This is a genomic window from Anaerovibrio lipolyticus LB2005, assembly GCF_000621545.1.
Taxonomy (GTDB): Bacteria; Bacillota; Negativicutes; order Selenomonadales; family Selenomonadaceae; genus Anaerovibrio; species Anaerovibrio lipolyticus_A.
On the sequence record NZ_JHYA01000003.1, the window covers coordinates 230687 to 279806 of the forward strand.

Annotated in this window: 47 protein-coding genes (1 of these 47 only partly in view); 35 read left to right on the plus strand and 12 right to left on the minus strand. The window is 44.2% G+C overall.

The window, feature by feature from the left end; all coding sequences use genetic code 11:
* A protein-coding gene (locus T355_RS14660) for a PAS domain-containing hybrid sensor histidine kinase/response regulator (RefSeq protein ID WP_051555369.1) crosses the window boundary here: on the plus strand, positions 1–557 show its final stretch. 1888 nt of this gene lie to the left of the window's left edge; the window shows 557 of its 2445 coding nt (coding positions 1889–2445); its start codon lies beyond the left edge, outside the window; it ends in the stop codon at positions 555–557.
* Between the two features lie 68 nt (positions 558–625).
* Here T355_RS14660 and T355_RS0104155 read toward each other — a convergent pair whose 3' ends face one another.
* Both T355_RS0104155 and T355_RS0104160 read right to left on the minus strand, forming a co-directional pair.
* Complete coding sequence (locus T355_RS0104155) at positions 626–1177, minus strand: hypothetical protein (RefSeq protein ID WP_027396645.1); 552 nt, start codon at positions 1175–1177, stop codon at positions 626–628.
* 452 nt (positions 1178–1629) lie between these two features.
* Entirely contained in the window at positions 1630–2970 is a 1341-nt protein-coding gene (locus tag T355_RS0104160) for a diguanylate cyclase domain-containing protein (protein ID WP_027396646.1), read from the minus strand.
* A gap of 188 nt (positions 2971–3158) precedes the next feature.
* Between T355_RS0104160 and T355_RS0104165 the strand changes: the two genes are divergently transcribed.
* The 9 genes from T355_RS0104165 to T355_RS0104205 all read left to right on the plus strand — a co-directional run bounded on the left by T355_RS0104165 (position 3159) and on the right by T355_RS0104205 (position 11311).
* Entirely contained in the window at positions 3159–4589 is a 1431-nt protein-coding gene (locus T355_RS0104165; RefSeq protein WP_027396647.1) for a tetratricopeptide repeat protein, read from the plus strand.
* A 107-nt stretch (positions 4590–4696) separates the two neighbouring features.
* Entirely contained in the window at positions 4697–4954 is a 258-nt protein-coding gene (locus T355_RS0104170) for a hypothetical protein (protein ID WP_027396648.1), read from the plus strand.
* A gap of 5 nt (positions 4955–4959) precedes the next feature.
* Complete coding sequence (locus T355_RS0104175) at positions 4960–5154, plus strand: YjfB family protein (protein WP_027396649.1); 195 nt, start codon at positions 4960–4962, stop codon at positions 5152–5154.
* A 209-nt stretch (positions 5155–5363) separates the two neighbouring features.
* Entirely contained in the window at positions 5364–5879 is a 516-nt protein-coding gene (locus T355_RS0104180; protein WP_027396650.1) for an ECF transporter S component, read from the plus strand.
* A gap of 46 nt (positions 5880–5925) precedes the next feature.
* Positions 5926–7950: a TonB-dependent receptor gene (locus tag T355_RS0104185; protein WP_027396651.1), complete on the plus strand. Its 2025-nt coding sequence runs from the start codon at positions 5926–5928 to the stop codon at positions 7948–7950.
* Between the two features lie 37 nt (positions 7951–7987).
* Positions 7988–8905 (plus strand): YitT family protein, encoded by a 918-nt coding sequence (locus tag T355_RS0104190; RefSeq protein ID WP_231482973.1) that lies wholly within the window; start codon positions 7988–7990, stop codon positions 8903–8905.
* Between the two features lie 92 nt (positions 8906–8997).
* A complete protein-coding gene (locus T355_RS0104195; RefSeq protein WP_027396653.1) occupies positions 8998–9408 on the plus strand; it encodes an amino acid-binding protein in 411 nt (136 codons plus the stop codon).
* 93 nt (positions 9409–9501) lie between these two features.
* Positions 9502–10290 carry a ZIP family metal transporter gene (locus T355_RS0104200; RefSeq protein WP_027396654.1) on the plus strand — a complete coding sequence of 263 codons (789 nt, stop codon included), beginning with the start codon at positions 9502–9504 and terminating at the stop codon, positions 10288–10290.
* Positions 10291–10492: 202 nt separating this feature from the next.
* Positions 10493–11311 (plus strand): Rpn family recombination-promoting nuclease/putative transposase, encoded by an 819-nt coding sequence (locus T355_RS0104205; protein WP_037329788.1) that lies wholly within the window; start codon positions 10493–10495, stop codon positions 11309–11311.
* Positions 11312–11624: 313 nt separating this feature from the next.
* On the opposite strand, the gene T355_RS0104210 is transcribed toward T355_RS0104205, so the two are convergent.
* From T355_RS0104210 to T355_RS0104225, 4 genes are all read right to left on the minus strand, one after another.
* Positions 11625–12185, minus strand: a complete 561-nt coding sequence (locus T355_RS0104210; RefSeq protein ID WP_027396656.1) for a tRNA (mnm(5)s(2)U34)-methyltransferase — start codon at positions 12183–12185, stop codon at positions 11625–11627.
* A 41-nt stretch (positions 12186–12226) separates the two neighbouring features.
* The gene (locus tag T355_RS0104215; RefSeq protein WP_027396657.1) at positions 12227–13261 is read right to left on the minus strand and encodes a 3-deoxy-7-phosphoheptulonate synthase; all 1035 of its coding nucleotides are present in this window, start codon (positions 13259–13261) and stop codon (positions 12227–12229) included.
* A gap of 153 nt (positions 13262–13414) precedes the next feature.
* On the minus strand, positions 13415–13846 hold the full coding sequence (locus T355_RS0104220) for a flavodoxin (protein ID WP_027396658.1): 432 nt from the start codon (positions 13844–13846) through the stop codon (positions 13415–13417).
* A 60-nt stretch (positions 13847–13906) separates the two neighbouring features.
* Complete coding sequence (locus tag T355_RS0104225) at positions 13907–14497, minus strand: DUF3793 family protein (RefSeq protein WP_027396659.1); 591 nt, start codon at positions 14495–14497, stop codon at positions 13907–13909.
* A 249-nt stretch (positions 14498–14746) separates the two neighbouring features.
* Between T355_RS0104225 and T355_RS0104230 the strand changes: the two genes are divergently transcribed.
* The 9 genes from T355_RS0104230 to T355_RS0104270 all read left to right on the plus strand — a co-directional run bounded on the left by T355_RS0104230 (position 14747) and on the right by T355_RS0104270 (position 24982).
* On the plus strand, positions 14747–17554 hold the full coding sequence (locus T355_RS0104230) for an ATP-binding protein (RefSeq protein WP_027396660.1): 2808 nt from the start codon (positions 14747–14749) through the stop codon (positions 17552–17554).
* A gap of 79 nt (positions 17555–17633) precedes the next feature.
* Positions 17634–18449 (plus strand): dioxygenase, encoded by an 816-nt coding sequence (locus T355_RS0104235; protein WP_027396661.1) that lies wholly within the window; start codon positions 17634–17636, stop codon positions 18447–18449.
* A 54-nt stretch (positions 18450–18503) separates the two neighbouring features.
* A complete protein-coding gene (locus T355_RS0104240; protein WP_027396662.1) occupies positions 18504–19508 on the plus strand; it encodes a hypothetical protein in 1005 nt (334 codons plus the stop codon).
* A 415-nt stretch (positions 19509–19923) separates the two neighbouring features.
* Positions 19924–21042 (plus strand): cyclic nucleotide-binding domain-containing protein, encoded by a 1119-nt coding sequence (locus tag T355_RS0104245; RefSeq protein WP_027396663.1) that lies wholly within the window; start codon positions 19924–19926, stop codon positions 21040–21042.
* 82 nt (positions 21043–21124) lie between these two features.
* The gene (locus tag T355_RS0104250; RefSeq protein WP_027396664.1) at positions 21125–22018 is read left to right on the plus strand and encodes a YitT family protein; all 894 of its coding nucleotides are present in this window, start codon (positions 21125–21127) and stop codon (positions 22016–22018) included.
* Positions 22019–22155: 137 nt separating this feature from the next.
* The gene (locus T355_RS0104255; RefSeq protein ID WP_027396665.1) at positions 22156–22437 is read left to right on the plus strand and encodes an ArsR/SmtB family transcription factor; all 282 of its coding nucleotides are present in this window, start codon (positions 22156–22158) and stop codon (positions 22435–22437) included.
* A 68-nt stretch (positions 22438–22505) separates the two neighbouring features.
* Positions 22506–24173, plus strand: a complete 1668-nt coding sequence (locus T355_RS13535; protein ID WP_037329789.1) for an FAD-dependent oxidoreductase — start codon at positions 22506–22508, stop codon at positions 24171–24173.
* A gap of 21 nt (positions 24174–24194) precedes the next feature.
* The gene (locus tag T355_RS0104265) at positions 24195–24398 is read left to right on the plus strand and encodes a 4Fe-4S binding protein (RefSeq protein ID WP_027396666.1); all 204 of its coding nucleotides are present in this window, start codon (positions 24195–24197) and stop codon (positions 24396–24398) included.
* Positions 24395–24982 carry a hypothetical protein gene (locus T355_RS0104270; protein ID WP_027396667.1) on the plus strand — a complete coding sequence of 196 codons (588 nt, stop codon included), beginning with the start codon at positions 24395–24397 and terminating at the stop codon, positions 24980–24982. Before T355_RS0104265 ends, T355_RS0104270 begins: the two co-directional genes overlap by 4 nt.
* 122 nt (positions 24983–25104) lie before the next feature.
* Here T355_RS0104270 and T355_RS0104275 read toward each other — a convergent pair whose 3' ends face one another.
* Entirely contained in the window at positions 25105–25842 is a 738-nt protein-coding gene (locus tag T355_RS0104275; RefSeq protein ID WP_027396668.1) for a PrsW family glutamic-type intramembrane protease, read from the minus strand.
* A 188-nt stretch (positions 25843–26030) separates the two neighbouring features.
* Between T355_RS0104275 and T355_RS13540 the strand changes: the two genes are divergently transcribed.
* The 8 genes from T355_RS13540 to T355_RS0104315 all read left to right on the plus strand — a co-directional run bounded on the left by T355_RS13540 (position 26031) and on the right by T355_RS0104315 (position 31624).
* Positions 26031–26558 (plus strand): hypothetical protein, encoded by a 528-nt coding sequence (locus T355_RS13540; protein WP_037329843.1) that lies wholly within the window; start codon positions 26031–26033, stop codon positions 26556–26558.
* A gap of 48 nt (positions 26559–26606) precedes the next feature.
* Positions 26607–27818: a MalY/PatB family protein gene (locus T355_RS0104285; RefSeq protein WP_027396669.1), complete on the plus strand. Its 1212-nt coding sequence runs from the start codon at positions 26607–26609 to the stop codon at positions 27816–27818.
* A gap of 222 nt (positions 27819–28040) precedes the next feature.
* On the plus strand, positions 28041–28472 hold the full coding sequence (locus T355_RS13545) for a KilA-N domain-containing protein (protein ID WP_081777612.1): 432 nt from the start codon (positions 28041–28043) through the stop codon (positions 28470–28472).
* Between the two features lie 549 nt (positions 28473–29021).
* Positions 29022–29351, plus strand: a complete 330-nt coding sequence (locus T355_RS0104295; protein WP_027396670.1) for a hypothetical protein — start codon at positions 29022–29024, stop codon at positions 29349–29351.
* A 63-nt stretch (positions 29352–29414) separates the two neighbouring features.
* The gene (locus T355_RS0104300; protein WP_027396671.1) at positions 29415–29780 is read left to right on the plus strand and encodes an ACT domain-containing protein; all 366 of its coding nucleotides are present in this window, start codon (positions 29415–29417) and stop codon (positions 29778–29780) included.
* A gap of 35 nt (positions 29781–29815) precedes the next feature.
* Complete coding sequence (locus T355_RS0104305; RefSeq protein WP_027396672.1) at positions 29816–30343, plus strand: GNAT family N-acetyltransferase; 528 nt, start codon at positions 29816–29818, stop codon at positions 30341–30343.
* A 122-nt stretch (positions 30344–30465) separates the two neighbouring features.
* Complete coding sequence (locus tag T355_RS0104310) at positions 30466–30981, plus strand: nitroreductase family protein (protein WP_027396673.1); 516 nt, start codon at positions 30466–30468, stop codon at positions 30979–30981.
* 70 nt (positions 30982–31051) lie between these two features.
* Positions 31052–31624, plus strand: coding sequence for a cob(I)yrinic acid a,c-diamide adenosyltransferase (locus T355_RS0104315; RefSeq protein WP_027396674.1), 573 nt, complete (start codon positions 31052–31054; stop codon positions 31622–31624).
* Positions 31625–31672: 48 nt separating this feature from the next.
* Here T355_RS0104315 and cydC read toward each other — a convergent pair whose 3' ends face one another.
* The 5 genes from cydC to T355_RS0104340 all read right to left on the minus strand — a co-directional run bounded on the left by cydC (position 31673) and on the right by T355_RS0104340 (position 38456).
* On the minus strand, positions 31673–33337 hold the full coding sequence (cydC, locus tag T355_RS0104320; protein WP_037329791.1) for a thiol reductant ABC exporter subunit CydC: 1665 nt from the start codon (positions 33335–33337) through the stop codon (positions 31673–31675).
* A complete protein-coding gene (locus T355_RS0104325) occupies positions 33330–34922 on the minus strand; it encodes an ATP-binding cassette domain-containing protein (protein ID WP_037329792.1) in 1593 nt (530 codons plus the stop codon). Before T355_RS0104325 ends, cydC begins: the two co-directional genes overlap by 8 nt.
* Positions 34912–35922 carry a cytochrome d ubiquinol oxidase subunit II gene (cydB, locus tag T355_RS0104330; protein ID WP_027396677.1) on the minus strand — a complete coding sequence of 337 codons (1011 nt, stop codon included), beginning with the start codon at positions 35920–35922 and terminating at the stop codon, positions 34912–34914. The genes T355_RS0104325 and cydB overlap by 11 nt, the downstream gene beginning before the upstream one ends.
* On the minus strand, positions 35922–37304 hold the full coding sequence (locus T355_RS0104335; protein WP_027396678.1) for a cytochrome ubiquinol oxidase subunit I: 1383 nt from the start codon (positions 37302–37304) through the stop codon (positions 35922–35924). The genes cydB and T355_RS0104335 overlap by 1 nt, the downstream gene beginning before the upstream one ends.
* Positions 37305–37475: 171 nt before the next feature.
* Positions 37476–38456 (minus strand): diaminopimelate dehydrogenase, encoded by a 981-nt coding sequence (locus T355_RS0104340; protein ID WP_027396679.1) that lies wholly within the window; start codon positions 38454–38456, stop codon positions 37476–37478.
* Positions 38457–38637: 181 nt separating this feature from the next.
* Here T355_RS0104340 and T355_RS14665 point away from each other — a divergent pair, with 181 nt between their 5' ends.
* The 8 genes from T355_RS14665 to T355_RS0104380 all read left to right on the plus strand — a co-directional run bounded on the left by T355_RS14665 (position 38638) and on the right by T355_RS0104380 (position 48692).
* Positions 38638–41232: an EAL domain-containing protein gene (locus T355_RS14665; RefSeq protein WP_027396680.1), complete on the plus strand. Its 2595-nt coding sequence runs from the start codon at positions 38638–38640 to the stop codon at positions 41230–41232.
* Positions 41233–41319: 87 nt separating this feature from the next.
* Complete coding sequence (locus tag T355_RS0104350) at positions 41320–41511, plus strand: helix-turn-helix transcriptional regulator (protein ID WP_027396681.1); 192 nt, start codon at positions 41320–41322, stop codon at positions 41509–41511.
* A 76-nt stretch (positions 41512–41587) separates the two neighbouring features.
* Positions 41588–42571 carry a DNA-directed RNA polymerase subunit alpha gene (locus T355_RS0104355; protein ID WP_027396682.1) on the plus strand — a complete coding sequence of 328 codons (984 nt, stop codon included), beginning with the start codon at positions 41588–41590 and terminating at the stop codon, positions 42569–42571.
* Between the two features lie 145 nt (positions 42572–42716).
* Positions 42717–43649 (plus strand): exonuclease domain-containing protein, encoded by a 933-nt coding sequence (locus tag T355_RS0104360; RefSeq protein ID WP_027396683.1) that lies wholly within the window; start codon positions 42717–42719, stop codon positions 43647–43649.
* Between the two features lie 66 nt (positions 43650–43715).
* Complete coding sequence (locus T355_RS0104365; RefSeq protein ID WP_027396684.1) at positions 43716–44807, plus strand: hypothetical protein; 1092 nt, start codon at positions 43716–43718, stop codon at positions 44805–44807.
* A 185-nt stretch (positions 44808–44992) separates the two neighbouring features.
* Positions 44993–46825: an indolepyruvate ferredoxin oxidoreductase subunit alpha gene (iorA, locus tag T355_RS0104370; protein ID WP_027396685.1), complete on the plus strand. Its 1833-nt coding sequence runs from the start codon at positions 44993–44995 to the stop codon at positions 46823–46825.
* Entirely contained in the window at positions 46818–47402 is a 585-nt protein-coding gene (locus T355_RS0104375) for an indolepyruvate oxidoreductase subunit beta (protein ID WP_037329793.1), read from the plus strand. Before iorA ends, T355_RS0104375 begins: the two co-directional genes overlap by 8 nt.
* Positions 47403–47456: 54 nt before the next feature.
* Complete coding sequence (locus T355_RS0104380) at positions 47457–48692, plus strand: phenylacetate--CoA ligase family protein (protein ID WP_027396687.1); 1236 nt, start codon at positions 47457–47459, stop codon at positions 48690–48692.
* The last annotated feature ends 428 nt before the right edge of the window (positions 48693–49120 follow it).

Below are 49120 nucleotides of genomic sequence, written 5' to 3' on the forward strand. Positions count from 1 at the left end.
GCTTAGGAATGTCCATTGTAAAGCGGCTGACGGATTTTTTAGGTGGCAAAATTGAGGTAAAGAGCAAAAAGGGTGAGGGTACAACCTTTATTGTAGATATGCCACACCGCTTGGGGCAAAAGCCCGATGAAGGATATTCAGTGAGTGAGCATATGGAGGTTGACCCTGGTGTATTTGTGGGGAAACGGGTTTTGCTGGCTGAGGATAATGAGATTAATGCCGAAATTGCCCTGGAGATTTTGTCTTTGGCTGGTATGACGGTGGAACATGCCAAGGATGGTCAGGAATGCGTGGCCATGCTGGAAAATACAGATGGAAACTATTATGATTTGATCCTTATGGATGTGCAAATGCCAAGAATGAACGGCTATGAGGCCACTCGGGCTATACGTGGGTTAGCGGATGAAAAAAAGGCGCATATTCCGATTGTAGCCATGACCGCCAACGCCTTTGAAGAGGACAGAAAGGAAGCCTTTAAGGCGGGGATGGATGGCCACTTATCGAAGCCAATCGATATAAGGGAATTAATGCGGGGTATGGCTAAGGTGTTCAGATAGCACAGTAAAAAAGCAGTGATATTAAAGGCTGATGTAGCCCGTCATATCACTGCTTTTATTTTTTGACATTATTTCGTGGTCTTATTGGCGCCGGCCAATGGTTTGGCCAATTCAGGGTGCTCACAATAGAACTGCACAGTGGTCCAGTAGTTTTCATAGGCCTGGCTGTAGCTAGTTTCACCGATTTCAACCCAGCCCTGACGGTCTCCTGGCTGAACATTTGCCATCGTAAGAGGATCTGGATAAATCACCTGCGGAGTCTTGGCAGCCTTCTCCAGCTTTTTCTTTTCAGCCTTTGCCATTGCCTCTGCCACAGTATCATCTACGTCCTCAACTACAGGAGGAAGCACAGTCCAGATGGATACGGTTACGGTATCATCCAACTCAGGGGTAAAACGGAAACGGGCATTTTCAAAGGATTTGTTCTTTATGGCAATTTTTATCCACGCATAATAGGAACCTCCGGCCTTGCGGACGGTTTCAGTCTCAAGGTAGTGCATGGTATTGTCGTCACCGTACACCAGCACCTCATGGGCCTGTGTATTATTTGGAGCCAAAGCCTGGCTGCCGCAAAAGAGGGCCAGGGCGGCCACAGCAATAGCAAAAAAACGCTTAAACATAATATAATTCTCCCTTCAAGTTCACTATATAACATTATACTATCAAGTTTGGATTTTGCAAAATTAAAAGGCCACCTTTTCAGATGGCCACTACACACACAACATCGGCTTCAATCAACTACTTACTACATCTCTCTTAGTATAGAAAAGAGGTACCTGACGTCGTCGGACATCCCAATCGGGAGTGAAGCATTGATTAATATTCGGGTACTAACGCTACCACACAATCCACTGTCACTAACATCTACTACCAGACAAATCTACTACCAGATAACTAAGTGAGATTAATGAATATCGGCGCATCAACGTCAGCTGGGAAACCGTTTCTAATATGTCAAAGCGCTGACGGTGCAAACATCAAGTACCTCTCTATTTGTGTATATTATATTACGGATGGAAAAACTTTGCAACAATATTTTGAATTGTCTGACAATAATTTTGGGCTATGTAATTTATTCCATTTCAGCATGATAGGCTTCCTTCATGTTATACATACGCTGGTCGGCAATTTCCCTCAGCTGCTGTGGATCTGTTCCGTCATCAGGGTAGAAGGCATAGCCTATACTGATGCTGACCATCATATTATTGGACCCGCTGACAATGGAGCGATTAAAGGCCTTGGTCATTTTAGCTGTTATGGTTTCATAGGCGCTCTTTTTTATGTCCTGATTTACCAGAATGGCAAATTCATCGCCGCCTAAGCGGTAAACATTGAATTCGCAGGCACCCTTCATCCTTAAGGCCACTTCCTTCAGCACATCATCCCCGGCTCTATGGCCATAGGTGTCATTAATGTGCTTGAACTTGTTTACATCAATATAGAAAATACCGTGTAGCTTGTTGGTGCGGACCAGAGTAGCCATATCCTCCTCAAAACAGCGGACATTGTAGAGTCCGGTCAGCTGATCCCTGAGGGAGATATTGGAAAACAGGGCTCTGTCCTCTGCCAAAAGCAGCACCATGTAGGTGAGCAGGGTGAGCAGCAGCACCAAAAACAGACCAAATAAGGCATAAGGAAGTAAAACAGAAGGGTGGATCCAGCCTTCCTCAGGGGCAATGGCCAATCTCCAGGATACCCCGGCAGCATCAAAATCCGCCACTACAGGGTCCTCCAGCATTCCTTTGGAGGAGGAGATAGGGCGCATTTCTTCGTCGAAGGGGTTGGTTTTGTATAGGGTATAATCATAGCCAAAGGTTTTTAAGTTGTCGGTGGAAATCTGGAATACATCCGGCACCTTAATTATGGCAATGGCGAAGCCCCAGAATTGTTTTATTCCGTTACTGTCACGGACGTATACAGGTTCCCGCAGCTCCATGCCGATTTCCTTGTGCTGGATTTCAAAAGGACCCTGGAGAGTCATGGTGCCTGTATTTTTACTGTAGGCAGCTAAGGAGCCGTAATGCTTTTCCTCAAAAAGGTTTATGAGATCACCCTCGTAGCCCTCCATAGGGTAAATGGAGGTTACAGTTCCCATAGGTGCCAGCTGGAGGCAGGAAATATATTTCCGGTCCTTCATAATGTGTCTGGCCACATTGTTGAAGTCTTCCATGGTTCCTTCAGCATTTTGCTGTAAAATGAGATTCATGGTTTCAGTAATGCCACAGCATTCGTTAATTGCGTATTTTATCTCGCTGACACGGTTTTGAATATTTTGTTTGGCCAGTGTCTGTTCCTGGGTGGTCTGCTGTCTCCAAATGCCGTTTATGACAAGGCTCAGTACCAGCATACTTAGCAGGAAAACTGCCGAGACAATGGTTATGCGGCTTGTTTTACTAACATTATTTATGTTCATGCCTTATCTCCTCAATAAATAAATCTTTTCTTAATTATAACGCAAATGTTCAATTTTTTCTTTATAATTGGAAAGAAAAATTTCCAATTAATGTATTTCTAATAAAGTTCTAATTGTGGGGAAAAGGGGCTGGTGGTAGAATGAAAGAGCATTATTATAACTAGCATTATTATTAAAGAGAGGAATTTGTGAAATCCATTATGAGAAATCTTAATAAGTTAAGTAAGAATATAGGCAAAAAAATAGTTAAAAATATAAGTAAGAAAATGGGCAGAAAGGTTATAGCTCCTTTAATGGCAGCTGCCTTTTTGATGACGCCTGCCTTTGCTCTGGCGGCAGAGGATTTTAGTGGCCTTACAGATTCTCAGGTGTATGAGCTGGGAAATTCCTTTATGGAAAAGCGTGACTACGGACGTGCTATGGAGGCTTATAACCATGTGCTGAGTGAAAACAGTGGGTGGGCTGTGGTATATACCAGCCGTGCCAGAACCAAATTCATACTTGGGGACAGGGAAGGGGCAGAGGCAGATCTGAACACTGCTCTCAGCTACGATCCTAATCTTCCTGATGCCTACTATGTAAAGGGCAGCTTCCTCTATATGGAAAATGATTTTGCAGGAGCAGAGGAAAATTTCAATCACGCTTTGGAGCTGTATCCTGATTATGTGGATGCAATTACCATATTGGGAAAGCTGTATTTCGATACGGGGCGGGAAAATGAAGCGGTTAAGGCCATGAGTCTGGCCGTGGAGAAGGCCCCTTCTGCAGCGACCTATGTAAACCGGGCCATTATTTACTCTAAAATACCGGATGCCTCTGCGGCCAACCTTGATTACAACAAGGCCTTGGAGCTGGACCCAAATTGCGTGACGGCCTATTTGAACCGTGGCATGCTGTTTGTGGAGCAGGGGAAATTCACCGCGGCCCGTAGCGATTTTGACAGTGCCATTAAGGCGGATCCGAAAAATGCCAGTGCCTATATAAATAGAGGCTACTTGTCCATGGAGTCAAAGCAGTATGAGGATGCCATGGCAGATTTCAACAAGGCTGTTGAGCTACAGCCGGATAATGCCCTGGCTTACAATGCCAGAGGCCTGGCCAATCGCAAGGTAGGCAGCTCTGATGAGGCATTACGTGATTTTGACAAATGTATTGAGCTGGCTCCGGATTATGAGGTGGGGTACCAGTCACGGGCCATGCTTCACAGGGATATGGGAGAATATGATAAGGCCCTGCCGGATTTTGAAAAAATAATTGAGCTAAATCCAGATAATCCTTTGGCACATTATGACAAGGGGTGTCTTTATTTGGAGATGCAGCAGCCGGATAAGGCTTTGGAGCTTTTCAACAAGGCCATCGAGCTGGACGGTGGAAATACATACCAGTTTATTATGAATAAGGCTGTGGCCGAAGCATATCTGGGACAAAATGAAGCCGCGGTGGCTGATTTTACAAAGGTTATTGATATGACTGGTAATTATGTAATGGCCTACCTTTATCGTGGGATTGTCTACAACACTATGGGTATGAAGGCTGAGGCCAAGGCGGATATTGACAAGGTGCTTATGCTGGAACCTGAAAATCAGCAGGCCAAGGAACTGATGAAAAAGCTTAAATGATATTTCTTAAATGACATTAATGGTGTGAATTTTTTAACTGGAAATGACGATATAGTATATGATATAATACCGATGTTATTTTTGGTATTGCTTGGAGGTTCACGTTGATGGATCCAATTTATTTATCAATTATTATTCTTGTGGCATCCCTGGTGGTCTTTTTCCTGATTTTCAAAGCCTACAGAGATGAAGGCAAGACGCCAATGTTTCACAGAAAGGCTGCTATTTTGTTTGGTGTTCTTACAGTGCTGAATGTTGCCGAAGCAATGGTGCGAGGTGGAGCTGACATCATGCTCATAGTTTGTACTGTACTAACCTCAGTGGCTGCTGCAGTGAATTGGCGTATATACAAGAAAGGGGAGTGAATCCTATGGATATAATGAGCATTGCTTCTATGTCAGTAGAAATGCATCAGCAAGAGGATGCAATGAATATTGGCACAGCTGTAATGAAAATGGCCATGGATACCCAGACTGAAATGATGGATGGAATGCTGGATGCAATGGGTGCTGCTGAAGTGGCAGCTATGACCGGCGTTGGTCAGAACATTGATATCATGGCATAAGACTGCCATAAGGTGAAAAGTCCACTACCTACCTATTAGGTGGTGGATTTTTTATGGCGAATATTAGCAAATTAGCCAGATATTGCTTGCTATATAGGGTTATTTAATGGCAAAATAATAGGGTATCTGGGAAATTATAACGGATAAAATAAAACTATACTATTTTTGATAGGTTTTAAACGCCGGTCAGTATAGAAAAAGGAGTTATTATGAGTACAAAAAAGACGGTGTTTGCGGGATTTTTTGTGGCATTAGGTGTGCTTTTGCCCATAGCTTTTCATGCTTTTGGGCCCGTGGCCAGGATTTTATCCCCCATGCATATTCCCGTGTTTTTGGGTGGTCTGATTTTAGGCCCTGTATATGGACTTATCATAGGTGTGGTTACACCAATTATCAGCAGCTTTTTGACGGGGATGCCTCCATTGATGCCTATGCTGCCAATGATGGTGGCAGAGCTGGGAGTGTACGGCCTGGTTTCCGGGCTTTTGAGCCGTAAGCTGAATCCATGGCTGGCCATGCTGGGGGCCATTATCTGCGGTCGTGCTATGATTGTATTGGTTTTGCTGTTATTTGGGGAAATGCTGCAGATTAAGGCAGAGCCAATAGCTTATGTGTGGGGCGGTATTGCAGCAGGAGCACCTGGTATTTTGATACAGCTTTTGCTGATTCCGTTTATCGTAAAGCAGTTGAAAATGGCCTTTTCTCACCATGAGTTATTTAAATAGGAAATAATTGCATTTTAGAAATGATGCAACTTGAAGGAGCAAGGAAATGAGCAAGTGGAAGATTTTAAGTGGGTTGTTGTGCCTTAGTCTGGTTACTGGCAGTGCATTTGCCGCGGAGGTAGCGAATTACGGCGATGAAGAAGTGGTGGTATATGGTGATGAGACGACTGATAATCATGTGGATACCATCATAGATTTGAAGGATTATAAGGGCGAGGTTAAATCAGTGCCTGAGCTGCTGCGTGGTACAGCGGGCATTCAGATTCAGGAAAGGCCTGTAGGTGGTGCCGAGGACCAGAGTGTTAAGCTCCGTGGCCATGACAGCCGTCGTTTTCTTGTATTGGTGGATGGTGTACCCCAGAAAAATTCCGGTGTAATGGGCGGCAGCTATTTCAGCTGGGACGCCATGCCAATGGATATGATTGAGAAAATTGAGATTATTAAGGGTGCTAAGTCCTTTAAGTACGGCCAGACCGATGGCGGTGTAATCAATATTATCACCAAGCGCACCAACGGTGGACAGCTGAAGTTTGCCATTGGCAGCAGAAGACTTCGCCAGACAGCCTTCAACTATAAGGGCTCTGCTGAAAATCTTGATTTTGGCATTAACTATTTCTTTGAATCCCAGGATGCTTACCTCAGAAATGCTGATTATGGCAACAAGCTCTTTGGCTTGAGTCTGGGATACCATTTCAGCAAAACTGACACCTTAAAGGTGAATTTCCAGCATAACCGCACCCATGTGGGCCGTGTGGTTCAGAATATTCCAGGACAGCCGGGATATAATCCTTATTATCCTACTACTCTCTTTAATGATGCCTTTGGTAATGACAATGGCGCAGCTCCAAAAGATGGTAGCCATACCATTGCTACTGGTAACCGTTTTGATATTTCTTATGAGTCTAAGAGAGATAGCGGTAGTGACCTACTTACCTACTGGAAAAATAACGAGGACCTCCACGAGGTAAAAATAGCAGGTGCTGATTCCTACGATCGCCATAATTCCAGTGACAAGTCTTCCGGTTATATTTATCGTGGTACCCAGGTGCTGGATGACAAGCACGAGCTGGCCTTTGGCGGTGAGTACACCCGCCTCCGTTATGGCTATGGTTGGTATAACGGTAATAAGGGTTCGGGCAATGACCTTTATCCTTCCCAAAAGGCTGATGTTTGGGGCCTCTATGTGGGAGACACCTGGACCATGGACAAGCGCTGGACCTTGGAATATGGCCTTCGTTATGATACCATGCGGGCTGATCGGGATGATGCCAGAGCCACAGCCGTAAAATCCTACAGTGATAGTGGGTTTTCTCCAAAGCTGACTGCCACTGTGAAAAATGATGAAAAGACCACTACCAGCTTTTCCATTAATCGCATTTGGCGCAGCCCTTCCATGGCGGAGTTCTATTGGTATTATCAGGGTATGCAACTTCCACCTGCTATGGGGAACCATAATAAGGATGCAGAATTGCGCCCGGAAAAGGGTTGGGGCTATGATTTGTCTGTGGCCCACAGCTTCAGTGACAAGTACGATACCAAGGTGTCCTTGTACTATCAGAATTTCAGCTCCTTTATTAACTTTCTCCACACTAAGCCATTCAATGTTTATATGCTGAATGGAGTGAAGGTTTGGGGCTTTGAGTGGGAAAACAGCTATAAATTTGACGATTATTCCTCTGTTTATCTCAACTACACTAACCAGCATACTTCAAAGGATGGGACCAAGAACTATGATAAGGTAGCTTTATCTGACGAGCTGGATTATCGTCCTCGCCACATGCTTTCCCTGGGCTATAAATTCCATAGGGACAGCTGGACCTTCCAGTATGATATGAACTATGTGGGCAGCCAGAAGGCTGTTGCCGGTTATCCGTCAGCTGCTCCAATGGAGACCAAGGTGGCAGAGCTGGGAGGCTATGCTGTACACAATATTTCTATTACAAAAGAATTTGATAAGCAGACAAGCGCCAACTTTACGGTGTATAATCTATTTGATAAAGACTACAGCGAAATCTATGGCTATCCAATGGAGGGCCGCACCTATGTGCTGAGCTGCAGCTATAATTTCTAAATTTGAATATGGGATTCCTTGGGAGGCTTTTTTACGCATGAAAAACTTTATGAGAAAGTATCATGTAAAGAGAAATATTTTAAAGTACGCTTTGATTGTTCTGGGCTGTTTTATCGCCAGTGTGGGCATCAATGCCTGTTATGTGCCGGCGCACCTTTTGACAGGAGGCGTTACGGGTATTTCCATGATTATGCTGTTCTCCTTTGGTTTTCCTCTGGGTATACAGTCCCTTCTATATAATATCCCACTTTTGATAGCCGCCTATTTTTTCTTGGGGAAACGCTATCTTATGGATGTTTTTGTGGGAACCATGGTGTTTTCCTTCTGTCTGGACCTTACAAAATTTATGAATGACTTCCATCTGGTGCCTGATCATATGCTGTCTGCGATTTTTGGAGGCGTTTTGTGTGGTATCGGATATGGTATTGTCTTTAGAAATAATGCCAGTACCGGTGGCTTTGATATTATCGGTGCCATTGTGAAGAAATACTATTCCTTCGATATGGGTGTGGTGATTTTTTCCTTTAACTGCATGCTGATGGTGGTGGCTGGAGCCCTCTTTGGCGTTACCCAGGCTATGTTCACCCTTATTGGTATGTTTGTGGCAGCCAATATAACAGATAAGGTTATTGCTGGTATTAACCACAGAAAGGCCATTCTTATCGTGTCCAACAAGTCCAGGGAAATTGCTGATGGTATTATCTATGAAGTTGGTAGGGGAGTTACCTTTATCCACGGTCAGGGCGCTTATAGTCAGGCCGAGCGGGATATTGTCTTTGTGGTGGTGAAAACTACCCAGATTGCCAAGATAAAAGCCATTGTAAATACGGTGGACAGAGCTGCCTTTATGCTGATTGTTTCCGCCAATGAGGTGCTGGGCAGAGGCTTTAGCCTGCCTGGTATCGAGCTGGATAAGCTGCGTCAGGGCAGAACACCTGTGGAGACAGATGACTAATATGGCGGTTTTTGGTTTACAACTTTACACATATTTGCTATAGTTATGGGTAGAGTTTGTTAAATGAGACTCGTTTAGTAGGAGGTTTAAGTATGCTACAACAGATTTCTCTTTTCACGGAAAACAAGCAGGGGGGATTGGTAAAGATTACCTCTGTTCTCGCCAAGTCAAATATAAACATTTATACCATGCTGGCTAATGACAGTGCTGAGTTTGGTATTATCCGCCTTATAGTGGACAGACCTGATGAGGCCATCAAGGCCCTGAAGGATGCCGGTTACCAGTGCCGTCTGGACAAGGTTATTGCAGTAACCATGGAGGATGTGCCGGGGTATCTGGACAAGATTTTGTCCTCCGTGGATGGAGCAAATATTGATATCTGTTACCTCTACATTTCCTTTGACCGTTCCACCGGCAAGCCAGTGGCCGTATTTAAAACCAACGAGCCGGAAACAGCCACCTTCCTTTTGGGCAAGGGCTTCAATCTGGTGGAAACCTTTTAATTTTTTATGTGTAGGTTTTAAAAAAACTATATGAAGTAACAAAAAAGCAGAGTCATGGTTATTGGCTCTGCTTTTCTTAAAAGAGGTGAAATAATGTCAGTTGAAATAATACAGGGTCTCCTGATTCCATTTTTGGGCACAAGTCTGGGAGCAGGCTGTGTATTTTTTATGAAGGAACAGCTAAATCCTCTGGTGCAGCGGGGCTTGCTGGGATTTGCGGCGGGTATAATGGTGGCAGCTTCTGTGTGGAGCCTCTTGATTCCTTCCATGGAGCAGGCCATTGACAGCTGGGGAGATGTGCTAAGCTGTATTCCTGCTGTAACGGGCTTTTGGGCGGGAATACTGTTTCTGTTGCTGTTGGACTATCTGATTCCCCATCAGCATTTAAACAGCGACGAAAGTGAGGGCATGAAATGCAAGGCTGCCAAATCTACAATGATGGTGCTGGCAGTGGTTCTTCATAACATTCCTGAGGGCATGGCAGTAGGCGTTTTATATGCAAGCTGGTACAACGGGGCAGCTGACATCACCTTGGGGGCGGCTATAGCCCTGTCTGTGGGTATTGCCATCCAAAATTTCCCCGAAGGAGCCATTATCTCCATGCCACTTAGGGCAGAGGGGCTGTCAAAGGCCAGAGCCTTTGTATACGGTGTTCTTTCCGGTGTGGTGGAGCCAGTGGGAGCTGCCTTGACAATTATATTTGCCAGTATCATTATCCCGGTGTTGCCATTTTTGCTGAGCTTTGCCGCCGGGGCTATGCTGTATGTGGTGGTGGAGGAAATAATCCCCGAAATGTCCGAGGGTGAACACTCCAACATAGGTACCATCATGTTCGCCGTAGGCTTTTCACTGATGATGGTTCTGGATACCACTTTGGGATAAAGTAGAAATCCACATTATGGATTCTTGCATTTATTTGTAGATTATATGCGAATTCAAAACAATATAAAGTATATTACTAAAATTTCATTGAAAAATTAGGAAAGCTGTAATATACTTATATATGCATAATGATGATATTGAGGATGCGCATCAATAATTGGTTATGCTATAATCTAAACAAGAATGAGGTGCAAGTTTGCCCATGAAATCTTATGATGAACTGACCATACAGGATAATTTTATTTTTCAGAAGATAATGCGCAATAAGCGTATTTGCAAGCAGACCCTTGAGCGGTTGCTAAATATCGATATCAGGGATATTTCCTATCCGGAGGAGGAAAAGACCATCGATGTCCGTCTGGACAGCAAGAGTATCCGCATGGATGTGTATGTCAATGATGACAAGGGGACGATCTATAATATCGAGATGCAGACCAGCAAGGATATGGAGGAACTGGTAAAACGGGCCAGATATTATCAGGCCTTGATAGACATTGATTTGTTGGAAAAGGGGCAGGATTACGAAACTCTGAATAATACATTTGTTATTTTCATCTGCACCTTTGAGGTATTTAGTGGAAAGCTCCACAAATACACCTTTAGGAATTTATGCGTGGAAAATCACGGCATCGAGCTTGAGGATGGGACCACAAAAATGTTCCTCAGCACCAAGGGTGAGGCTGATGATATAGCCGGACCACTTAAGATTTTCCTCGATTATATGGATGGCCACGCACCAGCTGACGATTTTACCAAGGAAATTGACAGCGAGGTGGTCGTGGCGAAAAAACGCGAAGAATGGAGGCGAGAGTACATGACTTTGGCTTTGGAAATAGAGAAAGAGAAAAAAGTGAGTAAAATGGAAGGACTAATTGAAGGGAAAAGCGAAGGAAAAAGCATAGTAAATCGCCTAAATCAGATACTATTATCAGCAAATCGTTATGATGATTTAGAACGCGCAACAAATGATGCTGCTTATCAGGAGGAATTGATTAAAGAGTTACTTCCAGATGAACAATAAATATAGACGGGAGTTTATTACTTGAATAAATACAAGGCGTGCTTTGGCACGCCTTGGACTGTAGACAAATAGAACAAGCGCCCTCGCTCATGTTATAATTATCATGAACGGGGGTGCTTTTGTTATACAAGAAGAAAAACAGAGAGAAACAAACGCAGATTCAATTTATAACCAGTTGAAAAGATGAGAAGAACCCCTGAAGAGTGGCCGCTCTTCAGGGGTTCGTTTTTGTGTGCTATAGCTACACTAATCTCTTTTTGGCTGATTAAAGTATATCATCAGATATAGTATATTTCAAGCAAAGTAAATGCACTTACTTCACCTTTTCAATCAAATACAGATAAGGTGCAGTGGAGTCGTGGTTGGTGAGCTGGGATTTTACTACGGAATACTCATCCTTTGGCAGCTCCTCCAACAGAATCATCAGGTGTACGCTTTCTTCCTTGCCGGCAGGGTGGCCGGGATAAACCATGATGGAAATAACACCGTTTACTGCCAGCTGCTTCATGGAATTTTCCACTGCCTTGACAGTTACCTTTGGTACAGTGGTAATGGAGTGGTCTCCACCAGGGAGGTAGCCTAAATTAAATACTACCAGATCCAGCTTTTCATTTACCACCTGGCTGATATTTTCATGACTGTCCAGTACATAGGTGATGCCATCCTTGAATTCCTCGGTGGTTTTCTTGGTTTTCAGCATGGCTGTTGGCTGAACATCAAAGGCGTAAATATGGGCATATGGCTTTTTGTGCTGGGCAAGATATAATGTGTCCTTGCCGGCACCGGAAGTGGCATCTACAATTACCTTGGCTGTTTCCAGAGATTTTGACCATACACCCTGGGCGATGGTCAGCATATTTACCGCAGTCTGCATAGAAAGTCCCTCCATTAAAATTATTAAGCGTTTTTTATAAATTAAAGCATATCTGCCAAATCCAGTAGCAGGCGTTCAGTCTTTTCCCATCCCAGACATGGGTCTGTAATGGATTTGCCGTATACGCCGCCATCCACCTTCTGACAGCCGTCCTCAATATAGCTTTCTATCATAAGTCCCTTTACGATATTTTTGATATCAGGGTTAAGATTGCGGGAATTAATAATATCCTTGGCAATGCGTATCTGCTCCAGATATTTCTTGCCGGAGTTGGCATGGTTGGTGTCCACCACGATGGCTGGATTTTCCAGACCCCGTTCCTCGTACATCTTTATGACCTTGGTCAAGGTTTCATAGTGGTAGTTTGGCAGGCTGTTTCCGGCGGCATCTACATATCCGCGGAGAATGGAGTGGGCGAAGGCATTACCTTTGGTGCGAACCTCCCAGCCACGGAAAAGGAATTCCTGGGAATGCTGGGCAGCTGCCACAGAGTTCAGCATAACGGACAAATCGCCGCTGGTAGGATTTTTTAGGCCCACCGGGATACCAACGCCACTGGCAATCATGCGGTGGAGCTGGTCCTCACTGGAACGGGCACCAACTGCTGCATAGCATAAAAGATCGGAGAGATAGCGGAATACCTCAGGGTAAAGGATTTCCTCTGCGCCTGTAAGGCCTGTTTCTTCAATGACACGGACATTTAGCTTGCGGATGGCAATAATACCCTCCAGCATGTCCTCCTCTCCCTCAGGAGAAGGCTGATGCAGCATACCCTTGTAGCCCACGCCGATGGTGCGGGGCTTATTGGTGTACAGACGTGGTACGATGAAAATCTTGTCCTTGATTTTTTCCTGGAGCTTTGCCAAACGGGATACATAATCCACTACAGCATCCTCGTTGTCACTGGAGCACGGTCCGATAATAAGGGCCAGACGATGGTCCTCGCCGGAAAAGATATTCTTGATGGTTTCATCACGTTCCATCTTTATTTCCTTGTATTTCTTTTTGATAGGGTAATCCTCCATCAGACTTTGAGGTGAAGGGAGGACCCTGATGAATTCCATTTCCATGCTCATATTTATCACTCTTTTCTTGCAAAAATTACCAAAAAAACATCATACGAATATTGTAACATAGAAAAAGAGCTGCGTCCTAATAATATTTTAGGTCACAGCTTTTTCTCTTAGTAAGGCTTAAAAATTATAGAATGGTTAGAAGATAAAGATGTATCAGAAGTTTTCTTTTACAAAGCTCTGGGCGAAATCCTGGCATTCCTTAAGACCGTCGGCATCAGGGGTGTTGTTTATCATAACCCCATCCTTGTATACCTTTGCCCCGTGCTCTTTGCAGCGCTGATGCCAGTCCTGAAGCCATTCCCCGGAGCCCCAGCCATAGGAACCAAAGAGTCCTACGGGGATATTGGCGATTTTATTTTCAGCCTCCTGGAAGAATGGCTCAAATTCAGCCTCCTCAAGTACCTCACAGCCCATGGCAGAGCATCCAAAAAGGAAGCCATCATAGCCATCCATTTTGTCAGCGCTGAACTGGTCAACGGAATAAATGTCTGTTTCAGCCCCAGCAGCCTTGGCCCCATCCAGCATGGACTCAGCCATGGCCTTGGTATTTCCGGTCCCGGACCAGTAAACAACAGCAATTTTCATAAACTATCAACTCCTATGTAAACATTAAATAAATAAGCTAACTTAAAGATATTATCCAATTTATGCGGCACCCATGACCTCCAAAAGGCTTTCCCCGGCCCTGAGTCGGTCACACATGGCATTTATACAATCGTTGTAGCACTGGAAAAGGTGCTTTTGGGCGGCTTCATTGGTGTACACCTTCCAAAAACCGCTGTAGAGGAAATTCTGTCCCTTATTATCAATGAAGGCCTGTACATCTGCCGGCGGATATCCCAAAAAAATACCGATTTCATGGGGAAAACCCTCACAATTAGCGATGCGGTTTTTAAGGTGCTCCAGCAGGGCAGGGAGAGTAGCCTCATCAATTCTCTTTTCCACAGGATAATCAAAGCTTTTTAGAATATCTATAGCCAGGGGGCGACGAAGAAGGCGGGTCAGGAGCTGTGGCCTGTAAAAAAACATCAGGGTGTGATTCCTTTGCCGTGAAAGCTGGAGGTATGCTAACCCGTGGCACTGGAAGCATTTGGCGTGACTTTCCAGAAAATTCCGGAAGGAGTTATCAGAATCAACTGTAAAAGCCACCATACTGCCACACTTAATTCCCTTAATGGTAGGGGCACAGTGATATGCCATCTGATGTTCATAATTATTGTAAATTGATTTATTCATGGAAATCACCCCCTTGGCTATTTGATATCCTTTCTCAATTACAAGAAAAGTATAGCATATATGAGAATGGTTATCAATAGCAAAAACAAAAATATATCAAAAATATTTTGTCTGTCCTTGATATTAAATACAGAAAAAAAGGATTCACCGGGTTGGTGTCGAAGTATACTCTAAAATACTATTGATTGTTGCCTTGAAAAATTAATCATGAAATATGAATAATTGTCAGCGCAAAGGAGGCTACCTTTGATGCGAAATAATAAATTTTACATTATGCGAATATTAATAGCGGCACTTATGGTTTTTGTGCTGCTTCCTTCCCATGTGCTGTATGCGGACGAGATTCCCGATACCCGGGAGCCAGTTCATGTGGGCGTTGTTTTGCAGTCTGGTGTAGCCATGACTACGGATTCAGGGGTGTACTACGGCTTTGACGCAGAATTTATGTATAAAATTGCCCAGTATGCCAATCTTAAGCCAATTTTTCATCCATATAAGGACAATGTTGAAATGTTCAAGGGACTAGATGATGGGGACATACAGATGGCCCTCGGTATTTCACCTAATCCTGAAAGACTTGAGAGGTTTTTATTTGGCAGCCATGGATTATTTACCAGTCAGGCCAGCATTAGGGTGCGTGACGATGACCCACGATTCAGCTATGGCAATCCCACCGAATACAATGGCAAGGTTTTGGGTGTAGTGAAATCATCCATTATGTATGATCGGGCCAGGGAGTGGGCCAGCAAGAACGATATTCATCCAATTTTTAAGACCTATGACAACGATGATGAACTGCAAGAGGCTATGGATAACGGAGAGTTGGATGGAATTGTGACCTATGGGTCGAAGCTGACCAACAATTATCGGGCTTCCTTTAATATTGTTGCAACTACCTATTATCCTATTTTTTCAAAGGACCAGATGGCTTTGAAAAATAAGGTGGATGCTGCCATGAGCAGGATTCTCTACGAGGATGTGCGCTATCCTGAAAAGCTCTACGATAAATACCGTCATTTCCATTATCAGGATAGTATACCTCTTTCTGTTGAGGAAAAAGAATATATTGCCAATCATCCGGTGCTGAAGGTGGCAGTCCATGGAATGAATCCACCTATTTCCTATGTGGACAGCAATGGGGATATCCGTGGTGTAGCACCTGACCTGTATAAGCAGATAGCTCATGAATTAAATTGGCAGGTGGAGTTTGTTGTTTTTAACGATCGTGAAGAGATAGCCAGGGCTCTTAAAGAGGGAGAGGTAGATGTTTATGGCGTGACCTCTCAGGACATAATTGGCAGTGAGAATATTGGCCTGGCCATAACAAAGACATATTTTACTCTTAGCATTTTATGCTTGCGACGTTCTGATGTGGCAGAAATCCATACAGCCGCTTTTGTGGGTATGGTACCGCCAAATGTGGAAAATGCCATAAGGGAAGGGGCACCAAATATGGAGCTTATTTCCTTCCCAACCATTGAGGAATGCTATGAAGCCATGAGCTCCCATAAGGTGGATGCGATATATTGTAATATGGCACAGCTGAACTGGCTGACGGCAAAGCATGGTTCCGGAAACTTTACGGTAGAAGGCGTGGATGATCTGGGGACCGAGTTCAGCGGTCAGCTCATGCCAGGTAATTCCGTCCTGAATTCTATTCTTAGCAAGACTGTCCAGGGTGGTAAAATTAATATTACCAATATCCTCAGCAAAAACCTGTATACTGATCAGACCGTTATGGACTATATCCGTTCAATACCAGCCAGACTGATATTGATATTATTTGCACTGTTTGCTGCTATTATTGGCATGGTTGGCTATACCATGTATAAAAACCACCAGAGCAGAGTCATAGCTGAGCTTAACGCTAAGCAGGCTGCTTTGGATGCTTCAGAGCAGGCCCGTAAGGCAGAGAGCAGCTTCCTGTCCACCATGAGCCATGATATGCGCACGCCGTTAAATGGTATTTTGGGATATACAAGATTGGCCCGTGGTTCTCATGATATGAATGAAATCCAGCAATATCTGGAGCGTATTGACAGCTCCAGTAAGCTGATGCTGGCCCTGGTAAATGATGTTCTTGACCTGTCCAAGCTGTCCAGTGGCAAGATGGAGCTTCGTGAGGATAGAATAGTGCCTCATGAGCTGTTTAACATTATCAAGGATGCCATTACCATGAATGCCAATAATCACCACATTGATTTTAAGGCTGATCTTCATGTGGATGATGGTGTAATAGTATATTCTGACCGTCTCCGTTTACAGCAATTGGCCATGAATCTTCTCAGCAACGCGGTGAAATACACCCCAGCAGGTGGTCATGTGGTATGGGATGTTCATGTCCAGGTAGAAGGGGATAAGTCCAGCCTTGTGGAAATAGTCCAGGATGACGGCATTGGCATGAGTGAGGAATTCCAACAGCATATGTTTGAGGTTTTCAGCCAGGAAAATCGTGCAGAGACAGTCAACGCCCGAGGGACTGGATTGGGACTTTCCCTGGTACATAAGTTCATCAACATGATGGGAGGAACAATAGAAGTAGAAAGTAAGCTGGGAGAAGGTACTACCTTTATTTTTAGCGTGCCTATAAAAACCGTCAGAGAGGATGCAAGGGTAGTGGCTGCTGAGGGACAGCCTAATGCAAATAACATAGAGGCAATATCCAAGAATGTATTGCGGGATACGCCTATATTATTGGTGGAGGATAATGAAATCAACGCAGAGCTGGCTCAGCTTATGCTGGCAGATTATGGGGCCAATATGATTGATTGGGCCCATAATGGTCAGGAGGCTGTGGAGATATATAGCGCCAGTGAGCCATCCCATTATAAGCTGATTCTCATGGATTTAAGGATGCCGGTTATGGACGGACTTACTGCCACCAGAAAGATTCGCATGCTTCATCGCCCTGATGCAGGCGTTGTGCCAATAATCGCCATGTCCGCAGATGCCTACGAGGAGGATGTTCGCAACTGCAGGGAGGCTGGTATGCAGAATCACATAAGTAAGCCGGTGGATATTAATAGGCTTATGAGGGCTATTGTGGATGTGCTTTGATTTTTAAGGGAACTTTAGAAATTTTTGTGATATACTTAATAATTGGAATGGTTGTATAGAGATTTCAAGGAGAATATTTATGGATGAGATAAGGATGCCGGTCATTTTTTCCGGACATGGAAGCCCCATGACAGCTCTGGATTTGAATGACATTACCGCAGGGATGCGGGCTGTAGGAGAATCTGTCCTTAGAATATTTGGCAGGCCTAAGGCAATATTGGCTATTTCTGCCCATTGGTTTACAGAGGGTACTTATATTCAGAGTGCCCCTCAGCCAAAGCAGGAATACGATTTTCAGGGGTTCCCGGAGGAGCTTTCCCAGGTTGCCTATCCCGTAACGGGATGCGGTGATTTGACTCAGCGGGTGCAGGAGCTGTTGGGGGACAAGGTGTCTGTTAATGATGACTGGGGTATTGACCACGGGACCTGGTCTGTGCTGGTTCACATGTTTCCAAAGGCAGATGTTCCTGTGGTACAGCTGTCTGTAAATAAAAGCTTCACTGCCCAGGACTGCTATGATTTGGGCAAAGCCCTTGTCCAGCTTCGCAGCGAAGGCTATCTTATTTTCGGCAGCGGCAATATTGTATATGATCCAGAAAAGGTAGGCTATACAGCTGATAAGGCGGCCCTCAGAAATCGTGAGGGCACTCAGGAGGCTATTGCCTTTAACAACTACATTTGCCGTGCTGTTGAGTACCACCACGAGGATAGGGCTCTTAATTGGGAAATTGGTCCAAATTCTGAGTATGCGGTTCCAACGGTTGACCATTATTGGCCGCTACTCTATACCCTTGGGGCGGCAGATGGCGATGACGGTGTGGCAGTAAACAGGGTATTTACCATGGGTTCTGTGGCAATGACCATGTTTGCCTTTGGTATGTTCCCGAAGCAGTAAGAAGAAAAATCGGAACAATGGAGAGAGAGCACCTTAAAAGGGATGGGGTTGTATATGAAAAAATGTAAGCTCCTGCTTTTGGCCGTTTCCATGGTGTGGGGAGGTCTTTGCCTTTCCTTGGGGACTAATCATGTAATGGCGGCAGAAGCATTGGATAAGGCCGAAACGGTGGAAATGGAGGAAAACACCTATGCCGTGTCTGATACGGCATATCTGAATCTTGATTGGTTGGCCGGGGCCGGCAATGAGGATGCAGCTACCATTTTGAAGCTAATCGGCAATCGTACTATTGCTGTGGACAGCAGTTTGCCGGATTTTAAGCGCATAAATAACATGAATCAGACCCTTCGGCGGATAAACTACGATGCCCTTAATCTGTATTGTCTGGCCAACGGCTATACGGAAATAATGGAGCTGGGCTGTGGTTATTCCCCAAGGGGAATTTATATGTGTGAGCGGGGAAAAAATTACACGGGCTGTGATTTTGCCTCGGTGGTAAGGGATATGAGAAAGCTTACTTCCTATCTGACTCCCCAGGAGAAGAAATTCCTCCATTACAAGATGGCGGGGGTAACCAGTGAGGCGGAAATGCAGCAGGCTGTCCAGGATATCAAGGCCCCTATGTGCATGGTTTCAGAAGGTCTTTGGATGTTTTTGGGCAATGGGGAAAAGAAGAAGGCCCTTGAAAATATTAAAAAGATTTTAGATGCCAAGGGTGGTTGTCTTATTACTACGGATTTTAGCTTTAAGGAATATGGCTGGAATGTGGCGGAGGCCCTGTACCCGGGTCATGGGGATGCCATAATGGATGAAACCATGGAGCTTTACGATGTGGTTTCCAGAGATGATATAGGAAAGAACCTCTTTAAGAGTCCTGAGGAGGCGGTGAAGTTTATTAACTCCTGTGGCCTTCAGGTGAAGCGTGTACCTCTGATTTATGGCAACTACGAAATGGACCCATATAGCTGTCTTTCCGACGATCAGGAGCATCAGCTGCTGAACGTGTTGTCGGAGCATTATTTGTGGGTGATAACTTCAGACAGCAAACGACCTAAATGAAAAATTTAAATTAAAATAGCTGAAAAACAAAGGCAAGGTCAATTGAAGGGGCCTTGCCTTTAAAATGCATTAAAAAGCTATTAAATTTTTGTTATAGGACTTATGCTTTGGCTGTAAAAATACGATTATAAGGTCAAATAAAGCACATACAAGTAGTTATGCTTTACAAATGGGATTGTATAATTACTTCAGTGCACAAAAGCGGCGAGTAATCCCCTAAGAAGATGCTGTTTACGGGCGGTATCCTCTTAGGGGATTACCAATTTAAGGGGATTTTCCTTTTTGATTTTCGAAAATCGGTTATTTGTCCTATATATTTGCTAGTAAATATATAGGGTTGATGTTAATATTAAATGGGAGATTTCGATAAAATTATTAGAAAGGATTCAAAGTTTAGAGAAGGAGTCTCTGTGTCATGGATATTATTTCAACTACTTCCAAGCCTCGATACCGTGTGGGGAATGTAAGCTCCACCATGATGGAGGAGCTTCGGAAGATATATGGCAATAATATAAAGGATATTGTGACTGTGGATGAGGAGGAGTTGAAGGTCCTAAATGAAAAGGGCCAGCACTCCAGAGCTGCTGTTCAGGCCATTTTCCGGGTAGGGGGCAGAATTGCTCCTGTGTCCTATTTGGGCTTTCTCCGTGATGAGGTTATGAGCGACCCTTATCTGAGGACCAATTATTATTTCGGCAACGGCAAGCTGTGGCGAATTATTTTGAATTCCAATACCATCCAGCCCGTGTTCAGGGCGGCGGATTCCCTGGATCCAAATGATTTGATGGACACCATGCACCGCATTGCTGAGGCGGACCGTCGCCGTCCCTTCGATTTGCGGAAGGGAAAGCTGCTGCGTATATACATTTTCCGCATCAGTAACGAAGAGTATATGTTCCTGCTGAGCTGGCCACTTTTGATAGACAAGCATTGGACCCCTCACAATTTGTTCCACCATCCGATGATTACCTACAGCAGAATGGAAGAATTCAGTGTTGCTGAGACCGTTACCATGGAAGCCAATGAGCTGGAGTACAACGTGGGACTTCTCAGCGAAACCCCGCTTCTGCTTAGCTTGAATAAAACCCAGATTCGCTCTCTTCTGGATTCCTGCTGGGTGACTTCCTACCAAAAGGATGACGTTATCCTTAATGAAAATGTGAACCAGACAGCTATGCTGGTGTTGCTGACAGGCAGGGTGGCCCGTTTCAGCAAGGGGGATGACGAGTGGATGAAGCCTCTGGATGAGGTGGAGGAAGGACAGCTTCTAAATCCACAGGTGGTGCTGGGGGTACCGTCCTCGTTTTTGCTGGAGGCTGTGGAGGAATGTCAGATTTTGCACATTCCGAGAATGCAGTTCAAGCATTTGCTGCAAAACCACAACGACGTGGGCTGGCAGGCCTTTAAGGCCATTACCAGGGAGCTGGACCATTATCAGAAGTGTTGGACCAAGGCCCAGGAAAGTGTTAAAAATAAAAATAAAGCTCCAGAAGATCAGGACGATAAAGAGGAAAAAGAGGATAATGTAGTTTGACACCCGTTGTGTTGATGGAGAAGCCCCATAGGGGAGATAATCGGCACCAGCGGGTGTTTTGTTGGGAAAGCAGGTGTGGTATATGACAAAATCGGCAGTTAAGATTATTTTGAGACTTTGCCTGATTTTATTGGGATGTTTTATAACGGCAATGGGATTTAACCTATTCCTTATACCGGCCCATCTCCTCACAGGTGGTATCAGCGGTATTTCAATGATCGTGTACTATCTGACGGGGTTGCCGGTGGGTGCCCAGAATCTGGTGTATAATCTGCCAATTTTATACCTGGCCTATAGAATTTTCGGCAAGCGCTATTTCATGGATACCATTATTGGCACAGTGGCCTTTTCTCTTATCCTTGATGCTACGGCATTTGTTATTGAATGGAAGGTATGTGCTGATCCCATTTTAAACGCAGTATTTGGCGGCGTATTAAGCGGTATCGGCTTCGGTCTGGTGTTCCGTGCCAATGCCAATACCGGGGGCCTGGACGTGCTGGGGGCAGTTATAAAGAAGTTTTACTCTGTGGATTTGGGTACTGCGGTGGCGGTACTGAACTTTGCCATTGTGTCAGCCTCTGCATTTATGTTTGAGCTGGAGGAGGCCCTGTTGTCCTTTGCGGGAATATATGTAACTGCTGAGCTTACCAACCGCGTGGTGGCAGGCTTTAACAGGGAAAAATCCATTGTGATTATTTCACCTAAGTCCAGCGAGATATGTGATGAAATAATGTCCGGAATTCATCGCGGGGTAACATACATCAATGGTCGGGGCGGAATGTCCGGGGCAAGCTGTGATGTTCTGTTCACAGTGGTGCGCCTTACTCAGGTGGCCCAGGTGAAGGCTATAGTGGATCATTATGACCCCCAGGCCTTCATGATAGTCTCCGATACCTCTGAGGTAAGCGGCAGGGGCTTTACCATGGAGTGTGAAAGCTATGAGGAAGCCTGTAAAAAATGGTCCCATAACGTCTGATTTTTAAAATTTCATACCAATCAAAACATATACAATTCGGATCCGCTTATGGGTCCGGATTTTTGTTTGAAAAATAATTTGACAACTATATTCAAAAAACGTAATATATAAATATATTAAATTAGGAGGCGAAATTAATGATTGAAGATATGAAATTTTTGGAAGAGCAGGCAGAGCTTTTGAAGGTTATTGCCCATCCCGTTCGCCTTTGTATAGCCCGTGGCCTTTGGCGCAGTGGCAGCTGCAATGTGACCCACATGCAGTGCTGTCTGGAGGTGCCCCAGTCTACCGTTTCCCAGCATCTGGGTAAATTACGCCAGGCTGGAATTATTGAGGGAGAGCGAAATGGTTTGGAGATTACTTATAGATTGAAGGATGAACGGGTTAAAGCAATTTTATCCTGTTTATTTTCTCAGTGATTATTTTTATGATGTTAAGCTTGTTGAAAAACTTAGGAGCTTGTTGAAAATTTTAGGAGTGAACTGATATGAAAAAGTATTTAATTGTTGGTGGTGTGGCCGGCGGCGCAACTGCGGCTGCCAGACTTCGTCGTCTTGAAGAAGATGCAGAGATTATAATGTTCGAGCGGGGCGGGGATGTTTCCTTTGCCAACTGTGGGCTGCCTTATTATGTGGGAGGCACAATTCAGCATAGGGACGACCTGCTGGTTATGGATCCAGCAGCATTTAAGAAACTATTTAATATAGATGTACGGATTTATAGTGAAGTGGTTTCCGTGAATCCTGAAGCTAAATCAGTACAGGTGAGATTTGGGGATACCCAGTATGAGGAGCACTATGATGCTTTACTGCTGGCTCCGGGTGCTAAGCCTCTAACTCCGGGGATTCCGGGTATTGAGCATAAAAATATTGTTACCCTTAGGAATGTGCCGGATGCAGATATTCTTCATAAGCTGAGCCACGACTATCCTTCCGGCAGAGCTGTGGTCGTAGGTGGTGGTTTTGTGGGCATCGAGTCTGCAGAGAATATAAGACAGCAGGGGCTGGAGGTAACTATTGTGGAGGCGGCACCTCATATTTTGGCGCCCTTTGATACGGATATAGTGGTGCAGGCGGAAAATGAACTGCGAAGCAATGGGGTAAATCTAAAGCTGGGTGACGGTGTGAAGGAATTTCATCACGAGCCGGATGGCAGCATTAAGGTGGAGCTTTCCTCCGGGGAGATGCTGGAGGCAGATTTCGTGGTACTGTCCATAGGTGTGCGCCCGGATACGGGATTTTTGCAGGATAGCGGTATTGACTTGAATGACAGGGGCTATATCGTTGTAAATGAATATATGCAGACTAATTTCAAGGATATCTACGCTGTAGGAGATGCTGTGCAGACCTATAACGGGCAAACCAGTGAAGCTGGTTCACTGGCCTTGGCAGGACCTGCTAACAGTCAGGGACGGCTGGCAGCTGATAATATAAACGGTGCCCAGAGAAAATATCGTGGCTTTGTGGGCAGCTCAATTTTGAAGGTATTTGAACTTACAGTGGCCTCCACCGGCATGAATGAAAGGGCCCTTCAGAGACAGGGGCTGGTGTATGGTAAGGACTACAGATTTACGGTTACCTTCCCGGCAGATCACGCCACCTATTATCCAGGAGCCAAAAATTTTACCTTGAAAATGATCTTCAGCATGAAGGATGGCAAGGTGCTGGGAGCCCAGGCCATTGGCCCAAAGGGTGTAGACAAGCGCATTGATGTAATCGCCTCCGTGATTCGCTTTGGTGGCACTGTGCAGGATTTGATGGATTTGGAGCTGGCCTACGCTCCACCATTTTCCTCAGCCAAGGACCCTGTAAATATGGCGGGATACTACGCAGATAACATTATACAGGGGATGACGAATCCGCTTCTGCCAAATGAATTGGAGGCTGAGCTGAATAAGGGGGCACTCCTTATTGATGTGAGAAATCCTGAAATGTTTACGGCAGGCCATATAAAGGGGGCTGTAAACATTCCGGCTCCTAAGCTAAGAACTCAGCTGGATAAGCTGGATAAAAATCGTCCTATTATCGTTAGCTGCCGGGTGGGAATCAACGGCTATTATATGGAAAGAATGCTTACACAACACGGGTTTACAGTGCGTAATCTGATGGGTGGCTTCTCCTATGCCAGATGGTTTGCCCTGGATATACAGAACTGATCAGGAGGAGGAGCTTTAATCATGGGAAAATTATCACCCCGTCATGCGGTGGTGGATAGCAATATGTGTGTGGCTTGTGGAACCTGTGCAGACGTTTGCCCCACTGGCGCTATGGAAATAGTCAGTGGCGTCTTTGCCAAGCCTACAGAAGAAAAATGTGTTGGCTGCGGAATATGTGCTAAGGAGTGTCCTGCATCGGCCATTAGGGTGGAGGTGCGGTCGTGAAGAAGCAGCAACGCCATTGGTACCATTATCTTTGGATTTGGTCCATCATCTATTTTTCTTTAGGATTTGTGAACATTTTATTTGCCTGGCTGGGGCTTATCAGCTTCTGCCTGCCACTGATTTTTGCCATTGGGGGCGGCAACAAGCTATTTTGCAACCGCTACTGTGATAGAGGCCAATTTCTGCGGGTAATGGGAAGTCAGGTGGGACTCTCCCTCCGTCGGGAAATGCCGGACTGGATGAAGGGCAAGGCTTTCAGATATGGCTTTATGGTTTTCTTTTTCGCCATGTTCTTCAATATCATCTATGTATCCTGGCTGGTGGGCAGTGAAATACAGGGGATTCAGGAGGCAGTAACTGTGCTGTGGACCTTCCAGCTGCCATGGAACTGGACATATTCTGCGGGAATTACCCCATGGGTGGCCCAGTTTGCTTTCGGGCTATATAGCCTGATGCTTACCTCTGAAATTATTGCTATTGCCGCCATGCTGATATATAAGCCCCGCTCCTGGTGCGTCTTTTGTCCAATGGGCACCCTGACCCAGACCATCTGTAAGGCTAAGTATGTGCCAACAACAATATAGATTCAAATAAACGTTTTTTAAAGTATTAAATAACATTTAAAAAACATAAAAAAATAAAAGGCAACCTGCCATATATCACATGAGATATATAGCAAGGTGCCTTTTTGCTGTCATAAAGCAATTTACATCAGCATCTTCGAGTATTTCTCTGCATCACGCTTCACGCGCTTTATTGCAATAAACTGGAAAATTGTGGTAAAGACGAGGCAGACTAAACCAGCTAAAATCCATATTCCTGTCCTTTCATCATCTATGTTATTGATAAAGATGGCTGGATTGAATACGGTGCAGACATCATAAATGGTATGTAATATCACTGGTACAGAAAAGGCAATCAGATATTGGAGCTTATATGGAAGACCATTTTTCTTGTTGTACTGTCCAATACCGATATACTTACCCATGATGATACCAAATATGGTATGAACCCCAAGAGTAATTAATCTTAACAGGCCTTCGATGTCCTCACCATAGACGAATTCCTCGAGTAAGGTAATACCGATACCCACCGCGGCACCAGTCAAAATGTATTCATAAATATTTTTAGGCTTAAATAACCATATTGCCAAAATAATCATCAGTAATCTGGATATTTCCTCAATTAATCCGGCTCGCCAAAAGGATGTTACGAAAGATTTTATAACCACATTTTGTATATTTTCTATGGTAAACCCCATGTTCATAAACGTAAAGGCAATTCCCAATGCAAATACCAGGGTTAGCATAGTGGCAAGAACTCCTAAAAAGATTGGTACAAATGCCTGCTTTTTATTAATGGACATATCACATTCCCATTTCAGCATTTTCTTATAAACTATTCCCAATATGATAGCAGTTAAAAGCAACTGAATAATCATCATTTTAGACAACCTCCTTTGGAGTATAATTTTACTACTATTTTTTATATCCATATAGGTTTAAAAGTGTTACTGATTTGAAAAATATTTATCTGGAAAAAGTAGAAGGAATTTTTCCATGTAGGTGGAATAATCATTTTATAAAGTTTGGGAATAATTGTATTACAGAAAAAAATTAGGAGGATTTCGTCATGAAAAAGAAGATTATTGGCTTATTATCCGTATTAACTATAGGAACTTTCTGCATTAGCACGGCCAGTGCAGCTGAAAAAATGGTTGGAATGCCAAACCCTATGGTGTCTTATAATACTGTGGCAGAGGCAAAGGCAGAAGCTGGTTTTCAGCCTTTATACCTTCCATCCATAAGTGGCTATCATGTAAATCAGGTCTGGGTCATAGGCGGTGACATAATAGATATAGAGTATTGTTCAGATAGTCAGCCAGCGGGAAAATTCCGCCTTCGCACAGCCCGTTGCACAGAGCTGACGAATGACAATATCAGCGGCATATATGGAGCTACCTGGAACAAGGAAAAAATCAATGGTTTGTCTGTAGCTATAGCGGAGATTTATTACGAGAAGGATATGCCGATTGACTATGCTGCCCATTGGACCCACAATAATATGCTGTTTTCTGTAAGCGGAGAGAAGCTGACCTATAGGGAGTTCTGGCGGTTATTGGAGCATGGTCTGGTGGAGCTCAGCCAGAATTATTTTTAAGATAGCATATATTTAGGTATTCCGTTGGATAACGAGGGGAGAGGTAAAATGAAGTTTGATTTTGATGAAATAGTGGATCGGCAGAATACCAATGCACTGAATACTGATGGCTTTAGGGGCTATATTTTCCATGCGGGGCCCGAGAAGGTTTTTCCATATAAGGACGAAGATTTTGTGCGGATGTGGGTGGCAGATATGGAATTTGCTACGCCTCAGCCTATTATTGATGCTGTAAAATCGCGTCTGGACCGCCGTATTATGGGCTATACCATGATGTTTAAGGATGATTATTATAATGCCTTTGCAGCCTGGTGTAATAAAATGTATGATTGGAGCTTCCCAAAGGAGGAGCTGACCTTTTCAGCAGGGGTGATTCCTGCTTTGTATCAGCTTATAGAGCTGTTGGTGGCAAAGGATGAAAAGGTTATTATTCATACCCCGGCTTATGGATATTTTCAGCACGCCGCAGAATACAATGGTGTAGAGTATATTAAGGCACCTCTTCTAAAGGAGAAGGGGGAATTCAGTATTGATTTTGATGACCTTGAGAAAATCGCTGCTGATCCAAAGGTGAAGCTACTTATTTGGTGCAATCCTCACAATCCATCGGGGCGGGTGTGGACTGAGGCTGAATTGAAGCGTGTAGCGGAAATAGTGGAGAAAAATGATTTGTGGATTGTTTCCGATGAAATTCATTGTGATTTACTGCGTACAGGGGTGAAGCATATTCCTACCGCCAAAGTTATGCCCGATTATCAAAGGCTGATTACCTGTATGTCTGCCAGCAAGACCTTCAATATGGCCGGATTGATGTTTTCTAATATTATTATTCGTGACAAAAAGCTGCGACAAGATTTTAAGGGAAGGGACAAGAATATTGGCATGCTGAATCCCCTTTCCATTGCAGCTCATCAGGCAGCCTATGAGCATTGTGGAGAGTGGCTGAAGGAGCTTAAGGAATATTTGGATGCCAACTTCCGATATGTGGATAATTTCCTAAAGGATAAGCTGCCAGAAGCGGTATTTAAAATACCTGATGCCACATATTTAGCTTGGGTGGATATGGGGAAGTGTCTGCCGGGAGTGGAAAATTTGGCGGATTTCTTTGCCAATAAAGCTGGAGTGCTCCTGGAAGGTGGCGACGACCTTTTTGTAGGAAATGCCAAGGGCTATATCCGCCTGAACCTGGCTATGCCACAGGCAATAATCGCCAAGGGCCTTGATAGAATGTATGAGGCTATCTGTGACTACCGCTCTTAAGGGAAAAGGCAAATAATTAGCATAATAAAAAGGCTTTTGCAGTGCTGCGGGATTTGATCCTACAGCAGGCAAAGGCCTTATTTTTGTGTTGTGAAAAGCAAAAAATCATGGTTGAATACAAAACATAAGTTTTGTATAACGTAGTTAATAGATTGTTTGTTCGGTAGTATAATTATTATCTGGGAAATTTACCAGATATAAAGTGAGCTTATAGGAGGAAAAATGATGACAATAGTAAATAGAAGTATTGATGTAAAAGTATTAACCATTAGGGCCAAACTATCCAGTAAGGGTGATGATTATATTTCGCTTACGGATATTGCTAAATACAAAAGTGAACGTCCGGCTGTAACTGTAGAACATTGGCTGAGGCAATACAATACAACCGAATATTTAGGGGTATGGGAGCAATTACATAATGATAATTTTAAAGTCTCCGATTTCGAGGACTTTAAAAATCATTCTGGTTCAAATGCATTTACTCTGTCACCTCAAAAATGGATTAGTTCAACAAATGCTATAGGTATAGTATCCAAATCAGGTCGTTATGGTGGTACCTATGCCCACAGTGATTCCAGATATTCCTTGGTATCGATTTTGTTGGCTATACAAGCTTCTATGAAGCTGTATGCTGCGGCACTGGCTTCGGTATAAACTGGCGAACGAAAAATACCCAATTTTTGAGTCAATTGTGAACGGGAGATGCTTCTTTCAGCAGGAATAAGGAAAGAAATTCGAAATAATTTAGAAAAGTAAAGTTAAAATTTGTATACATGCGGAGTATATTATGTGAGCACGTTTATAATAGATGCTTTTAGATTGAGGCATAGTCTATATTTATGTAAAAAAATAGCACTTGCTGATAAATTATGCAAATGCTATAATGTGCTTAGAAAAAAGGTGCCGCCTAGCGGTCGCCCTCGTAGTTAATCGTTTTTACACGGAATAACCGCTCGGTCTGGCCGGACTAGGAGCGGTTATTTTTTGTTTCCATGATGATGAGCAGAATTAATAGTAAAACCACTATAACACTGTCGTTCATGGGCATCACCCCCTTAATAAAGAGGGCAAATAAACCGCCAAACAGCACCCAGCGATATTATACCAAACATATGTTAGCAAATCAATATGTGGGAATATGCTAAACGTAGTGGTATAAAAGAATTTAGATGACAGCACTGGTTCATTAGAAAGGATATCATTATGGCTAAAAAAATAATTGCACTATTTGTGGCGTTGCTGATTATTGCTGTTTCGGTTCCAACCATGGCGGCCTCGGTTATAAACAAGGACGGATATTATAAGGGCATCAGGCTCAATGGAAAGGTAAAGGTAGTGGACCATTTCCCTGATATCAAGGTAAAAGTGGTGGATGCTTTTCCCGATATACGGGTGAAAACTGTTGACGCATTTCCAGATAAAATCGGGGAGTGGCAGTTTGTAGAATATGGTGAGGATTTTACCATTCAGTTTGTGGAGAGCTTTCCAGACATAAAAATAAAATTTGTAGATGCGTTCCCGGGAGTTGACTGATAGAACATCTTTTCAATGAAAAAGTATTGAGCAATTGCTTTTGAAAATGGAGGTTATATAATTATGGATCTGACAGCAATTAAGGATAATATTACAGTTTGTAAAGTAAGTGATATATCGGAAATAGACATGACAAAGGATTTTTTCTTTTTGGCCAAAACCAATGATGAAATATCTCTTGTATGCAAAACGGAGCAGGCACCTGAAAATTGTATAAGCAGGGAAGATGGCTGGAAGGGCTTTTACATTGATGGAATGCTGGATTTTTCCATGGTGGGGGTATTGGCAAAAATTTCCACTATTCTTGCTGAAAATGGTATCAGTATATTCTCCATGTCCACATATAATACAGATTATATTTTGGTAAAAGAACATAAATGGGGAAAAGCCATGTCCGTGCTGATGAAAGCTGGATATAAATTAAAATAATAACCAATGCAAAATTTTGTAAGGAGAAAGACTAAATGCAAGAAGCAATAATTCGCTCTGCTACGGTAAATGACGCGGAGCGCCTTTTGGAGATATATTCTTATTATGTGACGGATACAGCTATTTCCTGGGAATATGATGTGCCTTCAGTGGAGGAGTTTCGGGGGCGTATTGAGGACGTACTAAAAAAATATCCATATTTGGTGGTAGAGGAGAATGGGGTTATTTACGGCTATGCTTATGCTCATCCCTTTGTCGGGCGGGCTGCCTACGACCATTCCTGCGAGCTGACAATTTATCTTGATAAGGATGCCAAGGGTCGGGGCTATGGCCGAAAGCTGTATGATGCTTTGGAAGCGCAGCTAAAGGAAATGGGGATTTTGAATATGTATTCCTGCATTGGGGACCCTGTTGAGGAAGATGAATATTTGACCAGAAACAGTGAATTGTTCCACCAGCATCTGGGTTTCACCAAGGTGGGGACATTTTATAAATGCGGCTATAAGTTTGGTCGCTGGTACAACATGATCTGGATGGAAAAAATCATCGGTGAGCACCGTTAAATCAAGGGATTCTGTTTAAGAGAGCCGTGCTATTTCCTATTGCATTCGTAGGTTTTGTGCTATATAATTTATCCAATACTAACGGGTACCATTTTTATAAAAAATAGTGAGGGGGCTATTATATGGAATTCAAAAGTGTAGTTCAGAATCGTTTTTCTTGTAAAAAATACAGTGATCGTCAGGTAGAAGCTGAAAAGCTGCAGGCCATTTTGGAGGCGGGGCGGCTGGCTCCAACTGCAAAGAATCTTCAGGAGCAGCGCATTTATGTGATTCAGAGTGAGGAAGCTCTGGCAAAGGTGGACAAGGTGACGCCTTGCAGATATGGTGCGCCTACTGTTTTGATTGTGGCCTTCGATAAGAATAATGTATTCACCTATCCTGGTGACAAGCGTGATTCCGGTGTTGAGGATGCGGCTATTGTTACCACCCACATGATCCTGGCAGCGGCTAATGAAGGCGTAGACAGCTGCTGGCTGAATTATTTTAACCCTGATGAGGTGGCCAAGGCCTTTGATTTGCCTGAAAATGAAGAAGTGCTGATGCTTATGGACCTTGGCTATGCAGCTGAGGAAGGCAAGCCATTGCCAAATCATTTTTCCAGAAAGCCAATAGAGGATACTGTAACATATATTAAGTAGTATAAATTAGGGCGTAGCTGAAGGGTTACGCCTTTTATACATTTAGTGCACTTAGGAGTGAAGGATTGGTATGCTTCAGATATATACAGGCAAGGGAAAGGGGAAAACCACGGCGGCTATTGGGCTGGCTATCAGGAGCCTGGGAGCCGGACATCAGGTGTATTTTTTGCAGTTTATGAAAAGCCTTGCCTATAGCGAGCAGGAGGTCCTGAAAGGATTTTCACCCAAGCTGCAGCTTAGAACCACGGGAAAGCCCTTCTTCGTGGCGGCTGAGGGAATGCTGTCTGAGGAGGAAAAGGCAAAGTGGGGCGATAAGGTGGTGATTTTTCCGCCGGGTCATCCACCAAAGGGTTATGTGGAAATGATAGGGGAGGAATTCAAGGCCGCAAAAAAAGAAATTTTGGCCATGAATCCTGATCTTTTAGTGTTGGATGAAGTAAATGTAGCATTGTTTTTCAACCTACTAACTAGGCAGGATATTGAACCCCTATTGGATGAATTGCCAAAATCCACAGAGGTGGTATGTACGGGCAGAAATGCTCCACAGTGGCTGCTGGATAGGGCGGATCTGATTACGGAAATGAAGGAAATCCGTCATTATTATACCAAGGGCGTTAAGGCCCGCAAGGGAATAGAAAATTAAATAAAAAGACCGAGGAACCAGTAAAATTCTGGCACCTCGGTTTTTTTGTCATAGTGTAGCAGGCGGGGTAAGGTGAATTGCTTGAGGCAGTTTCCTGGCGACCTCCTCATCATGGGTAATAACCAGTAGAGCTTTTTGCGTTTCATGGGCATGGGCCATAAGTGCATCCACCAGTGAAGCCGCGGTGTATTTGTCCAAGCCGTCAGTTGGCTCATCTAAAATTAGATATGGGGCGTCACTGGCCAGGGCCAAGGCGGTCAACAGGCGATTGCGTTGGCCACCGGACAGGCGATGGCCATTTTCTCCCAATGGTTCCTCCAGCTCTAGAGGGAATTGGCGAACGGTATCACCTAGCTGGGCGATATTTAACGCATGCCATATTTTTTCCTCGGTAATATGGGGGTGGAGACGGGTAAAGTTGTCCCGGATGGATTCAGCAAAGATATGGCAAGGCTGAATGGAGGCTGAGAAATATTTACGCAGTTCAGGTGTAGGCCATTCATTATAAGCTATGTGGTCAAGGTGCAATTCGCCAGTGGTTACTGGCCAGAATTTGAGTAGCAGCTGGGCCAGGGTAGTTTTGCCACTGCCACTGTCCCCACGAATAGCAAGCATTCCGCCAGGGGGAAGGGCAAAGGAGAGAGGGGAAAATACTGGCGTGGGATTTGGTCCGTCATCATTATAGGTGAAGGTTATTCCTTCACCTCTGAGAATTGCATCCGTGGTTTCATGAGCCTCTGTGATGGTGGGGGAAGGTAGGGGCTGGTCATCATGGCTGGATAAATCTTCGGCAGTAAATATGCGGTGGGCAGCTTTTTGGGCTTTATGCAGGTGGGGAGCTGCTGATGACAGGTCATAAAATTCGCCGAATAGTCCCATCCCTAACAGGACCCACACAGCTAACCAGCGAGGCTCCAACAGATGTACGCTTAGTGCATTGGTGAGCAGGCAAATATAGATAATAAATCCTACGTGACGAAGTAAGGATAAAAGGGTATCAATTCTTTCCTGACGCAGCTGAACCTGTGTATAGGCATAGCTGTAAGTAGTAGCAGCTTTATCCAGACCGTCTATAAAGCTGTTCATGGAGCCTGAGGTTATCAGCTCATCCTGTCCCATGGCATAATCCACCAGCTTGTCCCGATAAGAGGCTTCTTGGAGACAAGCATTGGTGTATTTGCTCATAAGAGCTGGGATGATAAGATGTAGGGCAAACAGAAAGCATAGCAAACAGGCTGCTGGTATGGAAATGGTCTGGAGCCATAGGGTAAGGCACAGAGTTAATAGGCCTGTGCTGGCAATAGGCAAAAACCAGCGAATATACATATCCCGCAGGGTTTCGGCATCATGGCTGAGTTGTTGAAGGTATTGGCCCTGCTGGGGTAGCCCTGTGCGTAATGGTAATTGTTTGCACATAGCCCCATAAATTAGCAATTGTAGCTGCTCATAGGCTTTAAAGGCCAATTGGTGGGAAAAAAGGCGCATGAGATAGCGTGTAGCTGCACGGCTTAGTCCAAAGAAGCGCACGCTGGTTATGCCGATGGTCAGGGCATATAGGGGCGGCTGAAGGGCGGCATAGCTTATAATCCAGGCGGCGGCCCCCATAAGGCCAATGCCAGTGAGACCAGAAAGGAATCCGGCGGCTATCATTAACAGCATATTACTGGTACCAGCTATGGATATGAGTTTGTTTAGTATAGGGATATTATTCATGATGTACCTCTATAGCAATATCGGCCCATTGACGAACGGTCTGGTGATGGGAAATTACAATGATGGTTTTCCCCTTGGCAAATTGGCTTAACAGCTGTAGGAGATTTTGCTCTTCCTTTGCTTCTAATCCTGAAGTAGGTTCATCTAACAGGACTAGGGGGCGATTTTGGTAAAGGGCCCGGGCTAAGCCTATTCGTTGCCGTTCTCCGTGGGATAGATTCAACCCACCGGCCCCTAACGGAGTATCTGGCGATAAATGAAGCCCCACGTCATTTATAATTTGAGTAATTTTTAGCAGCATTTCATCAGTATAGGAGGCCCTTTCAAAGAGGCAGATATTATCCGCCAGTGAACCTTGAAATACATGGGGGGATTGTGGAACATAGGTAATCAATTTATGTCGGCTGTCCAAGGATATTTGCTTTAGCTCTTTATCCTCCAGCTGGACGTGGCCAGTCTGTGGCTGGAGTAATCCCGCCAACAGCTTTAGGAGAGTGGTTTTGCCCATACCGCTGGTTCCATATATACAGGTGATACTTCCTGCAGGAAAATCCAGAGATAGATTTTCCAAAGTAGGTAATGGTGCATCGGGGTAAGTGAAGGAAGCATTGGTGAGGTGAACTCCAGGTGGTAGGCGTAGTGTATCCTGATGTTCAGTTATGGATTGATTTGGCTGGTGGAATATTTCCTGTAGATTTTTCCAGGCGGTCTTTACATCGATATAGGCATGAAAGGCCATACCGCTTTGCCGTAATGGCTGATAAAATTCTGGTAATAAAAGTAAAAGGAAAAAGGCCAGCTGAAAAGATATTTCCCCATATAATAGCCTAAAGCCGATGGATACGGCCAGAATAGCAATGGTAAGGGCAGTAATAAGCTCTATAGTAAAGCTGGAAATAAAGGCCAGACGGAGGACCTTGAGAGATGCTTGGGAAAATAAGTGGCTAAGGGTTGCTAAATGGGATTTTTGGCGGTTTTCCTGGCGGAAAATTTTTAGGCTGATAATTCCCGCCAGAGTGTCTTTAAAGGCCAGGGTCAGTTCATCCAATTGCTTCCATTGGTCTACTGTAGCACGTCTTGTCATATGGCCGATAAGCCATAACAGGATAGGAGCTATAGGCAGGGTAATCATCATTATTAGAGCTGACCATGGGTAAAGATAAAGAATGGTAATAAGGATTATGGGGAGTAAAAAAATGAGGGATAGAATCGGTGGAGCAATAAAAATAAATATCTTATCCAGGACTTTAACGCTGTCTAAGGCGAGGAGCTGCAGTCGATGGCTGGGCAGGGCATGATAACCTATACAGTGGTGGAGGCGTTGGCGTAATACTATTTGGAGATGCTGGGAGCTATTATGGAGGGATTTTTTTAAGCAAAAGGTTAGCAGAGATTTTACCAGCAAGAAAAATAACAGCAGTCCCAAAGTGACTGCTGTATAGCTATAATCATTATTAATGAACACATCAAAAACCACCTGGTTAAGCTGCCAGGCTATACCCAGAGTTAAGAATGAAATTATAAGCTGAAGCAGGCACGTAGTAATTAGTGCCTGCTTTTTGATAGGAAATGACTTAATATTCATGGTGTGTATCAATTTTTATCCGATGTCTAAAGGTCCAATAGGTCCACCCTTGATAAATGAGCACCACTGGTACAAGGCACAGAGCTGCAACAGTCATTATTGACAGGGTGTATTCTGAGGAGGCGGCATTGGTGATGGTTAGACTCCAGTCAGGATTTAGATTGGAAACCATAAGCCGTGGGAACATGGCCAAGAAGAAACCGGCTGTTAATAGGATAATACTGCCACCTGTCGCAATAAAGGCCCGCTTTTCATGGAGGTGCTTTAAATCAATGGCACTGGCCAATAGAAGGGCTATTGCCAGCACAAACACCACAATTTCAGCTGACTGGAAGGACAGCAGTCCCTTTGTAATGGGAATAATCAGGAGAATTAGGGTTAGGATAAAGGCACCAAGGAAGCTACGCAGACCTGCACGCCGAATGGCTACATAAAGCTGTTCGTTGTCCAGCTTTAAGGCCAGGAAATTTGCCCCATGGAAGGTGAACAGACACAGCGTCATGAGACCACCCAGTATAGAATATGGGGTGAGCAGATCAAAGAAGGTTCCTTGATAAATCATGCTTTGGTCAATGGGGAGACCTACCATAAGGTCAGTCATCGCCACACCCCAAAGGAAAGCGGGTACAGCTGAGCCAAAGCATATAGCCTTGTCCCACACCTGATGCCAAACCAGAGAATCATGACGGTGACGAAGCTCAAAGGCTGCCCCGCGTAGTATAAGGGCTATCAGCATCAAAAAGAGGGCCATGTAGAAGCTGCTGAACATGGTGGCGTACACATGGGGGAATGCGGCAAACAGGGCACCACCGGCCGTAATCATCCACACCTCATTGCCATCCCAAACAGGTGCTATGGTGGCTAAAATCTGACTGCGTTCTTCCTCCCGCTTCGTCAGTAGGGGCATTAAAATACCAACTCCGTAGTCAAACCCCTCAAGAAAGAAGAAGCCGGTAAATAGTACCGCAATGAGGATAAACCAAAGTACGTTATAATCCATCATAAAGCCCTCCCTTCATCGTTAGCCGTATCAATGGTAGTCTGATGGATAATACGGCATATAACGTAGAAAGCAATTATCGCCAAAATCAGATAGACAATGGTAAAGCCGGACATGGTGATGAACACCTCTCCAGGGGTTAGATTAGGGGATACCGCATCGGCAGTCTTTTGTAATCCGACCACAATCCATGGCTGGCGACCAGCCTCGGCGATAAACCAACCAGCCGAATTAGCCAAGAATGGTAATGGCAGTAGGAAAGGCGTAAGGGCCAGCAGATATTTGTATTTTAATAACCAATCCTGCTTTACCCATGCCAAGCCACCGATGAGGAAGGCCAGACCGGCGATGGCACCACCGCAGGCAATCATCAGGCGGAAGCACCAGAAGAGCCCGGTTACATCAGGAATATAGTTGCCGGCACCATATTGCTGTTCTGCAGCGGCCTGTAATTGATTTATTCCCTGCACAGCCCCTTCTGGCTTGTTGTACAGCATAAAGGAAAACATGCCAGGAATCGTTATTTCTGTATCGTTTTGCCGTTTCTCCTGATTAATATCCGCTACTATGGCGAATGGGGCGGGGTCTTCAGTCTCCCATAGGGCTTCCATGCTGGATAGCTTCATGGGTTGAGCCTCTGCCAGATATTGGGTATGGACGTGACCTGTGCCCATGGCCCCCATTATGCCGATTATCAGATAAATGGAGACGGCCTTTAGGGCCTGTAGGAATACCTCTCTGGACGCATCATCAACAGCGTATTTCCAGCAGCAGATAATTAACAGGACAAAGCCGGCTGTAGCGATACCAGAGAATAGGGTGTGACTCATTTCACCAATTACGTATGGATTAGTAATAAGGGCCATAAAATCGGTCATTATAGCCCGGCCATTTTCTATGGCGTAGCCAACCGGGTGCTGCATAAAGGAATTGGCGACTAAAATCCAGAAGGCCGATAAATTACTACCAATGGCCACTAGCCATATACAGGCACAGTGGAGCTTTTCCGGGAGCTTATCCCAGCCAAATACCCAGATGCCGATGAATGTCGACTCCAAAAAGAAAGCCGTGAGGGCTTCCAAGGCCAATGGTGCACCAAAAATATCCCCCATGAAACGGGAGTATTCGGACCAGTTCATACCGAAGTGAAATTCCTGAACAATACCCGTGACCACGCCCATGGCAAAGTTTACCAAAAAGATAGCCCCGAAAAATTTTAGCAGCTTTCTACAAGGCTCCTTCCAATGAGCACGCTTTGTGGTGACGTAGCAGGTTTCTAGTAGGGCTAGAAACAGGGTTAGCCCCAGGGTTACAGGAACAAATAGGAAATGATAGATGGTAGTAATGGCAAATTGCCAACGGGAGAGTAATACTATATCCATAAAACCACTCCTTTCACATATTGTGACCATATGAACAAGATCATTATTATTCCTATGTAAATAGTAGCATATATTGGCTCGGATTCAAATGTATACATAATAAAAAAAATAAGGCACAAAAAAAGGAGCTGTGATTTTTCACAGCTCCAGAGGAACATTTGATTAAAAATATTACAGCATGTGGGCTCTCAGCTCTTCGCCGGAAAGTGGGCTCAGATATGCAGGTGCAATGTCAAATACAGTTTTGCAGCCAATGTTTCCTTCCTGATGGAGGCGGTTAATGGCGCGGGCATAAGCTACAATTACAGATGCAGTAAACTCTGGGTTGGAGTCCAGCTTAAGACTGTATTCAATAACGTGCTTGTTTTCGTTGTTCCAGCCAGTGGTACCGGTGCGGAATACAAAACCGCCGTGTGGAATACCGCTGTGATTCTTCTGCAGCTCTTCCTCGGAAATAAAGTGTACAGTAGTATCATAGTCGGAGAAGTAATTTGGCATTTCCTTGATTTCCTTTTCAATGGCCGCCTTATCTGCACCCTCCTCAGCCACCACGAAGCACTCACGGGTGTGTTTCTGACGGGTGGTGAGGTCAGGGTTTTCACCGGCACGTACAGAAGCCAGTGCGCTGTCTACAGGAATGGTGTACTGCTTGCCATTCTTTACGCCCTTTACACGGCGGATAGCATCAGAATGTCCCTGGCTGACGCCTTTGCCCCAGAAGGTGTAATCGTTGCCATTAGGCAAAATAGCGTTGGCGTACAGGCGGTTCAAGGAGAACATACCTGGGTCCCAGCCAGCGGAAATAAGGGCAATATGGGCACTTGATTTTGCAGCTTTATTTACATTTTCAAAATGCTCCGGAATGCGGGCATGGGTATCAAAGCTGTCGATTACATTAAAATGCTTTGCCAATGCAGGAGTCATCTCAGGCAAATCAGTGGCACTGCCACCACAGATTATCATGACGTCAATCTTGTCAGCAAATTTTTCCACGTCCTTGGCAGATGCAACGGTTACACCGGCAGTCTGAATCTTAACAGTGGATGGGTCCCGGCGGGTAAATACAGCCACCAGCTCCATATCTTCGCTATTCTTTACAGCACATTCAATACCACGGCCCAGATTGCCGTAACCATAAATACCAACCTTCATAGTAAATCACCTCATTAAAATTCTATGCTTAACTAGTATACCACTTTCAATATTTATAACGCAATAGTTATATTATGTATACATTATTTATTATTGTAAAAAAAGACGGGGAAAAACATCCTACATATTAATAGCCATGTCGTTATCTTATATGGTAGAATGACCTAAAGGGGTGTCAGATATGAACGAAAACGACAATGTTCAGCAGAATACTGCCAAAAAAATGAAGGGCGCAGTGAATATTGACCCGCTAACGGGCTTACCGCTGATGCGCTCTTATTGGGATCTTGTAGCAGAAAAGATAGAGAGCAATCCTGTTTGTAGCACTATGATGTCCGTGAATATACTGAACTTTCAGTATTTCAACAAATGGTACGGACGTGATAAGGGAAATGCTCTGTTGGCAGAGCTGGGCAAATATTTCCAGCAGCTGTGTCATGACCATGATATGATTGCCGGATACATGGGCAATGACTATTTTTCTGTATTTTTTGAGGAAGATGCTGATTTGGTTGATGCTCTCATCGAGAGCGTTAAACTGATTGTAGGCAGATATATGACGGACCCGTTGTTCCGTCCGGTTTGGGGTGCCTACAAATATACTGAGGATGATACTACTGATGCCATTGATATGTATGATTATACCATCATGGCCATTGGAAAATGTTATATCTATTCTTACGCCGATATTAATTGGTTCAGCGAGGGTATGGCCAGGGACTTGGCTACTACTGTTGATTTGATGCCTCGCATTCAGCGTGCTATGTCCAATAACGAATTTACCATTTACCTCCAGCCAAAGTGCCAGATTGTGGATGGGCGAATCGTGGGAGCAGAGGCCCTTGTACGGTGGATAACTGCCGATGGGGAAATGATTTCGCCTGGTAAATTTATTTCCTTCCTGGAAAAGAATGGCTATATTACGCAGCTGGACCAGCATGTGTGGGAAATAACCTGTCAGACCATACGCCATTGGATGGATACAGGGCTTCCAGTGGTTCCGGTTTCTATTAATGTGTCCCGTATTGATATCCAGAATATGGATGTGGTACGGATTCTCACTGAGATGGTACATAAGTACCAGATTCCTGTAAGCACTTTGGAGATAGAGATTACTGAAAGTGCTTATGTGGAAAATGAAGGCGTTGTAAAGGAAACGGAAGAGGCGCTAAAGCGTAATGGCTTTAAGATTATTATTGATGATTTTGGCAGCGGCTATTCTTCCTTGAATATGCTTAAAGACGTTGACGCAGATGTGTTGAAGCTGGATATGCGATTCCTGGATTTTTCCAATGGTAATCGAGGGCGTGGCATTAACATTATTTATTCCATCATCGATATGGCGCGACAGATCGATTTGCCAATTATTGTGGAGGGCATTGAAACCCTGGAACAGATTGAGCTGTTGTCCATGATGGGCTGCGAGTACGTTCAGGGCTATTACTTCTATCAGCCAATGTCCATTGAGAGCTTTGAGACATTGATTTCCGATAAAAATAATGTTACTACATCTAATATACACAAGCGGAAAATGACCCGTTCCTACTTGCAGGATATTACCGCCTACTTCTGGAAGGTTGCTGAGGTAAATCCATGGACAGGGGAATATCACTTCATTAAGAAATCTGATGAGAAGGACGTAATGATGAGCCCTCGTCCACAAACTATTGAGGACTATTCAAAGCGCTATGTTGAAAATGGCATGGTACATCATAGTGATAGTGATAAGTTCATCCATGAGACTTCTATCGTGGCAACTCAGCTGCAAATCGCCAAGAAACAGCATCGTCGCAGGGTTCATTTGCGGTGCATGAAGGAAGGGCGTTACGTTTGGATTACCTTCGAATGTATAGTGCCAAATGTGTTCTCCAAGAGCAATCCATGGGTGCTGTACACCTGGAAGATTGCCGATACTGATGTGGCTGCCCGTCAGGACACCATGAACTTAATCGACAAAACCTGTAAGACAATCGTGAAAATGGATGGTTATACTGGTATGTGCGAAATCATCCAGATTGATGGTGAGGAGGAGAATCTTGGCTATCATATTTCCAAGCATTTCGATACTTGGAATCACAATATTATAGATAATAATCTTATCCATCCGGAAGAGCTGCAGGCCTATAAGAAATTTACGGATATGAAAACCATGACGGAGAGGCTTGCTTTGTCGGATAATCCGTTACGATTCCAATATCGCCGTATGGTAGGAGATATTTATCGTTGGGTTTGTATGACAGTATCCAGAAGCCTTGACTACACTGATGAACATCCGATATTGATGGTTATGGTTCAGTATATTAATTATCTGTACGAGCCATATTCGCCTGAAGAGTTCTCAGAGACGGATTCGGTGAAATCTATACTTAATAATTTGGTATTTACATCACATATTAACATAACCAAGGAGACCTTTGTTTCAGCCCAGGATCTGGCAACGGTGGAGGTAGCCACTGGTATTATGAGTGATACAAATTATATGGTAGGCATAAGACGGCTGGTGAAGGAATTGGTACTGCCAGAATATAAGGAAGCCTATTTGACTTTTATGAACCGTGAGTGGCTTTTGGAAAAATTCGGTGAAGGGCATACCAGTCTTTTCTTTGAATATCAACGGTTGGTTGATGGTGAACCTAAGTGGCGCCTTATATCCTTAGTTCTATACCGGGATAAAAAGACAGGCCATATAATGGGTACGAAATATGTCTACAATATAGACTCTCAGAAACGTATAGAGCTTGAACTAAAGGCATCTGTGGCCGCATCTAAAAATTAGTTTAAAATTCACTTTACAAAACCCTGACCATATAATACAATGTCATTCGTTTGGAAAACCGACAGTCAAAAATTGCGGTTACAGTTTATGACAAAGGGGATTTATAATACAGTGGTTTTGGAAGATTTGCAGGCCATGCGCCAGGCAAAAGGATATAGTATTCACATGGTTGCTGAGATGCTTAATATTTCAGTGGACAGCTACTTGGAGCTGGAGTATTCCGTAAGGGAAGCCAGTGACCAGGAAATGAACATGCTGGATATAATTTTTAGCGAGTAGCTTGATTTTGGATTACTCTTGTGATAAAATATATGGTATGCGATAATGGATTAAAATACCTGAGGGGAGTTTTGATATGCTGGATGTCAATACAACAAAAATTCGTTGTTCCGGAGATGTAACCGATAAAACTCATGGTCAGTTTATATGCGGACCTCTTGATCGTGGTTATGGTACTACCATTGGTAATAGCCTCAAGAGAATTCTCCTGTCATCCATCCAGGGTGCAGCAGTTACTGCTGTGAAGATTGCTGGTGCTACCGCCATGGACAGCAAGCTTTCTGACACCCATGAAGATGCAATTGATATAGTTTTGAACGTAAAGAGCCTGTGCATTGAGCCTGTTGAGAACGAATTGGTGGCTCATATTGATGTTAAGGCTGATGGTGAGGATTTGGAGGTTACTGCTGCTGATATTACTGCAGACAGTGAGCTTCAGATTATTAACCCTGAGCTTCATATTGCCACTGTTAAGGCTGGCAAGAAGTTCTCCATGGATCTGAAGATTCAGAATGGTTGCGGCTACATGTCTGCCGACAAGAATACTACTGCAGAAAAGGGCATGTTCCCTATTGATGCACTGTTTTCTCCAATTGATCGCGTAGATTATGTGGTTAAGAATACCCGTGTTGGTAACATTACCAACTATGATAGCCTGACTCTGGATATTTTCACCAATGGTTCTGTTATGCCTGCTGATGCTTTGAAGCTGGCAGCTAACATTATGATTGAGGGCTTGAACCCATTCCTGGCTCTGTGCGAGGATACTGTTGTTGATGAGCCAAATCCTGAGAGCTATAGCCTGTCCTCCGATGATGGGGATAATGCCCATGAAGCAATGGAGGAGCTGTTGAATGCTCCTATCAGCGAGCTGGAGCTGAGTCAGCGTTCCACTCACTGCATGCAGCGCAACAATATCTTTACTATTGGTGATCTTGCAGCAAAGACTACTGAGGAGATTATGGGCTTCAGAAATCTTGGTGCCAAGTCCTTCAAGGAGATTTGCGACAGATTGGCTGAGCGTGGCTTGTCCTTAAAGTCTGGTAGCTCTGTTGATTAATAGTTATTGTTCTTATGAAAATTTTGATACGCCGTTCATTCTGAGCGGCGTATTTTAAATTTGCAGGATTTTTGTTTCGGATGTAGTAATATATAAAGAAGGTAAATTTTAAAATTACCAAGTTTTATTGAGAGAGGGTTCGGATATGCATATCGCTTGCCTGGATACTGAGTCCACCAGTACAGGAATCAGCAATGAGATTTTGGAGTTGTCAATTTTAAACGAGCAGGGGGCTCTGATACACAATCAGCTTTATAAACCAAAGAAGGTTCATAAATGGCATTATGCCGAGAGGGTACATGGCATTACTCCTGAGATGGTGGCAGACAAGCCGTATTTTGTAAAACACATACCTAAGGTTCAGAAAATCTTTGACAAGAGCGAAATGATTTTGGGTTTTGCAGTAGACAATGATATAAGGGTTCTGGAAAAATATGGTTTCCAGAATTTACCGGAAAAGGCCATGGATGTCCGTGACCTCTATTGGGCTGTCTTCCATGAGGAAAAGGATTTTGATTATTATCATGTGCCACGACTTGTGATCTGTGCCGAGGAATGCGGTTATGTATGGCGGGATGGCTCTGCCCATTCTGCAGCGGCTGATGCTGAGGCCACACTGTTCTGTTTTAACTATCTCATCAAGAAGTTTGTGGAAAAGTACAATCTCTTTGAACTGCAGGATAAGCCTCATCTTAGTACAGAGGAAATTAATATTGTGTGGGACTACCTGCGGAAGCTGCTTCGCGAGGAACGCCACAACAAGGCTGTGGAAAAGGCCAAGGGTATGCTGTATTTGGTGGATACACCTCAGGGCTACGCCATTTATGCCCGTAAGCGTCCTATGACAGAGGAGGATCAGGAGCGTTTCAAGGAAAAGAAGCGGAAGGTTATTTCTATCGTTGAGCTGGCGGATTCCCAGAAAGGCTACGAGGATTTATTGGCCCGTTTTGCCCCAAAGATGATTGGTGGGGAAAACTATTACAAGGCCTTCTATCAGCTGGACGACCAGGACATCGAGCTCTTTAGGAATTATACCAATGAGTTCATAGACGAGGCCTATTTGGAGGAACAGAACTAAGCCTTCGGTTGACAAGAAAATCCCTTTTGGTACAATTTACAATGAGGGATAGAGACGGAGGCTTTTATGACATTAAAAAAGAAGATTATTTGGTCCACGATTTCAGTATTTGTGCTTTTGTGCTTTTATGTGTGCTATGTGGCGCGACCGGTGGATGTGGCCACTGACATAGAGGTGGAGGGCTTAAATAGTGAGGTGGAGCAGATATTGTATTATGCAGGGCTTGCCCCAAGCTCTCATAATGCTCAGATGTGGGATGTGAAGGTATATCCTGCAGAGGGGAAGATAGTTATTTCCCCGGATACTTCCAGACTTTTGTACGCAGTTGACCAGGAAAGCAGAGAAGCCTATATTTCCATGGGTGCCTATGCCCGCAGCTGTATGTTGGCTTTCGAGGCTTATGGATATAATACTAGTCTCCATGTCAGCGACAACGGCCAGAGTATCACTGTAATTTACACCAACAGCGGCATGGCCAGAGATGAGGGACTCCTTAATTTGATGAAGCGCCGCCATACAGACAAGCGGGAATATACATCGGCTGCTATACCTGAATTTTTTCAGGAGGGTCTCAAGGGAATAAGGGGGGCCGTATTTGTTCCTGAGAATACTGAGGCATTCTCTCTTATAAAGGATCAGACATTGTCTGCGGCTGAGGAACAGAGGGATAATCAGGAAATAAGGGATGAGCTGGCTGATTGGCTTCGTTTTTCCAATTGGGAGGCTGAAAAGAAGAAGGATGGCCTTACTGCAGAGCAGAATGGCATTACCGGCTTGGGAAAGGTTATATATTATACCTTCGGTACTCACTGGTTTGCCAAGGGAGATACCTTTGCTCAGACTGGATATGAAATGGCCCAAAGACAGGCGGAAAATTGTGCAGGCTATCTTTTGATTATCTCAAATGATACCAATATAGGTTACATTGAGGCTGGTATGCATCTTACGGAGGCGTGGCTTTATGCTGTTCGTAATGATATTGAGGTGCAGCCTATGAGCTTTGCTGTGGAAAACAAGGCTCGCCGTTTTGCCATTCAGAATGCCCTGAAACTGCCATATACGCCACAGATGGTGCTGCGTATAGGGTATGTGGATGGTGCCTACGGCACAAATGCGTTGGTTCGCCGTGATTTAAAGGACTATATAGAAGTTAAATAAACGTATTAATTGCCTAAAAATACCGTTGTGGAGTAGCAAAACTCTGCAGCGGTTTTTTATTACTAACATCCTTTAAAAAACTAAAGTATTTCTTTGCTTTCCTGTCCACCTGTGGTAGAATAATTGTGTTGTCGTGTAAGTGTGTGTATCGTTAGAGAAAATAAATGTCGTTAGGAGAGATACAGATGCATCAGGAGTTTTTGATGGGCAATGAAGCCATTGCTATGGGTGCCATTGCCGCCGGTGTAAATCTGGTGGCTGGATATCCGGGGACCCCATCTACTGAAGTGCTGGAGACTGTGGCGAAGCGCAGGCCACAGGACACCTATGTGGAGTGGTCCATTAATGAAAAGACGGCCATGGAGGTAGGGGCCGGGGCTGCCTATACGGGGGCCCGCGTTATGGTAACCATGAAACAGGTGGGGCTAAATGTGGCTACGGATCCACTTATGTCCCTTGAATATATAGGCGTTAAGGGTGGTATGGTGGTTTTGGTTGCGGATGACCCAGGCCCTATATCTTCCCAGACGGAGCAGGATACTCGTCATTTTTCCAGATTTTCAAAGCTGCCATGCTTTGAGCCTTCCACGGTACAGGAAGCATATGAAATGGTACAGGATGCCTTTGAATATTCGGAGAAATATAGGACACCTGTCTTTCTCAGGTCCACAACCAGAGTTTCACATGGATATGCTTCTATTAATGTGAAGGATGAAGGTGAATACAAACATAATAAGCCAGAGGGATTTATAAAGGACACCAAGCGTTGGGTTATATTCCCCAAGCTGTCCTATCAGGCTCATATAAATATTGAGGCCCGAAATGTGGAGCTTTCCAAGGATTTTTCCTCTTACCCTAAGAATTTGTTGCTTAATGTTGAAGGCAGCGAATTTCCCAAGAAGGGTATTGCCACTGGCGGCTTTAACTATACCTATGTTTCCGAAGCATTAAAATCTTTAGGTGATGTGAGACTGTTAAAGGTTTCTACGCCCCATCCTTTCCCAGAGGAACTGGCTGTAAAGTTTCTGACGGGCCTCGATGAGGTGATATGTATAGAGGAATTGGATCCAGTGATTGAGCGGGAGCTTATCTATATAGCGGGAAAATATCAGCTGCCTGTGAAGGTATATGGAAAGCTGACACTGGATGTAAAAAATTCCGGGGAAAATACCCTTGATTCTGTTATGGGAAATCTGACAAAGTTTTTGGGTGTCAAGCCTCCGGAGAATGCGGCTCTTACTGAGGCTGACATGGCAGAAATGCCAGAGCTTCCAGTTCGCCCGCCAGTCCTTTGCGCCGGCTGTCCTCATCGTGCCTCTTTCTACGCTGTAAAGCAGGCTATGAAGGGGAAAAAGACACTGTTTGCAGGAGATATTGGCTGTTATACTATGGGAAATGCCATGCCTCTTGATATGGTGGATACATGCCTTTGCATGGGAGCCGGGCTGGGAATTGCCCAGGGAGTGGACCATATTGAACCGGATACCAGTTGCTTTGCCTTTGTAGGTGATTCCACCTTCTTTGCGGCGGCAATCCCGGGAGTAATAAATGCTGTTTATAATCAAGCGGATATGACCCTGATTGTTTTGGATAACTCTACCACTGCCATGACTGGCCATCAGCCTCATCCTGGTACTGGTCAGACTATGATGGGGGATGTGGTTAATAAAGTTAGTATAGAAAAAATATTAAAGGGCATTGGCCTGGAATTTGTGGAAACAGTTAATCCGTTGGATTACAAAAAATCCGTGGAAACAGTAAAGGGTGCTGCGGCGTTGCCTGGGGTTAAGGCAATTATCTTTAAATCTCCGTGTATCGCTATTGTCAAATTCGATAAAAGTCTGTCAGTGGACCATGAAAAATGTATAAATTGCCGTAAGTGTATTCGTGAGATTGGCTGTCCGGCCCTTGTAATACGTGATGATAAGGTAGTCATTGATGATTCCCTCTGTACTGGTTGCGGACTTTGCAGTCAGATATGTCCGGTGGGAGCAATTGGAGGTGATCATCATGAGTAAGAACATTGTACTTTGCGGTGTTGGCGGCCAGGGAACTATTTTGGCATCAAAGCTCATTAGTGGAGCAGCCATGAACAAGGGGATTCCCGTTAAAAGTGCCGAGACTATTGGTATGGCTCAGCGTGGCGGCAGTGTATTCAGCCATTTGAGGCTGGGTGATGATGTGGACTGCCCAATGATTGCCAGTGGCAGTGCTGATATAATCATAGGCTTTGAGCCGGGAGAAACGGTTCGTATGCTTCCATATTTGAAAAAGGGTGGCCAAGTTATTGTAAGCAGTCGCCCTGTGATGCCGGTGACGGCTGCGTTGGCAGGCTCCAACTACAATGGTAGTGAAATGCTGGACTATATCAGAAATAAGGTCGAAAAGGTTATTGTTATAGACACCGAAAAGGCTTGCAAGGAATTGGGCTCTGCAAAAATCGTAAATCTTCTTCTTTTGGGGGCGGCCGTAAACAGCGGGGCCTTGGGACTTGATGATGAGGATATTCGGAAGGTTATCCGTACAAAAATCCCTGAAAGATTTCACGAGCTTAATTTTAAAGCTCTGGAATATGCTAAAAAATGCAGCCATTAATATACTTATATAAATTAGGCAACCTAAAATAATTAACTGATAGGGGAATTCATAATGAAGATAACAGAGGAACAGCTTAAACTTGTAAATGATCGCATAGATGCTCTGGAGGCTGCCAACAGCTTTTATGGCAAGAAGCTGGAGGAGGCCGGCATAAATCATGTATCTTCTCCAGAGGAATTTGAAAAATTGCCCTTTTCTGAGAAAAATGATTTGCGGGAGGCTTATCCATTGGGGCTGATGACAGCACCCCAGGAGGAAATAGTACGCATTCATTCTTCCTCCGGTACCACGGGAACTCCTGTAATTATTCCATATACCAAGAAGGATGTGGATGATTGGGCAACTATGTTTGCCCGTTGCTATGAAATGGCAGGAATTACAAATAAGGATGTTATTCAAATTACTCCGGGTTATGGACTCTGGACTGCTGGTATCGGATTTCAGGCAGGCTGTGAAAAGCTGGGAGCCATGTGCGTTCCTATGGGACCAGGAAACACGGATAAGCAGCTTCAGATGATGCAGGATATGGGCTCTACAGTATTGTGCGCTACTTCTTCATACGCATTGCTTTTGGCTGAGGAAATTGAAAAAAGGGGTATTAAGGATAAAATACATCTCCAAAAGGGCGTTATTGGTTCTGAACGTTGGGGTCAGAAAATGCGTGAGCGCATTTCCACGGAGCTGGGCATAGAGCTTTATGATATTTATGGTCTTACTGAAATTTATGGACCTGGTATAGGTATTAACTGCAAGCACGATAAGGGAATGCATTACTGGGATGATTTCATTTATCTTGAGATTATTGATCCACAGACATTAAAGCCGGTTCCTGATGGGGAGTGGGGTGAGATCGTTATTACCACCTTGGTGAAGGAAGGGGCCCCGTTAATTCGTTATCGGACCCATGATCTGTCCAGAATAATTCCAGGTGAATGCCCATGTGGCAGTAAGTTCCCACGTCTGGATGTTATCGGCGGTCGTACAGATGATATGATGAAAATCAAGGGTGTTAATGTGTTCCCTAAACAAATTGAGGAAATATTGGCAGAGTTTCCAGAGCTTTCCAGCGAGTATCAGATTCGTATTTCCCATCTGGATGGCAAGGACACCATGCGTATTTATGTGGAAACAAACGGCAGTGTGGACTTTTTGGATATGGCCAAAAGAGTTGCATCCAGAGTCAAGAGCCGCATAGGCTTTACTCCTCTGGTAAAGGTTGTGGAAATTGGTCTGCTGCCTAGAAGCGAAAAGAAGAGTAAGCGTGTTATTGACGAGCGCTACGACTAAAATAGCAATATATTAATGGCAAAATAGAAATGTAATTTTTAGGCGCATCTGAAAATTTGTAAAAATTTTTGTTGACAAAATTTCAGATGCGCTGTATTATTATCATCGTTGTCGCAACAACAGGTTTTGAAACGAACCATAACGACACAAAATAACGAGGTTACCACCTCGTTGAAACGCTAATAGGAAGAATTTTCTTTTAGAAAAAAATTTGAACGATGGCGTTATAATATCAAAAAAGTTCTTGACATGAAAGAATAAATAAGATATTATAAACAAGCTGACTCACGAAGCAAATGCTTCTGAGAAAGCGGAGTGTTCTTTGAAAACTAAACAATGCAACAAGAATCATGCACACATGATTCAAGCCAGATGATGGTACTGTTTTTATAAACAGTAAACATACATAATAGTTTGTGCAAAACTAT

Bases quoted from the DNA above. Each gene is read 5' to 3' on its own strand.
- T355_RS0104235 (WP_027396661.1), top strand. From the start codon at position 17,634: ATGGATGAGATAAGGATGCCGGTCATTTTTTCCGGACATGGAAGCCCC.
- T355_RS0104380 (WP_027396687.1), top strand. From the start codon at position 47,457: ATGAAGATAACAGAGGAACAGCTTAAACTTGTAAATGATCGCATAGAT.
- T355_RS0104185 (WP_027396651.1), top strand. From the start codon at position 5,926: ATGAGCAAGTGGAAGATTTTAAGTGGGTTGTTGTGCCTTAGTCTGGTT.
- T355_RS0104340 (WP_027396679.1), bottom strand. From the start codon at position 38,456: ATGAAGGTTGGTATTTATGGTTACGGCAATCTGGGCCGTGGTATTGAA.
- T355_RS0104310 (WP_027396673.1), top strand. From the start codon at position 30,466: ATGGAATTCAAAAGTGTAGTTCAGAATCGTTTTTCTTGTAAAAAATAC.
- T355_RS0104300 (WP_027396671.1), top strand. From the start codon at position 29,415: ATGGATCTGACAGCAATTAAGGATAATATTACAGTTTGTAAAGTAAGT.
- T355_RS13535 (WP_037329789.1), top strand. From the start codon at position 22,506: ATGAAAAAGTATTTAATTGTTGGTGGTGTGGCCGGCGGCGCAACTGCG.
- cydB (WP_027396677.1), bottom strand. From the start codon at position 35,922: ATGGATTATAACGTACTTTGGTTTATCCTCATTGCGGTACTATTTACC.
- T355_RS0104355 (WP_027396682.1), top strand. From the start codon at position 41,588: ATGCTGGATGTCAATACAACAAAAATTCGTTGTTCCGGAGATGTAACC.
- T355_RS0104205 (WP_037329788.1), top strand. From the start codon at position 10,493: ATGAAATCTTATGATGAACTGACCATACAGGATAATTTTATTTTTCAG.
- T355_RS0104305 (WP_027396672.1), top strand. From the start codon at position 29,816: ATGCAAGAAGCAATAATTCGCTCTGCTACGGTAAATGACGCGGAGCGC.
- T355_RS0104325 (WP_037329792.1), bottom strand. From the start codon at position 34,922: ATGAATATTAAGTCATTTCCTATCAAAAAGCAGGCACTAATTACTACG.
- cydC (WP_037329791.1), bottom strand. From the start codon at position 33,337: ATGAATAATATCCCTATACTAAACAAACTCATATCCATAGCTGGTACC.
- T355_RS0104255 (WP_027396665.1), top strand. From the start codon at position 22,156: ATGATTGAAGATATGAAATTTTTGGAAGAGCAGGCAGAGCTTTTGAAG.
- T355_RS0104245 (WP_027396663.1), top strand. From the start codon at position 19,924: ATGGATATTATTTCAACTACTTCCAAGCCTCGATACCGTGTGGGGAAT.
- T355_RS0104275 (WP_027396668.1), bottom strand. From the start codon at position 25,842: ATGATGATTATTCAGTTGCTTTTAACTGCTATCATATTGGGAATAGTT.
- T355_RS0104265 (WP_027396666.1), top strand. From the start codon at position 24,195: ATGGGAAAATTATCACCCCGTCATGCGGTGGTGGATAGCAATATGTGT.
- T355_RS0104160 (WP_027396646.1), bottom strand. From the start codon at position 2,970: ATGAACATAAATAATGTTAGTAAAACAAGCCGCATAACCATTGTCTCG.
- iorA (WP_027396685.1), top strand. From the start codon at position 44,993: ATGCATCAGGAGTTTTTGATGGGCAATGAAGCCATTGCTATGGGTGCC.
- T355_RS13545 (WP_081777612.1), top strand. From the start codon at position 28,041: ATGATGACAATAGTAAATAGAAGTATTGATGTAAAAGTATTAACCATT.
- T355_RS0104285 (WP_027396669.1), top strand. From the start codon at position 26,607: ATGAAGTTTGATTTTGATGAAATAGTGGATCGGCAGAATACCAATGCA.
- T355_RS14665 (WP_027396680.1), top strand. From the start codon at position 38,638: ATGAACGAAAACGACAATGTTCAGCAGAATACTGCCAAAAAAATGAAG.
- T355_RS0104230 (WP_027396660.1), top strand. From the start codon at position 14,747: ATGCGAAATAATAAATTTTACATTATGCGAATATTAATAGCGGCACTT.
- T355_RS13540 (WP_037329843.1), top strand. From the start codon at position 26,031: ATGAAAAAGAAGATTATTGGCTTATTATCCGTATTAACTATAGGAACT.
- T355_RS0104365 (WP_027396684.1), top strand. From the start codon at position 43,716: ATGACATTAAAAAAGAAGATTATTTGGTCCACGATTTCAGTATTTGTG.
- T355_RS0104225 (WP_027396659.1), bottom strand. From the start codon at position 14,497: ATGAATAAATCAATTTACAATAATTATGAACATCAGATGGCATATCAC.
- T355_RS0104250 (WP_027396664.1), top strand. From the start codon at position 21,125: ATGACAAAATCGGCAGTTAAGATTATTTTGAGACTTTGCCTGATTTTA.
- T355_RS0104360 (WP_027396683.1), top strand. From the start codon at position 42,717: ATGCATATCGCTTGCCTGGATACTGAGTCCACCAGTACAGGAATCAGC.
- T355_RS0104195 (WP_027396653.1), top strand. From the start codon at position 8,998: ATGCTACAACAGATTTCTCTTTTCACGGAAAACAAGCAGGGGGGATTG.
- T355_RS0104295 (WP_027396670.1), top strand. From the start codon at position 29,022: ATGGCTAAAAAAATAATTGCACTATTTGTGGCGTTGCTGATTATTGCT.
- T355_RS0104170 (WP_027396648.1), top strand. From the start codon at position 4,697: ATGGATCCAATTTATTTATCAATTATTATTCTTGTGGCATCCCTGGTG.
- T355_RS0104335 (WP_027396678.1), bottom strand. From the start codon at position 37,304: ATGGATATAGTATTACTCTCCCGTTGGCAATTTGCCATTACTACCATC.
- T355_RS0104175 (WP_027396649.1), top strand. From the start codon at position 4,960: ATGGATATAATGAGCATTGCTTCTATGTCAGTAGAAATGCATCAGCAA.
- T355_RS0104180 (WP_027396650.1), top strand. From the start codon at position 5,364: ATGAGTACAAAAAAGACGGTGTTTGCGGGATTTTTTGTGGCATTAGGT.
- T355_RS0104200 (WP_027396654.1), top strand. From the start codon at position 9,502: ATGTCAGTTGAAATAATACAGGGTCTCCTGATTCCATTTTTGGGCACA.
- T355_RS0104155 (WP_027396645.1), bottom strand. From the start codon at position 1,177: ATGTTTAAGCGTTTTTTTGCTATTGCTGTGGCCGCCCTGGCCCTCTTT.
- T355_RS0104210 (WP_027396656.1), bottom strand. From the start codon at position 12,185: ATGCAGACTGCGGTAAATATGCTGACCATCGCCCAGGGTGTATGGTCA.
- T355_RS0104215 (WP_027396657.1), bottom strand. From the start codon at position 13,261: ATGAGCATGGAAATGGAATTCATCAGGGTCCTCCCTTCACCTCAAAGT.
- T355_RS0104190 (WP_231482973.1), top strand. From the start codon at position 7,988: ATGAAAAACTTTATGAGAAAGTATCATGTAAAGAGAAATATTTTAAAG.
- T355_RS0104350 (WP_027396681.1), top strand. From the start codon at position 41,320: ATGACAAAGGGGATTTATAATACAGTGGTTTTGGAAGATTTGCAGGCC.
- T355_RS0104315 (WP_027396674.1), top strand. From the start codon at position 31,052: ATGCTTCAGATATATACAGGCAAGGGAAAGGGGAAAACCACGGCGGCT.
- T355_RS0104375 (WP_037329793.1), top strand. From the start codon at position 46,818: ATGAGTAAGAACATTGTACTTTGCGGTGTTGGCGGCCAGGGAACTATT.
- T355_RS0104240 (WP_027396662.1), top strand. From the start codon at position 18,504: ATGAAAAAATGTAAGCTCCTGCTTTTGGCCGTTTCCATGGTGTGGGGA.
- T355_RS0104220 (WP_027396658.1), bottom strand. From the start codon at position 13,846: ATGAAAATTGCTGTTGTTTACTGGTCCGGGACCGGAAATACCAAGGCC.